The 55,890-nt window shown below is 73.4% G+C and carries 57 protein-coding genes (2 of these 57 cut by a window edge); 38 read left to right on the top strand and 19 right to left on the bottom strand.

Going from position 1 to position 55,890, the window contains the following annotated elements; all coding sequences use genetic code 11:
- From CHF16_RS05395 to CHF16_RS05285, 23 genes are all read left to right on the top strand, one after another.
- On the top strand, positions 1-438 hold the 3' portion of the coding sequence (locus CHF16_RS05395; protein WP_089324773.1) for a YceD family protein. 153 nt of this gene lie to the left of the window's left edge; only the last 438 of its 591 coding nucleotides appear in the window; the start codon falls outside the window, past its left edge; the stop codon is at positions 436-438.
- A 1-nt stretch (position 439) separates the two neighbouring features.
- Complete coding sequence (rpmF, locus tag CHF16_RS05390) at positions 440-619, top strand: 50S ribosomal protein L32 (RefSeq protein ID WP_089324772.1); 180 nt, start codon at positions 440-442, stop codon at positions 617-619.
- A 282-nt stretch (positions 620-901) separates the two neighbouring features.
- Entirely contained in the window at positions 902-1,660 is a 759-nt protein-coding gene (gene rnc, locus CHF16_RS05385) for a ribonuclease III (protein WP_089324771.1), read from the top strand.
- Positions 1,653-2,531 carry a bifunctional DNA-formamidopyrimidine glycosylase/DNA-(apurinic or apyrimidinic site) lyase gene (gene mutM / locus CHF16_RS05380; protein WP_089324770.1) on the top strand — a complete coding sequence of 293 codons (879 nt, stop codon included), beginning with the start codon at positions 1,653-1,655 and terminating at the stop codon, positions 2,529-2,531. Before rnc ends, mutM begins: the two co-directional genes overlap by 8 nt.
- A gap of 12 nt (positions 2,532-2,543) precedes the next feature.
- Positions 2,544-2,837, top strand: a complete 294-nt coding sequence (locus CHF16_RS05375; RefSeq protein WP_089324769.1) for an acylphosphatase — start codon at positions 2,544-2,546, stop codon at positions 2,835-2,837.
- Positions 2,838-3,015: 178 nt separating this feature from the next.
- The gene (locus CHF16_RS05370) at positions 3,016-3,213 is read left to right on the top strand and encodes a hypothetical protein (RefSeq protein ID WP_021598747.1); all 198 of its coding nucleotides are present in this window, start codon (positions 3,016-3,018) and stop codon (positions 3,211-3,213) included.
- A gap of 620 nt (positions 3,214-3,833) precedes the next feature.
- Positions 3,834-7,487: a chromosome segregation protein SMC gene (smc, locus tag CHF16_RS05365; protein ID WP_089324768.1), complete on the top strand. Its 3,654-nt coding sequence runs from the start codon at positions 3,834-3,836 to the stop codon at positions 7,485-7,487.
- A gap of 324 nt (positions 7,488-7,811) precedes the next feature.
- Positions 7,812-8,219 carry a globin domain-containing protein gene (locus CHF16_RS05360; protein WP_179271398.1) on the top strand — a complete coding sequence of 136 codons (408 nt, stop codon included), beginning with the start codon at positions 7,812-7,814 and terminating at the stop codon, positions 8,217-8,219.
- Between the two features lie 6 nt (positions 8,220-8,225).
- Positions 8,226-9,377, top strand: a complete 1,152-nt coding sequence (locus CHF16_RS05355; RefSeq protein ID WP_089324766.1) for a globin domain-containing protein — start codon at positions 8,226-8,228, stop codon at positions 9,375-9,377.
- 5 nt (positions 9,378-9,382) lie between these two features.
- Positions 9,383-10,024: a DivIVA domain-containing protein gene (locus tag CHF16_RS05350; protein WP_179271397.1), complete on the top strand. Its 642-nt coding sequence runs from the start codon at positions 9,383-9,385 to the stop codon at positions 10,022-10,024.
- Between the two features lie 513 nt (positions 10,025-10,537).
- Complete coding sequence (gene ftsY, locus CHF16_RS05345) at positions 10,538-11,686, top strand: signal recognition particle-docking protein FtsY (protein WP_089324764.1); 1,149 nt, start codon at positions 10,538-10,540, stop codon at positions 11,684-11,686.
- 170 nt (positions 11,687-11,856) lie between these two features.
- On the top strand, positions 11,857-13,188 hold the full coding sequence (locus CHF16_RS05340) for an ammonium transporter (protein ID WP_089324763.1): 1,332 nt from the start codon (positions 11,857-11,859) through the stop codon (positions 13,186-13,188).
- Positions 13,188-13,526 carry a P-II family nitrogen regulator gene (locus tag CHF16_RS05335; protein ID WP_089324762.1) on the top strand — a complete coding sequence of 113 codons (339 nt, stop codon included), beginning with the start codon at positions 13,188-13,190 and terminating at the stop codon, positions 13,524-13,526. Before CHF16_RS05340 ends, CHF16_RS05335 begins: the two co-directional genes overlap by 1 nt.
- Before the next feature lie 8 nt (positions 13,527-13,534).
- Positions 13,535-16,204, top strand: a complete 2,670-nt coding sequence (locus CHF16_RS05330) for a [protein-PII] uridylyltransferase (RefSeq protein WP_245868232.1) — start codon at positions 13,535-13,537, stop codon at positions 16,202-16,204.
- 234 nt (positions 16,205-16,438) lie between these two features.
- Complete coding sequence (gene ffh, locus CHF16_RS05325; RefSeq protein WP_089324761.1) at positions 16,439-18,025, top strand: signal recognition particle protein; 1,587 nt, start codon at positions 16,439-16,441, stop codon at positions 18,023-18,025.
- Between the two features lie 275 nt (positions 18,026-18,300).
- On the top strand, positions 18,301-18,741 hold the full coding sequence (gene rpsP / locus CHF16_RS05320) for a 30S ribosomal protein S16 (protein WP_089324760.1): 441 nt from the start codon (positions 18,301-18,303) through the stop codon (positions 18,739-18,741).
- Between the two features lie 2 nt (positions 18,742-18,743).
- Positions 18,744-18,986 carry an RNA-binding protein gene (locus tag CHF16_RS05315; protein WP_067632131.1) on the top strand — a complete coding sequence of 81 codons (243 nt, stop codon included), beginning with the start codon at positions 18,744-18,746 and terminating at the stop codon, positions 18,984-18,986.
- Between the two features lie 11 nt (positions 18,987-18,997).
- Positions 18,998-19,510, top strand: a complete 513-nt coding sequence (gene rimM, locus CHF16_RS05310; protein ID WP_089324759.1) for a ribosome maturation factor RimM — start codon at positions 18,998-19,000, stop codon at positions 19,508-19,510.
- Entirely contained in the window at positions 19,507-20,388 is an 882-nt protein-coding gene (gene trmD, locus CHF16_RS05305; RefSeq protein WP_089324758.1) for a tRNA (guanosine(37)-N1)-methyltransferase TrmD, read from the top strand. Before rimM ends, trmD begins: the two co-directional genes overlap by 4 nt.
- Before the next feature lie 118 nt (positions 20,389-20,506).
- Positions 20,507-20,857 (top strand): 50S ribosomal protein L19, encoded by a 351-nt coding sequence (gene rplS, locus CHF16_RS05300; protein ID WP_089324757.1) that lies wholly within the window; start codon positions 20,507-20,509, stop codon positions 20,855-20,857.
- A 168-nt stretch (positions 20,858-21,025) separates the two neighbouring features.
- Entirely contained in the window at positions 21,026-21,910 is an 885-nt protein-coding gene (gene lepB / locus CHF16_RS05295; protein ID WP_245868231.1) for a signal peptidase I, read from the top strand.
- Positions 21,911-22,200: 290 nt separating this feature from the next.
- Complete coding sequence (locus CHF16_RS05290; RefSeq protein ID WP_089324755.1) at positions 22,201-22,926, top strand: ribonuclease HII; 726 nt, start codon at positions 22,201-22,203, stop codon at positions 22,924-22,926.
- Positions 22,923-23,237: a DUF2469 domain-containing protein gene (locus CHF16_RS05285; RefSeq protein ID WP_089324754.1), complete on the top strand. Its 315-nt coding sequence runs from the start codon at positions 22,923-22,925 to the stop codon at positions 23,235-23,237. Before CHF16_RS05290 ends, CHF16_RS05285 begins: the two co-directional genes overlap by 4 nt.
- Before the next feature lie 209 nt (positions 23,238-23,446).
- Here CHF16_RS05285 and dprA read toward each other — a convergent pair whose 3' ends face one another.
- From dprA to CHF16_RS05270, 3 genes are read right to left on the bottom strand one after another with little or no spacing between them, the layout of a single operon-like run.
- Positions 23,447-24,583, bottom strand: a complete 1,137-nt coding sequence (gene dprA, locus CHF16_RS05280; RefSeq protein ID WP_089324753.1) for a DNA-processing protein DprA — start codon at positions 24,581-24,583, stop codon at positions 23,447-23,449.
- A complete protein-coding gene (locus CHF16_RS05275) occupies positions 24,580-26,133 on the bottom strand; it encodes a YifB family Mg chelatase-like AAA ATPase (RefSeq protein WP_089324752.1) in 1,554 nt (517 codons plus the stop codon). The genes dprA and CHF16_RS05275 overlap by 4 nt, the downstream gene beginning before the upstream one ends.
- A complete protein-coding gene (locus CHF16_RS05270; RefSeq protein ID WP_089324751.1) occupies positions 26,133-26,486 on the bottom strand; it encodes a YraN family protein in 354 nt (117 codons plus the stop codon). The genes CHF16_RS05275 and CHF16_RS05270 overlap by 1 nt, the downstream gene beginning before the upstream one ends.
- Before the next feature lie 147 nt (positions 26,487-26,633).
- Between CHF16_RS05270 and CHF16_RS05265 the strand changes: the two genes are divergently transcribed.
- Entirely contained in the window at positions 26,634-27,554 is a 921-nt protein-coding gene (locus CHF16_RS05265; RefSeq protein WP_089324750.1) for a tyrosine recombinase XerC, read from the top strand.
- A 131-nt stretch (positions 27,555-27,685) separates the two neighbouring features.
- Here CHF16_RS05265 and CHF16_RS05260 read toward each other — a convergent pair whose 3' ends face one another.
- The gene (locus CHF16_RS05260) at positions 27,686-28,384 is read right to left on the bottom strand and encodes a murein hydrolase activator EnvC family protein (RefSeq protein WP_089324749.1); all 699 of its coding nucleotides are present in this window, start codon (positions 28,382-28,384) and stop codon (positions 27,686-27,688) included.
- 387 nt (positions 28,385-28,771) lie between these two features.
- On the opposite strand from CHF16_RS05260, the gene rpsB reads away from it, so the two are divergent.
- From rpsB to CHF16_RS05235, 5 genes are all read left to right on the top strand, one after another.
- Positions 28,772-29,707: a 30S ribosomal protein S2 gene (gene rpsB / locus CHF16_RS05255; RefSeq protein WP_089324748.1), complete on the top strand. Its 936-nt coding sequence runs from the start codon at positions 28,772-28,774 to the stop codon at positions 29,705-29,707.
- A gap of 84 nt (positions 29,708-29,791) precedes the next feature.
- Complete coding sequence (tsf, locus tag CHF16_RS05250; RefSeq protein ID WP_089324747.1) at positions 29,792-30,628, top strand: translation elongation factor Ts; 837 nt, start codon at positions 29,792-29,794, stop codon at positions 30,626-30,628.
- A gap of 56 nt (positions 30,629-30,684) precedes the next feature.
- A complete protein-coding gene (pyrH, locus tag CHF16_RS05245; protein ID WP_089324746.1) occupies positions 30,685-31,479 on the top strand; it encodes a UMP kinase in 795 nt (264 codons plus the stop codon).
- 75 nt (positions 31,480-31,554) lie between these two features.
- Positions 31,555-32,112: a ribosome recycling factor gene (gene frr, locus CHF16_RS05240; RefSeq protein ID WP_089324745.1), complete on the top strand. Its 558-nt coding sequence runs from the start codon at positions 31,555-31,557 to the stop codon at positions 32,110-32,112.
- Positions 32,112-33,179, top strand: a complete 1,068-nt coding sequence (locus tag CHF16_RS05235; RefSeq protein ID WP_245868230.1) for a phosphatidate cytidylyltransferase — start codon at positions 32,112-32,114, stop codon at positions 33,177-33,179. The genes frr and CHF16_RS05235 overlap by 1 nt, the downstream gene beginning before the upstream one ends.
- Here CHF16_RS05235 and CHF16_RS05230 read toward each other — a convergent pair.
- Positions 33,176-34,321 carry a suppressor of fused domain protein gene (locus CHF16_RS05230; protein ID WP_089324744.1) on the bottom strand — a complete coding sequence of 382 codons (1,146 nt, stop codon included), beginning with the start codon at positions 34,319-34,321 and terminating at the stop codon, positions 33,176-33,178. The genes CHF16_RS05235 and CHF16_RS05230 overlap by 4 nt on opposite strands.
- 113 nt (positions 34,322-34,434) lie before the next feature.
- Here CHF16_RS05230 and rlmN point away from each other — a divergent pair, with 113 nt between their 5' ends.
- The 3 genes from rlmN (at position 34,435) to CHF16_RS05215 (ending at position 37,018) form a co-directional block, all read left to right on the top strand.
- The gene (gene rlmN / locus CHF16_RS05225) at positions 34,435-35,580 is read left to right on the top strand and encodes a dual-specificity RNA methyltransferase RlmN (RefSeq protein ID WP_089324743.1); all 1,146 of its coding nucleotides are present in this window, start codon (positions 34,435-34,437) and stop codon (positions 35,578-35,580) included.
- 42 nt (positions 35,581-35,622) lie between these two features.
- Positions 35,623-36,126 (top strand): DivIVA domain-containing protein, encoded by a 504-nt coding sequence (locus CHF16_RS05220; protein WP_179271396.1) that lies wholly within the window; start codon positions 35,623-35,625, stop codon positions 36,124-36,126.
- A gap of 64 nt (positions 36,127-36,190) precedes the next feature.
- Entirely contained in the window at positions 36,191-37,018 is an 828-nt protein-coding gene (locus CHF16_RS05215; protein WP_179271395.1) for a DUF1963 domain-containing protein, read from the top strand.
- Positions 37,019-37,052: 34 nt separating this feature from the next.
- On the opposite strand, the gene CHF16_RS05210 is transcribed toward CHF16_RS05215, so the two are convergent.
- From CHF16_RS05210 to CHF16_RS05200, 3 genes are all read right to left on the bottom strand, one after another.
- Complete coding sequence (locus tag CHF16_RS05210) at positions 37,053-37,751, bottom strand: hypothetical protein (protein WP_089324740.1); 699 nt, start codon at positions 37,749-37,751, stop codon at positions 37,053-37,055.
- The gene (locus CHF16_RS05205; protein ID WP_089324905.1) at positions 37,748-38,518 is read right to left on the bottom strand and encodes an ATP-binding cassette domain-containing protein; all 771 of its coding nucleotides are present in this window, start codon (positions 38,516-38,518) and stop codon (positions 37,748-37,750) included. Before CHF16_RS05205 ends, CHF16_RS05210 begins: the two co-directional genes overlap by 4 nt.
- Positions 38,519-38,625: 107 nt before the next feature.
- On the bottom strand, positions 38,626-39,657 hold the full coding sequence (locus CHF16_RS05200) for a TY-Chap domain-containing protein (RefSeq protein WP_089324739.1): 1,032 nt from the start codon (positions 39,655-39,657) through the stop codon (positions 38,626-38,628).
- Between the two features lie 71 nt (positions 39,658-39,728).
- Here CHF16_RS05200 and CHF16_RS05195 point away from each other — a divergent pair, with 71 nt between their 5' ends.
- A complete protein-coding gene (locus tag CHF16_RS05195) occupies positions 39,729-40,148 on the top strand; it encodes an HIT family protein (RefSeq protein WP_089324738.1) in 420 nt (139 codons plus the stop codon).
- Here CHF16_RS05195 and CHF16_RS05190 read toward each other — a convergent pair.
- The gene (locus tag CHF16_RS05190) at positions 40,135-40,401 is read right to left on the bottom strand and encodes a type II toxin -antitoxin system TacA 1-like antitoxin (protein ID WP_089324737.1); all 267 of its coding nucleotides are present in this window, start codon (positions 40,399-40,401) and stop codon (positions 40,135-40,137) included. The two genes, CHF16_RS05195 and CHF16_RS05190, sit on opposite strands and share 14 nt — an antisense overlap.
- 175 nt (positions 40,402-40,576) lie before the next feature.
- Here CHF16_RS05190 and CHF16_RS05185 point away from each other — a divergent pair, with 175 nt between their 5' ends.
- The 4 genes from CHF16_RS05185 to CHF16_RS05170 are packed head-to-tail and all read left to right on the top strand — an operon-like array spanning position 40,577 to position 42,839.
- On the top strand, positions 40,577-41,371 hold the full coding sequence (locus CHF16_RS05185; RefSeq protein ID WP_143227882.1) for a GNAT family N-acetyltransferase: 795 nt from the start codon (positions 40,577-40,579) through the stop codon (positions 41,369-41,371).
- A 16-nt stretch (positions 41,372-41,387) separates the two neighbouring features.
- Positions 41,388-41,984 (top strand): hypothetical protein, encoded by a 597-nt coding sequence (locus CHF16_RS05180; protein WP_089324735.1) that lies wholly within the window; start codon positions 41,388-41,390, stop codon positions 41,982-41,984.
- Entirely contained in the window at positions 41,971-42,216 is a 246-nt protein-coding gene (locus CHF16_RS05175) for a zf-HC2 domain-containing protein (RefSeq protein WP_089324734.1), read from the top strand. The genes CHF16_RS05180 and CHF16_RS05175 overlap by 14 nt, the downstream gene beginning before the upstream one ends.
- Positions 42,213-42,839 (top strand): hypothetical protein, encoded by a 627-nt coding sequence (locus CHF16_RS05170; RefSeq protein WP_089324733.1) that lies wholly within the window; start codon positions 42,213-42,215, stop codon positions 42,837-42,839. Before CHF16_RS05175 ends, CHF16_RS05170 begins: the two co-directional genes overlap by 4 nt.
- A gap of 57 nt (positions 42,840-42,896) precedes the next feature.
- Here CHF16_RS05170 and CHF16_RS05165 read toward each other — a convergent pair whose 3' ends face one another.
- The 3 genes from CHF16_RS05165 to CHF16_RS05155 form a co-directional block, all read right to left on the bottom strand.
- Entirely contained in the window at positions 42,897-45,362 is a 2,466-nt protein-coding gene (locus CHF16_RS05165) for an ATP-binding protein (RefSeq protein WP_089324732.1), read from the bottom strand.
- On the bottom strand, positions 45,359-45,955 hold the full coding sequence (locus tag CHF16_RS05160) for a hypothetical protein (RefSeq protein ID WP_143227881.1): 597 nt from the start codon (positions 45,953-45,955) through the stop codon (positions 45,359-45,361). Before CHF16_RS05160 ends, CHF16_RS05165 begins: the two co-directional genes overlap by 4 nt.
- 133 nt (positions 45,956-46,088) lie before the next feature.
- Positions 46,089-46,607 (bottom strand): PH domain-containing protein, encoded by a 519-nt coding sequence (locus CHF16_RS05155; protein WP_245868229.1) that lies wholly within the window; start codon positions 46,605-46,607, stop codon positions 46,089-46,091.
- Between the two features lie 137 nt (positions 46,608-46,744).
- Between CHF16_RS05155 and CHF16_RS05150 the strand changes: the two genes are divergently transcribed.
- On the top strand, positions 46,745-47,380 hold the full coding sequence (locus tag CHF16_RS05150; protein WP_179271394.1) for a hypothetical protein: 636 nt from the start codon (positions 46,745-46,747) through the stop codon (positions 47,378-47,380).
- Here the strand turns inward: CHF16_RS05150 and CHF16_RS05145 are convergent.
- The 7 genes from CHF16_RS05145 to CHF16_RS05115 all read right to left on the bottom strand — a co-directional run.
- Entirely contained in the window at positions 47,344-48,531 is a 1,188-nt protein-coding gene (locus CHF16_RS05145) for a hypothetical protein (RefSeq protein WP_089324730.1), read from the bottom strand. The two genes, CHF16_RS05150 and CHF16_RS05145, sit on opposite strands and share 37 nt — an antisense overlap.
- Before the next feature lie 187 nt (positions 48,532-48,718).
- A complete protein-coding gene (locus CHF16_RS05140; protein ID WP_245868228.1) occupies positions 48,719-49,573 on the bottom strand; it encodes a glutamate ABC transporter substrate-binding protein in 855 nt (284 codons plus the stop codon).
- Positions 49,561-51,078: a hypothetical protein gene (locus CHF16_RS05135; RefSeq protein WP_245868227.1), complete on the bottom strand. Its 1,518-nt coding sequence runs from the start codon at positions 51,076-51,078 to the stop codon at positions 49,561-49,563. The genes CHF16_RS05140 and CHF16_RS05135 overlap by 13 nt, the downstream gene beginning before the upstream one ends.
- Positions 51,075-51,980 carry an FHA domain-containing protein gene (locus CHF16_RS05130; protein ID WP_089324728.1) on the bottom strand — a complete coding sequence of 302 codons (906 nt, stop codon included), beginning with the start codon at positions 51,978-51,980 and terminating at the stop codon, positions 51,075-51,077. The genes CHF16_RS05135 and CHF16_RS05130 overlap by 4 nt, the downstream gene beginning before the upstream one ends.
- Positions 51,981-51,982: 2 nt before the next feature.
- Positions 51,983-53,320, bottom strand: coding sequence for a VWA domain-containing protein (locus tag CHF16_RS05125; RefSeq protein ID WP_089324727.1), 1,338 nt, complete (start codon positions 53,318-53,320; stop codon positions 51,983-51,985).
- Positions 53,317-54,648 carry a protein phosphatase 2C domain-containing protein gene (locus CHF16_RS05120; protein ID WP_089324726.1) on the bottom strand — a complete coding sequence of 444 codons (1,332 nt, stop codon included), beginning with the start codon at positions 54,646-54,648 and terminating at the stop codon, positions 53,317-53,319. Before CHF16_RS05120 ends, CHF16_RS05125 begins: the two co-directional genes overlap by 4 nt.
- Positions 54,645-55,890 carry the 3' portion of a serine/threonine-protein kinase gene (locus CHF16_RS05115; protein WP_089324725.1) on the bottom strand. 1,202 nt of this gene lie beyond the right edge of the window, so the window shows 1,246 of its 2,448 coding nt (coding positions 1,203-2,448); the start codon falls outside the window, past its right edge; its stop codon occupies positions 54,645-54,647. The genes CHF16_RS05120 and CHF16_RS05115 overlap by 4 nt, the downstream gene beginning before the upstream one ends.

The raw sequence follows: 55,890 nt of genomic DNA, 5'->3' as shown, positions 1-55,890 counted from the left end.
GGGGTGCTCGTCACCGGCACGGCGACGGTCCCCCTGGAGGGGGAGTGCTCCCGCTGCCTCGACCCGATCGCCTCGACCTTCGAGGCGGACTTCCAGGAGCTCTTCGTCTACGACGACACCCGCTCGGGCGGGAACGCCGACGACGACGAGCTCCGCCTCGAGGGCGACCTCATCGACCTCGAACCGGTCCTGCGGGACGCGGTGGTGCTCGCGCTGCCGCTGTCCCCGCTGTGCCGGGACGACTGCCCGGGCCTGTGCCCGGACTGCGGTGCGCGGCTCGCGGACGTCGAGCCTGGGCACCGCCACGACGTCGCCGACCCCCGGTGGGCGGCGCTGCAGGACCTCGCCGGCGACTTGGCGCCGGCGAACCCCGACCGGGGGAACGGGAGCTCCGGCACCCGTGGATTCGACCGACGAGAAGGAAAGCAGGAGGGCTGACGTGGCCGTCCCGAAGCGGAAGAAGTCGCGCAGCAACACGCGGCACCGGCGCGCGCAGTGGAAGACCGCGGCGCCGAACCTGGTCGAGTGCCCGACGTGCCGCGACCACAAGCTGCCGCACACCGCGTGCGCGACGTGCGGCACCTACGACCGGCGGCAGGTCATCACCCCGTCGGCCTGAGTCTTCTCGCATCCTGGGGGGCGGATCCGCGCGCGGCGCGGCCCGCCCCCCACGGTGCGGGACGGACACCACCCCGACCACCCCGGCGCGCGACGTCGGCGTGGTGACCGGTGCGGAGACCGCGCCCGGAGCCGTGGTGCACGCCGGGATCAGCCGACCGGCGCGCACCTCGTCTTCGCGGACATCCTCCTCACCGCGCGTCCTCGCCGTCCCGGCCGTCCCGGCCGGCGCGCCGCACCAGCGACCGCGCCATGCGCGGTGCACGGCCTGCGAGGAGGGCCCGTGAGCGCCAAGAGGAGCGCACCCACGCCGGACCGGGCGGAACTGACCGCCGCGCTCGGCGTCGAAGTCGACGGCGAACTGCTCGAACGTGCCCTGACGCACCGTTCGTACGCCTACGAGAACGGCGGCCTGCCCACCAACGAGCGCCTGGAGTTCCTCGGCGACTCGGTGCTCGGGCTCGTCGTCACCGACACCCTGTTCCGCGGCCACCCCGACCTGCCCGAGGGGCAGCTGGCCAAGCTGCGCGCCGCCGTGGTCAACATGCGCGCCCTCGCGGGCGTCGCCCGCGGCCTCGGCGTCGGCGCCCACATCCGGCTCGGCCGGGGCGAGGAGGGCACCGGCGGCCGCGACAAGGCCTCGATCCTCGCCGACACCCTGGAGGCGCTGATCGGCGCCGTCTACCTGGACCGCGGCCTCGACGAGGCGTCCGCCCTCGTCCACCGGCTCTTCGACGCGCTGATCACCCGCTCGGCGGGGCTCGGCGCCGGGCTGGACTGGAAGACCTCGCTGCAGGAGCTCACGGCCGTGGAGGAGCTCGGCGTCCCCGAGTACCACGTCGCCGAGAGCGGCCCCGACCACCAGAAGACGTTCCGCGCGTCCGTGCGGGTCGGCGGGAAGACCTACGGCTCGGGCGAGGGCCGCAGCAAGAAGGAGGCCGAGCAGCACGCCGCCGAGGCCGCCTGGAACGAGATCCGCGCGCTCGTCGTGGCGCGGGACGCGGGCGACGAGGCCGGCGAGGCGGCCCAGGCCGGTGCCTGAGCTGCCCGAGGTCGAGGTCGTCCGGCGGGGCCTCGAGCAGTGGACGACCGGCCGGACCGTCGCGTCCGCGGAGGTGCTGCACCCCCGCTCGGTGCGCCGCCACGAGGCGGGCCCCGCCGACTTCGCCGCCCGGCTCGCCGGACGCGCGCTGCGGGCGCCCCGCCGCCGCGGCAAGTACCTGTGGATCCCGCTCGACGGCGAGGCCGAGGCGGTGCTCTGCCACCTCGGCATGAGCGGGCAGCTGCTCGTCGGCGACCCCGCCCGCGAGCGGGAGAAGCACCTGCGCGTCCGGGCCGCCTTCACCGACGGCGGCCACGACCTGCGCTTCGTCGACCAGCGGACCTTCGGGCACCTGATGCTCACCGACCTCGTCCCGGACGCGCACTCCGCCGGCTCGCTCGTCCCGCAGCCGATCGTCCACATCGCCCCCGACCCGCTGGAGGACGCCTTCGACCCGGAGGCGTTCTTCCGCGCCCTGCGGCGCCGGAAGACCGGGATCAAGCGGGCCCTGCTCGATCAGTCGCTGATCAGCGGCGTCGGCAACATCTACGCCGACGAGGCGCTGTGGCGGGCCAGGCTCCACTGGGCGCGCCCCACCGAGACGATGACCCGGGCGGAGGCCACGCGCGTCCTGGAGGCCGCGCAGGAGGTCATGAGCGCCGCCCTCGCGGTCGGCGGCACGTCCTTCGACAGCCTGTACGTCAACGTGAACGGCGAGAGCGGCTACTTCGAACGCTCCCTGGACGCCTACGGCCGCCGCGACGAGCCCTGCCGCCGCTGCGGGTCGCCGATCCGCCGCGAAGAGTTCATGAACCGTTCGTCCTACAGCTGCCCGGTGTGCCAGCCGCGCCCCAGGCGGGCGCGCCACTAGGGTTCTCGCGTGATGGACGACGAGGAGAGGGCGCGGCTCACGGCCTGGGTGCGCGGGCGCGTGCAGGGCGTCGGTTTCCGCTGGTGGGTGCGGTCGCGGGCGCTGGAGCTCGGCCTGGCCGGCAGCGCCGCGAACCTGAGCGACGGCCGCGTCGAGGTCGTGGCCGAGGGCCCGCGCAGCAAGTGCCGCGAACTGCTCGAACTGCTGCGCGGGGACGGCGTCGCGGGCCGCCCCGGCAAGGTCACCGGCGTCACCGAGCGCTGGAGCGCACCGCGCGGCGAGGCCGCCGGCTTCGTGGAGCGGTGACGAGTAGGGAGTTCCGGTTTGTACCTGCTAAACTAGTAGAGGAAGGTTGTTACCGGCCTGTGATGTGCGGCTTGACCAGGACACCGGCCGGTGCGACTCTAGATGGTACGCGCACCGAACTTCATGTGCTTCTCGTGCGCGATCCCTGCTGGTTACTCAGCGTGGAGGACCCTTAGTCATGGCGAAGGCTCTACTCGGCCACGTCGGCGGTCCCGACCCCCGGATGGTCGCGGAGATGCGGCGCCTGCAGCAGCGCGTACGTGACCTGGAGGCCGAACTCGTACGGCTCCAGGCGGAGAACGACGCGCTTGCGACGGCGACGGACGACGATGTGATGTCGCTCGCGGTGAAGGACCGCGAACCCGCGCTGACCTGATCTCGGCGCATCATCCTCAAACACAGGGACGCCGATCCTCGGCGTCCCTAAGGTGTTTTCGCGTTTATTGGTTCGCCCTCGGCGGTCGGGCCTGGGGGCCCTTCCTTCCACGGGCGAACCGGCGATCGCTGCATCGCTCCGGCTCGCCTGGCGGCTCGCTTCGCGATCAGGTTTCTTGCTTCGCTCGAAACCTGGCTTCGCACGCGATCGCAACGCTCAGGTCCCCGCAGGCTCGGCTTACGGACGAGATCCTGCGGGTTTCCGCTGGTACAGGTGACGGCCACCCCCGTGGTCAGGGTTCGTTCAGGATTTCCCTGGGGTGAGGCATGGCCCCGCGCTTCTTGGTCGGGTGTGGCTGGTTGTGATGGTGTGCGGGTGTCGTCTGGCGGGCCATCGCGTGAACGCATGGCTTCCGCACTGGGGCCGCTGCGGGCGGGGGTGTGGGGTCAAAATGGGGCAAAGGTTTCGAGGGTTGCGGGTGGCCGGAAGCGGGGCTTGCGCGTTGATCCCGGGAATCGTGGCATCGGACGGGCGGCGGGGCGTGACGGCGGGGCCGTCGGCGCAGGTACGCGATAGCCTCTAGCGTTCGATGCTGGCCGCGGAGCGGGGAGGGACGGCGCTTGTACCTGAAGACCTTGACGTTGCGCGGCTTCAAGTCCTTCGCGTCCTCCACCACGCTGAAGTTCGAGCCGGGGATCACGGCCGTCGTGGGGCCGAACGGGTCGGGCAAGTCCAACGTCGTGGACGCGCTGGCCTGGGTGATGGGCGAGCAGGGCGCCAAGTCGCTGCGCGGCGGCAAGATGGAGGACGTCATCTTCGCCGGGACGGCGAACCGGGCGCCCCTCGGGCGCGCCGAGGTCGTGCTGACGATCGACAACGCCGACGGGGCCCTGCCGATCGACTACACCGAGGTGACGATCAGCCGGCTGATGTTCCGGTCCGGGTCGAGCGAGTACGCGATCAACGGCGACTCGTGCCGGCTGCTGGACATCCAGGAGCTGCTGTCGGACTCCGGCATCGGGCGCGAGATGCACGTCATCATCGGCCAGGGGCAGCTCGACCGCGTCCTGCACTCGGGGCCCGAGGGGCGCCGGGCGGTGATCGAGGAGGCCGCCGGCGTCCTCAAGCACCGCAAGCGCAAGGAGAAGGCGCTGCGGAAGCTGGACGCGATGCAGGGCAACCTGACCCGCGTCCAGGATCTCACCGGTGAGCTGCGGCGGCAGCTGAAGCCGCTCGGCAAGCAGGCCGAGATCGCGCGGCGGGCCGCGGTGATCCAGGCCGACCTGCGGGACGCGCGGCTGCGGCTGCTCGCCGACGACCTCGTCACGCTGCGGACGAGGCTGGAGCAGGAGGCCGCCGACGAGGCCGCGATCCGGGAGCGCCGCACCGAGACGGAGCGGGCGCTCGGCGAGGCGCAGCGGCGCGAGGCCGTCCTGGAGGCGGAGGAGGCCGAGCAGGCGCCCGAGCTGGCGCGCGTCCAGGACACCTGGTTCCGGCTGTCGGCGCTGAAGGAGCGGCTGCGCGGCGTCGCCGACCTCGCCGCCGAGCGGCACCGCAACGCGGCCGAGGCGCGCGAGGAGGAGCGGCGCGGCCGCGACCCCGAGGACATGGAGCGCGAGGCCGCCGAGATCCGCGAGCAGGAGGAGATGCTCCGCGCCGCGCTGGACGAGGCGCAGGACGGCCTCGCCAACGCCGTCGAGCAGCGGACGGGCGTCGAGGAGGCCCTCGCGGCCGAGGAGCGCCGGCTGCAGGCCGCCGCGCGCGCCGCGGCCGACCGCCGCGAGGAGCTGGCCCGGCTGCGCGGCCGGGTCGAGGCGCTGCGCAGCAAGGCGCAGGCCGGCCGGTCGGAGATCGGGCGGCTCGCCGAGGCGCGCGAGGAGGCCGAGCAGCGCGCCGACGACGCACGGGTGGAGTTCGAGGCGTTCGAGGCCGAGGTCGTCGAGGACCCGGCGCTCGCCGCCGAGCACGAGGCCGCGCAGGAGGCGCTCGCCACCGCGAAGGACGCCGCAGAGGCGGCGCGCGCCGGGGTGGCCGGTCCGCGCGGGGCACTGAAGGAGGCGCGGGCCGCGGTGGCCGCCGCGCGGTCCGCCGACCAGGCCGCGCAGAAGAAGGTCACGGCGCTCCAGGCGCGGATCGAGGCCCTCAACCTGACGCTGGCGAGCGCCGCCGACGGCGGCGAGGCGCTGCTGTCGGCCGGCGCGGACGGCTCCCTCGACGGCGTGCTGGGCACGGTCGCGTCGCTGCTGAACGTCCGGCCCGGGTACGAGACGGCGGTCGCCGCCGCCCTGGGGAACGCCGCCGAGGCCATCGCCGTCGGCTCACTCGACACGGCCGAGGCCGCGCTGGCGCTGCTGCGCTCCCGCGACGCCGGGCGCGCCGGGCTCCTCGTCGGCGGGGGAGCGGTTTCCCCCGCCGCGCGGGTGCCGGGCGCCGACTACGCGATCGACGCGGTGAGCGTCCCCGAGGTCGTGCGTCCGGCCATGGAGCACCTCCTGCGGGACGTGGTGGTCGTCGACGACGTGCCGTCCGCCGCCGCGCTGGTCCGGCGCGAGGCGTCCCTGCGCGCCGTCACCCGTGACGGCGAGCTCGTCGGGGCGCACTGGGCGCAGGGCGGCGCGAGCGGTGCGCAGAGCCTGCTGCAGATGCGCGCGACCCTCGACCAGGCCACCGAGGATCTGGCCGCCGCGGAGACGGCGGCCGGGGTCGCCGCCGACGAGCTGGCGGCGTCGATGGAGCGCGAGCAGTCCGCCCAGATGGCGCTGGAGGCCGCGGAAGCCGCCGCCGGTGAGGCCCAGGCCAGGGTGAACCAGGCGCAGGCCGAGCTTGACCGCGTCGGCGCGCGCGTGCGCGAGTTCGACGCGAAGGCGGCGCAGGAGGCCAAGCGCGCCGCGCGGCTGGAGGCCGACGTCCGGGCCGCGCGCGGCGAGGTGGAGCGGCTCACCAAGGCGCTGGACGCGGCCACCGAGTCGCTGGAGCGCGACACCCAGGCGGCCGAGGAGCTGACGATGCGGCTGGCCGAGTCGGAGGAGGCCGCGGAGGTCGCCGACGAGGCCGGGCACGACACCGACGCGCGCGACGAGCTGCAGGCCCGCGCGCAGGCGCTGCGGTCCGCCGAGATGGAGTCGCGGCTGGCGGTGCGCACCGCCGAGGAGCGGGTGCAGGCCATCACCGGACGCGCCGACGCCCTCGAACGCGGCGCCCGCCGCGAGCGGGAGGAGCGCGCGCGGGCCGCGCAGCGCCGCGCCCGCCGCGAGGAGCAGGCCAGGATCGCCAAGGCCGTGCACCGCGGCGCCCGCGCGGCCCTCGACCGCATCGAGCACTCCCTCGCCGCCGCCGTCCGCCGCCGCGAGGCCGCCGAGCAGGCCAAGGCCGCGCGCGAGGCGGAGCTGAAGGTCGTCCGCACCCAGGTCCGCGAGCTGTCGGCGACCCTGGAGCGCCTCGTCAACGTCGTCCACGGCAACGAGGTCGCCCGCGCCGAGCAGCGGCTCCGGCTGGAGCAGTACGAGCAGCGGGCGCTGGAGGAGTTCGGCCTGGAGGTCGAATCGCTGGTCGCCGAGTACGGCCCCGACCAGCCCGTGCCCCCCGACCCGGAGAAGGGTGAGGACGCGCGGCCCGTCCCCTACGACCGGGCCGTCCAGGAGAAGCGCGCCAAGGCGGCCGAGCGGCAGCTCAACCAGCTCGGCAAGGTCAACCCGCTCGCCCTGGAGGAGTTCGCGGCGCTGGAGGAGCGGCACGCCTTCCTCACCTCGCAGCTGGAGGACCTCAAGAAGACCCAGCGGGAGCTGCTCGGCCTGGTCAAGGAGGTCGACGACCGCGTCCAGGAGGTGTTCGCCGCCGCGTACGGCGACACCGCCCGCGAGTTCGAGCGGATCTTCGCGCGGCTGTTCCCCGGCGGCGAGGGCAGCCTGTCGCTGACCGAGCCCGACGACATGCTCACCACCGGCGTCGAGGTGTCGGCGCGCCCGCCCGGCAAGAAGGTCAAGCGGCTGTCGCTGCTGTCCGGCGGCGAGCGGTCGCTGGTCGCCATCGCCTTCCTCGTCGCCGTGTTCAAGGCCCGCCCGTCGCCGTTCTACGTCCTGGACGAGGTCGAGGCCGCGCTCGACGACACCAACACGCAGCGGCTCATCACCGTCTTCGAGGAGCTGCGGGAGTCCTCCCAGCTCATCGTCATCACCCACCAGAAGCGGACCATGGAGGGCGCCGACGCCCTCTACGGCGTCAGCATGCGCGGTGACGGCGTCACCCAGGTCGTCAGCCAGCGGCTGCGGGACTGACCGCCCGGCCGCGAACGGCGTGATGCGGATTTCATATGGCCGTAATATTCGCGTCCGGTGCTTGGAGCGTTGCATCACCTATCCCTCGCAATTCGGACGGCGGCGCAAAATTATTTTCGGCATGCAATAACCGAAGGATTACGATGCATTCCCGCCGGTGGGATGCGAGGCGCGCGGTCAGCCTGCGCGGACGGTGACGTCACGGTCACGCTCGCGGACTTGTGCGGCTCCAGGGCGTCCACTACCCATGTGCACCGTGGTTCTCCGGCCCCTCACACACCGGGCATCCGCGCCCGGTACGGAGGACCGCCGGAGGTGCTGCCCATGGACGCCGGGAAACTCAAGGACAATTTCGCCCTGGTCGGCGCGAACGGCGTGGACGTCGCCGAATATTTCTATGCCGATCTTTTCGCGCGTGCGCCGCGGCTCAGGTCGATGTTCCCGGCGTCGATGGCGAAACAGCACGAAGTGCTGCTCGCGGCGCTGTCCCAGATCGTCTCCTCGGTCGACGACCCGGACGCGCTGGTGCCGTTCCTGCGGGACCTCGGCCGCCGGCACGGCGGATTCGGCGTCACGGCCGACCACTACGCGCCCGTCGGCGCGAGCCTGCTCTCCACCCTCGCCCACTTCAGCGGCCCCGCCTGGAGCGCGGACCTCGAACGCGACTGGACGGCCGCCTACGGCGTGGTCGCGCAGGTCATGACGGAGGCCGCCGCCGAGCCCGTCTCCTGATACCCCGTGGACGCCCAGCGGCTGAAGGACAGCTTCGACCGGGTCGCGGAGCAGGGTGACGCCGTCGCCCTGTTCTTCTACTCCGACCTGTTCGTCCGCAACCCGCACCTGCGCGACATGTTCCCCGTCGGGATGAGCGGCCAGCGGGACAAGCTGCTGCGGGCCCTCGGGCACATCGTCGCCAGGGTCGATGACCTGCCCGCCCTCGTCCCGTTCCTGCAGCAGCTCGGCCGCGACCACCGGCGGTTCGGAATCGTCGCCGAACACTACCCGCACGTCGGCGCGAGCCTCCTCGCCACCCTGCGGCACTTCGCCGGCGACGGCTGGACCGACGACGTCGAGGGCGACTGGAACGCCGCCTACAGCCTGGTCGCCAAGGTGATGCTGGAGGCCGCCGACGAGAACGCCCTCACCAGCCCCGCCTGGTGGAACGGCCAGGTCGTCGCGGTCGAGCGGCGCCGGTTCGACATCGCCGTCCTGCGCGTCCAGCCGGACCGGCCGCTGCCGTACCGGCCGGGCCAGTCGGTCGCGCTGGAGGTGCCGTCGCGGCTGCGGCACTGGCGGTACTACTCGATGGCGAACGCGTCGCGCCCCGACCACACCGTCGACTTCCACGTCCGGCTGGTGGACGGCGGGCCGGTGAGCCCGGTCCTGGTGCGCCGCACCGAGACCGGCGACCGGGTCCGGATGGGCGCCCCGATCGGCACGCTCACCCTGGACGAGGAGTCCCCGCGGGACGTGCTGCTCGTGGCGGGCAGCACGGGCCTGGCCCCGCTCAAGGCGATGCTGGAGCAGATCGCGCGGCGCCCCGCCCCGCCGCGGGTGCACCTGTTCTTCGGCGCCCGCACCCGCGACGGCCTGTACGACCTGGAAGACCTGACCAAGCTGGCCGGCGGGTTGCCCTGGCTCACCGTCGTCCCCGCCGTATCGGACGAACCCGGCGGGCACGGCTTCTCCGCCGTCCTCTCCTCGGACGCCGGGGACGTCGAGCACGGCAGCCTGCCGGACGTCGTGGCGAGGCACGGCCCCTGGGACGGCCGCGACGCCTACGTGTGCGGGCCGTCCGCGATGGTCGGGCACACCGTCGAGCAGCTCGCGCGGCTCGGCGTGGCCCGCGACCGCATCCGCCTGGAAACCTTCGCAGACGCACAGAGGTGAGCGCGTTGAACTCCCCGAACCTTCCCGTGGTGTCCGCCGGCACGCGGCTGACCCCGGGCGAGCTCCGCTCGGTGGTCTTCGCGCGGGCCGCCCTCGGCCGCCGCGGCTACGACGAGGAGCAGGTCCGCGGCTTCCTCGCCTACGTCGAGGACCAGCTCGTCCAGATCTTCACCGACAAGGCGGCGCTCGCCGACGAGGTAAACCGCCTGCGCGCCCAGGCGGCCAGGGGCGGCGGCTCCGGCGTGCTGGCGCCCGAGGACGCCCACTTCCAGGCCGTCCGGATCCTGTCGCAGGCGCAGCAGACCGCCGACCTGTACGTCGCGGACGCCGAGCGCTACACCCGCGAGCTGGCCCACGAGGCGCGCCTGCACCGCGAGGCGATCCTGTCGGACGCCAAGGGCCGCGCCGAGCACCTCCTGGAGGACGCCCACCGCAAGGCCGCCGCCGTAGCCGACGCGGCCGTCCGCTCCACAGAGGAGACCCGAATACCGGACGACGAACGCCGCGCAATGGAACGGGAGATCGCCTACCTGCGCACCTACAGCGACGTCTACCGCACCCACCTGCGCACCTACCTGGAGGCCCTCCTACGCAACGTAGACGAATGGGAAACCTCCGAACGAGCGTCCCTCCCAAACACCCCCTGACCCCCACCCGCACGTTTAAAGCCCGACCACAAGGTCACCGGCAGCCAAGCGAAGCAAGTGCGAGACCGTAACGCGAGGATGGCCGAAAGGCGGGGTTTCCCAGGGGATCGACTTCCTGAACCACCACCACGGGTCGGGCGGCCGGAGGGCGCTCTAGCGCCCGGAGGTCGCACGACCCGCCGAGCCGGGCGACCGCAGCGACACGCCACAGACCCGCACGGTCACGACAACCGAAACCGTGGCGTGAGGATCGACCGGCTCGCAACGGGGGTTCCAGGGGGTCGCCCCCTGGGCCAACACAGCACGGGTCGGGCGGCCGGAGGGCGCTCTGGCGCCCGGAGGTCGCCCGACCCGCCGAGCCGGGCGACCGCAGCGACACGCCACAGACCCGCACGGTCACGACAACCGAAACCGTGGCGTGAGGATCGACCGGCTCGTGACGGGGGTTCCAGGGGGTCGCCCCCCTGGGTAGACACAGCCCCCCTGGGGGAATCTGCAAAACTTGGGGGCGCTATGGAATATCTGATCGTCATCGCCGCGCTGGCCGCCGTCGCTCTGATCGTCGGCGGCATCACGCTGCTGAGGCCCCGCCGTACCCGCCCGCGCCCGCCGGTGGAGCGCCCGACGGAACGCACCGGCGGCGCGACGGCCGTCGATGAGGCGGGGGCGCCCGTGGTGGAGGAGGCGCCTCCGACGGAGGTGCCGGCTCCGCGTCCCACGATCGAGATCGAGAAGCCGCCGCCGGGGGCGGGGCGTCTGGTGCGGCTGCGGGCGCGGCTGGCGCGTTCGCAGAACACGTTCGGGAAGACGCTTCTCGGGCTGCTGTCGCGTGACACGCTCGACGACGACGCCTGGGAGGAGATCGAGGACACGCTCATCACCGCCGACATGGGGGCGGCGGTGGCCCGGCAGGTCACCGATGATCTGCGGACGCGGGTGCAGGTGCTGGGGACGCGCAGTCCCGAGGAGGTCCGGGCGCTGCTGAAGGAGGAGCTGGTCAAGCAGATCGGCCCGGATTTCGACCGGTCGCTGCGCACGGAGGGGCACGGTGACCGTCCGGCGGTGCTGATGGTCGTCGGTGTGAACGGCACGGGCAAGACGACGACGTGCGGCAAGCTCGGCCGGGTGCTGGTCGGGGACGGCAACACGGTGGTGCTGGGGGCGGCGGACACGTTCCGCGCGGCCGCGGCGGACCAGCTGGAGACGTGGGGGACGCGGGTCGGGGCGCAGGTCGTCCGCCGGGACGAGGGGGCGGATCCGGCGAGTGTCGCGTTCGACGCGGTGAAGCAGGGCATCGAGTCGAAGGTCAACGTGGTGATCATCGACACGGCGGGCCGGCTGCACACCAAGACCGGGCTGATGGACGAGCTGGGCAAGGTCAAGCGGGTGGTGGAGAAGCAGGCCGCGGTGGACGAGGTCCTGCTGGTGCTGGACGCGACGACCGGTCAGAACGGCATGCAGCAGGCGCGGGTGTTCGCGGAGGTCGTGAACATCACGGGCGTCGTGCTGACGAAACTGGACGGCACCGCGAAGGGCGGGATCGTCGTGCAGGTGCAGCGGGAGCTGGGCGTGCCGGTGAAGCTGGTCGGGCTGGGGGAGGGCCCGGACGACCTGGCGCCGTTCGAGCCGGAGGCGTTCGTGGACGCGATCCTGGGTGACTGAAATAGACCTCTAAGCGGATAAAAACGACATGTGAGGAATTAGAAACACGCACGAAACACGCCGGTGGTGCTTTTCACACCGGCGAAACGCGGGAGCCCCGCGCGCGAAACCGCCGAGGTCGAGTCTCTGAGCAGTTCGAAGTTCCCTGGCGAGGAGGGACTCTCTCAGAGATGAAGATCGATAGCGGTAGTACCGCCTGGATGCTGACGAGCACCGCGCTCGTCCTGCTGATGACACCCGGGCTCGCCTTCTTCTACGGAGGCATGAGCCGCGCCAAGAGCGTGCTCAACATGATGATGATGAGCTTCGTCAGCATCGCCGTGGTGGGCATGGCGTGGGTCGTCTACGGCTACTCCCTCACGTTCGGCGACGGCGGCCCCCTGAGCTCCTTCGTCGGCGGGTTCGGCGACTGGGGGCTCGTCGGGCTGGAGAAGGTCGCGACGGCCGACGACGGCACGGGCATCCCGCAGCTGGTGTTCGTGGCCTTCCAGGCGACGTTCGCCATCATCACCGTCGCCCTGATCAGCGGCGCCGTGGCGGACCGCGCCAAGTTCGGCGCGTGGGTCGTGTTCACCGTGGTCTGGGCCACGCTCGTGTACTTCCCGATCGCCCACTGGGTGTGGTGGTCGGACGGCGAGGAGGGCGGCAAGGCCGGGTGGCTGTTCGACCTCGGCGCCCTCGACTTCGCGGGCGGCACGGTCGTCCACATCAACGCCGGTGTCGCGGCGCTCGCGCTGGCGCTCGTCCTCGGCAAGCGCCAGGGCTGGCCGAAGGAGCCGATGCGCCCGCACAACCTCCCGTTCGTCCTGCTCGGCGCCGGGCTGCTGTGGTTCGGGTGGTTCGGCTTCAACGCCGGGTCCGCGCTGGTCGCCGGCGAGACCGCGGCGGTCGCGTTCATCAACACGATCGTCGCGACCTGCGCCGCCGCGTTCGCCTGGATCGTCGTCGAGAAGCTGCGCGACGGCTCGTCCACCACGCTCGGCATCGCGTCCGGCGTGGTCGCGGGCCTGGTCGCCATCACCCCGGCCTGCGCGTTCGTCACCCCGCTCGGCGCCCTGGCCCTCGGCCTCATCGCCGGCGCGGTGTGCGCGTTCGCGGTCGGGCTCAAGTACAAGCTCGGGTACGACGACTCGCTCGACGTGGTCGGCGTCCACATGGTCGGCGGCATCGTCGGCGCCCTGCTGATCGGCTTCCTGGCCACCACCGCCGTCAACGAGGGCGGCGCGGACGGGCTGTTCGCCGGCGGCGGGTTCGGGCTGCTCGGCAAGCAGGCCATCGCCGTCCTGGCGACGCTCGCCTACTCCTTCGTCGTGACCTACGTGATCGCCAAGGTCATCGACCTGGTGATGGGCTTCCGGATCAGCGACGAGGACGAGGCCGCCGGCATCGACAGCACGGCGCACGCGGAGACCGCCTACGACTTCGGCACCATCCGCGCGGGCATCGGCTCCGGGGCGACCGCGGCCGCGCCCGCCCCCGCGAAGAAGGTTGAGGCGAAGTGATGAAGCTCGTCACGGCGGTCATCAAGCCGTTCAAGCTGGACGAGGTCAAGAAGGCCCTGGAGACCTTCGGGGTCAAGGGCATGACCGTCAGCGAGGCCAGCGGCTACGGCCGGCAGAAGGGCCACACCGAGGTCTACCGGGGCGCCGAGTACCAGGTCGACCTGGTGCCGAAGGTCCGGGTCGAGGTCCTGGTGGACGCCGCGGACGCCGACGACATCATCGACGTGATCGTCCGCGCCGCGCGCACCGACAAGATCGGCGACGGGAAGGTGTGGGCGGTCCCGGTGGACAGCGTCGTCCGCGTCCGCACCGGCGAGACCGGCCCGGAAGCCCTCTAGGACGCCCCGTGCCCGCTTCCGAACCCCGCGGCCCCCGGCCGCCGAGCCCGCCGGCCCCGACCGGGACGGCGTCCGGCCGGGGACGCGGGGCCGGGGAAGCCGGCGCGGCCCGGACCGCCCGCGCCTCCCTCGCGGAGGCGCGGGCGTCCCGCGCCATCGCCCTGGACCGGCGGCTCGCCGCGCTCCTTGACGCGGCGGTCTGCCCGCCCGCTCCCGCTCCCGGCTCCCACCCGAACGGCTCCGCCGAACCGGCCGCCGCCGTGCTCCCCGGCGGCGCCGTGGTCCCCGACAGTTCCGCCCGTCCAGAGGGCGGTGTGCACACGGGCGGCTCCGCCTCGCCCGACCGCGCGACGGCCCGCAGCGGGATCGCCCTCGCCGCGGTCGGGAGCCATGCCCGCCGGGAGCTCACGCCCGGCGGCGATCTCGACCTCGTCCTGCTGCACCGCGGCCGGGCCGACATCGCCGGGATCGCCGACCGGGTCTGGTACCCGCTGTGGGACTCCGGGACGCGGCTCGACCACTCCGTCCGCACCGTCCACGAGGCCCGGACGGTCGCCCGCGGCGACATGAAGGCCGCGCTGGGGCTGCTGTCCGTGCGGCGCGTCGCCGGCGACCACACCCTGGTGGACGAACTGCGCGCCGCCGTCCTCGCCGACTGGCGAGCCGACGCCGCCGTCCGGCTGCCGGAGCTGGCGGCGATGTGCCGGGAGCGCTGGGAGGCCCAGGGCGAGCTGGCCTTCCTCCTCGAACCCGACCTCAAGGAGGCCCGGGGAGGGCTGCGCGACGTCCACGTGATGCACGCCGTCGCGGCGTCCTGGGTGGCGTCCGCCCCCGACGGCCGGGTCAAGGCGGCCCACGACCTGCTCCTCGACGTGCGGCACGCGCTGCACGAGGTCACGGGCCGCTCCGCCGACCGCCTCGTCCTGCAGGAGCAGGAGGCCGTCGCCCGCGCGCTCGACCTGCCGGACGCGGACGTCCTGCAGCGCTCCCTCGTGGACGCGGCCCGCACGATCACCTACGCGGGCTCCAACCTGTGGCGCCGCGTCGACCGGCTCGGCCGCTCCACGGCCGGCCGTCCCCTCCATGACCTGGGCGGCGGGCCGCAGGTGCACCGGCCCGCCGCCCACCGGACGCCCGGCGGCCCCGCGCGGACCGGGGGCGCCGAGCGGCGCCCCGTCGGCGACGGCGCCGTCGAGTACGAGGGCGAGGTCGTGCTCGCCCGGAACGCCGACCTCGGCGACCCCGTGCTCGTCCTCCGGGTGGCGGCCGCGGCGGCCCAGGCGGGCCTGCCGCTCGCTCCCGCGACGGTGGCGCGGCTCGCCGAGCACGCGGCGCTGCCGCCGGTGCCGTGGCCCTCCGGCGCCCGCGACGCGCTGGTCTCCCTCCTCGGCGCCGGTCCCGCCGCCATCGCCGTGTGGGAGGCCCTCGACCGGGCGGGGCTGGTCGTCCGGCTGCTGCCCGAGTGGGAGCATGTCCGGAACCGGCCGCAGCGCAACCCCGTCCACCGCTTCACCGTGGACCGCCACCTCGTGGAGACCGCGGCCGGCGCCGCCGCGCTCACCCGCGAGGTCGCCCGTCCCGACCTGCTGCTCATCGGCGCCCTCTTCCACGACATCGGCAAGGGCCGGCCCGGCGACCACTCCACCGCGGGCGCCGCCGCCGTCCGCGGCATCGGGACGCGCCTCGGCCTGCCCGAGGACGACGTGCGCGTCCTGGAGACGCTCGTCCGCCACCACCTGCTGCTCCCCGACACCGCCACCCGCCGCGACATGGACGACCCCGTGACGGTGCAGCACGTCACCGACGCGGTGTCCGCGGTACCGGGACGCGAGCGCGAGATCCTCGACCTCCTCGCCGCCCTCGCGATCGCCGACGGCACGGCCACCGGCCCCGCCGCCTGGGGATCCTGGAAGGCCGGCCTCGTCGCCGAGCTGGTCCGCCGCGCGGCCGCCGCCCTCACCGGCGGGACGCCGCCGCCCCCGCCCGTCCTCGACCCCGCCCACCTGGCCCTCGCCCGCCACGACGGCGCCGCCGTCCGCGTCGCCGGCTCCCGCATCACCATCGCCGCCCCGGACCGTCCGGGCCTGCTCTGGCGGGCGTCCGGCGTCCTGGCCCTGCACCGGCTGGCCGTGAAGACCGCCCGGACGATCTCCGCCCCGGCCGACGGCGCCCGCGGCCCGGCCCCCGCGCCGCGGGAGACCGGCGAAGCGGGCGGGGAGCCGGCGCCGGCGGCGCGGCCGGCCCCGAGCAGGACGGCCGTCCTGGACTTCACCGCGATCCCGGAGTTCGGTACGCCGCCGGATCCGGCCGGGCTGGAGGCGGACCTGCGCCGCATGCTGGCCGGGCGCCTCGACGTGGCCGACCGCCTGGAGCGGCGCGCGCGGTCGATGCGGACCCGCCGCGGGGCGACGGTGCCGCCCCCGCGCGTCATGATCGTCGAGGACGCGTCCCGGACGGCGACGGTCATCGAGGTGCGCGCCCACGACCGCCCCGGCCTGCTGTGGCGGATCGGCCAGGCGCTGGGCTCCCGCGGCCTGCACATCCGCGCCGCCCAGATCGACACGCTGGGCGCGGAGGCCGTGGACGTCTTCTACGTGGTGGACGGCGACGGGCGCCCGCTGAGCGATGAGGCGGCGCTCGACGCCGTCCGCGCCGACGTCCTCGCGGCGCTGGGCTGAGACTTTCCGCGGCCCGTCGCGGCGTTGGCGATCTCGTCCGGACGCGCGACCTCGCCCTCTCATCCACCCTGGGCAGGGCGGCTCGGCTCGGCGCCACGGTCGCGGGTGCCGGGGGCGGCCGTGCGGTCGCGATCGCGGGCCGCTGAGACGCCGCGTCCAGGGCGGCGCAACCAACAAGGTGACCCGATACGCTGATAGGCGATCCCAAAAGCTTTCCAAGGACGGTCCAGACACGTGTTCGAGACGCTCTCCGACCGGCTGACGACGGTCTTCTCGTCCCTGCGCAGCAAGGGCCGGCTCTCCGAGGCCGACATCAACGCGACGGCCCGCGAGATCCGGATCGCGCTGCTCGAGGCCGACGTCGCGCTCCCCGTCGTCAAGGACTTCATCGCCCAGGTCAAGGAGCGCGCGGCGGGCGCGGAGGTCTCGCAGGCGCTGAACCCGGCGCAGCAGGTCGTCAAGATCGTCAATGAGGAGCTCATCGCGATCCTCGGCGGCGAGACCCGCCGGATCCGGCTGGCCAAGACGCCGCCGACCGTGATCATGCTCGCCGGCCTGCAGGGCGCCGGCAAGACCACCCTCGCGGGCAAGCTCGCCCGGTGGCTGAAGCAGGAGGGCCACACGCCGCTGCTGGTGGCCGCCGACCTGCAGCGGCCCAACGCCGTCCAGCAGCTCCAGGTCGTCGGCGAGCGCGCCGGGGTGCCGGTGTTCGCGCCCGAGCCGGGCAGCGGCGTCGGCGACCCGGTCGACGTGGCGCGCCGCTCCATCGACCAGGCCCGGCACGCCCTGCACGACGTCGTCGTCATCGACACCGCGGGCCGCCTCGGCGTCGACACGGAGATGATGCAGCAGGCCATCGACATCCGCGACGCCGTCCAGCCCGACGACATCCTGTTCGTCGTCGACGCCATGGTCGGCCAGGACGCCGTCAACACCGCCCAGGCGTTCATGGACGGCGTCGGCTTCGACGGGGTCGTCCTCACCAAGCTCGACGGCGACGCGCGCGGCGGTGCGGCGCTGTCGGTCCGGCACATCACCGGGCGCCCGATCATGTTCGCCTCGACGGGCGAGAAGCTGGAGGACTTCAGCGTCTTCCACCCGGACCGCATGGCGGGCCGGATCCTCGACATGGGCGACATCCTCACCCTGATCGAGCAGGCCGAGCAGGCGTTCGACGCCGAGCAGGCCGAGAAGATGTCCAGCAAGTTCGCCTCGGGCGAGGACTTCACCCTCGAGGACTTCCTCGAGCAGATGATGATGATCCGCAAGCTCGGCCCGATCGGCAACCTGCTCGGGATGATGCCGGGGATGGGGCAGGTCCGCGACCAGATCAGCCAGATCGACGACCGCGACCTGGACCGGATCGCCGCGATCATCCGCTCGATGACCCCGCAGGAGCGCGCCCAGCCGAAGATCATCAACGGCTCGCGGCGGGCCCGCATCGCCAAGGGGTCGGGCGTCACCGTCGGCGAGGTCAACAGCCTCGTCACCCGGTTCTTCGACGCGCAGAAGATGATGCGCCAGATGGCCGGCGGCATGGGCCTGCCCGGCATGCCCGGCGGGCGCAAGAAGGCGGCGAAGGCGGCCGCCAAGAAGAACCGCAAGGGCAAGCAGCGCAGCGGCGACCCGCGCAAGCGCGCCGCCGGCAAGGACCGGCAGCCCGCGGCCGACGGCATGCCCCAGGGCCTCCCGCCGGGCCTCGGCGGCGGTCCCGGCGGCACGGGCGGCCCCGGCGGGCTGCCGCCCGGCCTCGGCGGCCAGCTCCCGCCCGGCTTCCAGATGCCCGACCTGGGCAAACTCCAGGGCCGCAAGAAGAAGTAGGCGGCCGCGGCCCGCCGGGCCGCCCGCGCGGCACCGCGCTCGCGCCCGGCGGGGCTCGGGCGGCGTGCTCGAACCCGTGGCTCATGCCGGACACGACGCCCTGCGATTGCACCTTTACCGCGAACGTCTGGCAGAATGACGGGCTGGAAACCCGGAATCGCGAGGCGCCCTCTCTCGTCCTGCGCGACCGGAGTCCATCGGACGGCCGCGAGCCGGTGTTCCCCACCTGGCGCGGGCCCGTCCACCCAGTAATGAAATCGGAGTACACCACACCCGTGGCAGTCAAGATCAAGCTCAAGCGTCTGGGGAAGATCCGGAACCCGCAGTACCGGATCGTCGTCGCCGACGCCCGCACCAAGCGGGACGGCCGCGCCATCGAGGAGATCGGGCTCTACCAGCCCAAGCAGGAGCCGTCGCTCATCAAGATCGACTCTGAGCGCGCGCAGTACTGGCTCGGCGTCGGCGCGCAGCCGACCGAGCCCGTGCTCAACCTGCTGAAGATCACCGGCGACTGGCAGAAGTTCAAGGGCGAGCCCGGTGCCGAGGGCACCCTCAAGGTCGCCGAGCCCAAGGCCGACAAGAAGGCCGCCTTCGAGGCCGCCGTCAAGGAGTCCCTGGGCGACGACGAGGCCGCCGGCCCCGCCACCCGCGGCAAGAAGAAGGCCGAGCCGAAGGCCAAGGCCACCGAGACCGACGAAGCCAAGAGCGAGGGCTGACAGTGCTCGAAGAAGCGCTCGAGCACCTGGTCCGCGGGATCGTGGAGAACCCGGACGACGTCCGGGTCCGCGCCCGCCGGATCAGGGGCGGCCGGGTCCTCGAGGTGCGGGTGCACCCCGAGGACCTCGGGAAGGTCATCGGCCGCGGCGGCCGCACCGCCAAGGCCCTCCGCACGGTGATCAGCGCCCTCTCCGGGGGCCGCTACGTGCGCGTCGACCTCCTCGACGTCAACGAGGTCCGCTGAGTGGTGTCCCGATGAGCGAACCGCTCGTGGTGGGACGGATCGGACGGCCGCACGGGGTCCGCGGCGAGGTCACCATCGATGTCCGCACGGACGAGCCGGACACCCGGTTCGCGGCGGGCACGCGGATCGCCACCGACCCCGGCACCGCCGGCCCGCTCACCATCGAGCGGACCCGCTGGCATTCGGGACGCCTGCTCGTGCGCTTCACCGGGATCGGCGACCGCGACGCCGCGGAGGCCCTGCGCGGCACCTGGCTCGTCGTCGACCCCGGCGACATCCCCCCGTCCACCGATCCGGACGACTTCCACGACCAGGAGCTGATCGGCCTGTCCGTGGTCACCGCGGACGGAACCGACGTCGGCGAGGTCGCCGACATCCTGCACCACGGCCAGGACCTGCTGGTCGTGCGCGGTCCCGCCGGGGAGGCGCTCGTGCCGTTCGTGGCCGCGCTCGTCCCCGAGGTGGACGTTCCCGGGGGGCGGCTCGTCATCGACCCGCCCCCCGGCCTGCTCGACGAATCATGAAAATCGACATCGTCACGATCTTCCCCGAGTACTTCGCCCCCCTGGACATCTCCCTGCTGGGCAAGGCCCGGCGCGCCGGTCTCCTCGACGTCCGCGTCCACGACCTGCGCGAATGGACCCACGACCGGCACCGCACCGTCGACGACACCCCGTACGGCGGCGGCCCGGGCATGGTCATGAAGCCCGGCCCCTGGGGCGAGGCCCTCGACGCCCTCGTCCCCCCACCGCCCTCCGACGGGCTCGGAAACGCCGGAGCACCCGCCGACGCGGCGGTACCCGCCTCTCCGGGCGCGCCCGAGCGGGCGGAGTCGGGACCGGCGCCGGGGGCGGTACCGCGGCTGATCATTCCGACGCCGAGCGGGCGCCCGTTCACGCAGGCGGACGCGGTGCGGTACGCCGCCGAGCCCCGGCTCCTGTTCGCGTGCGGGCGCTACGAGGGCATCGACTCCCGCGTCGCCGAAGAGGCGCGCACCCGCATGCCCGTGGACGAGGTCAGCCTCGGCGACTTCGTCCTCGCCGGCGGGGAGGTCGCGGTACTGGTGATGATCGAGGCGATCGGGCGCCTGCTGCCCGGGGTCCTCGGCAACGCCGACTCGGTCGCCGACGACTCCTTCGCCCCCGGCGCGATGGAATCCCTGCTGGAGGGGCCCGTCTACACCAAGCCGCCCGTCTGGCGGGACCGGCCGGTTCCGGACGTCCTGCTGTCGGGCCACCACGGCGCGATCGCCCGCTGGCGGCGCGACGAGGCACTCCGCCGGACGGCCCGGCACCGCCCCGAACTCCTCCGCCGCTTCGCCCCGGACGACCTCGACGCGCGGGACCGCGAGGTCCTGCGCGACGCCGGTTTTCCGGTTGACTCCGAAGGTGTGGCAGACTAGAGCGTCCGTGCGTCCTGAACGCATGGCACCCGAAGACCACTTCCCGCGGCGCGACGCCCCCACGAACGACACACCGGGGCCTCTCGACGCCCGCGTTCGACCACGAGGAAACGCTGCGATGCACACGCTGATCCAGGAGATCGAGAAGGCCGCGATGCGCGCCGACGTCCCGGACTTCCGTCCGGGCGACACGCTGAAGGTGCACGTGCGCGTCACCGAGGGCAACCGTAGCCGTATCCAGATCTTCCAGGGCGTGGTGATCCGGCGCCAGGGCGGCGGCGCCCGCGAGACGTTCACCGTCCGGAAGGTCAGCTACAGCGTCGGCGTCGAGCGGACGTTCCCGCTGAACAGCCCGTCGATCGACAAGATCGAGGTCGTCACCCGCGGCGACGTCCGCCGCGCCAAGCTGTACTACCTGCGCAACCTGCGCGGCAAGGCGGCGCGCATCAAGGAGAAGCGCGACCACTGAGCGCATGGACGCCGACGCCCCGGGAACCCGTGAGGGTACCCGGGGCGTTGCCCGTTCCGGGCGGACGCGTCCGGGCCGGGCTTCGGCGACACGCCCGCGGGCGGCGCCTCGCGGGCCCGGCGCCGCTAGGCTTTCGCTCTGATGACAGACGAGGACGATCGGAGAGACGTGCGATCCGAGGCCGAGGGCGCGGTGCCCGAAGAGAAGGAGCCCGTGGACTCGGCCGGGGAGCAGGCCGACGACGCCGATGACGACGGCGCGGGCAAGAAGAAGCAGGGGTCGTTCTGGAAGGAACTCCCCGTCCTGATCGTCGTCGCCGTCGTGCTCGCCCTCGTCATCAAGGCGTTCGCGGTGCAGGCGTTCTACATCCCGTCCGGCTCGATGGAGAACACCCTCCAGGTCGGCGACCGCGTCCTCGTCAACAAGATCGTCTACCACACCAGGGACATCGCCCGCGGCGACGTCATCGTCTTCAACGGCCTGGACTCCTGGGACCCCGAGGTCCAGGTCGACGAGCCCGGCAACCCCGTCTCCAAGGTGCTGCGGGCCATCGGCACCGCCTTCGGCGTGGCGCCCAACGAGAAGGACTACATCAAGCGCGTCATCGGCATCCCCGGCGACCACGTCAAGTGCTGCGACGCCAAGGGCCGCGTCACCGTCAACGGCGTTCCGCTGGACGAGAAGTCCTACATCTTCACCGACCCGATCACGCACGAGCAGAACAAGCCGTCGAACGACCCGTTCGACGTCACCGTGAAGCCGGGCCAGCTCTGGGTCATGGGCGACCATCGCGAACTCTCCTACGACTCGCGCTCCCACCGCGGCGACCCGGGCGGCGGCACCATCCCGGTCGACCGCGTCATCGGCCGCGCCTTCGTCATCGTCTGGCCCCTGGACCGCATCGGCACCCTCCCGATCCCCTCCACCTTCAAGCAGCCGGCCCTGGAGAAATCGGCCGCCGCGGCCGTCCCCGCGACCCCCTACGCCCTGGGCGTCATGTTCACGCTTCCGCTCGCCTATCTCCGCCGCCGCCACCACCGCAGAGGCACCTAGCCCCACCGCGCCCCCCCGGCGGCGCCCCACCCGCCCCGTCCACACCATGCCCAGCGCCAAGGCTTCGTGCTCAACCGAACCGTGCGCCCATGCCGTGCGCCCATGCCGTGCGCGCTGAAGCGCGTCCGGCTGAAGCGCGTCCGGCTGAAGCGCGTTCACTTCACCGGGTGCATGCCGGGCAGGCGCGGTGGCGGAGGCATGGTGGGACCTTTCGCCGGGGTGGGGACATGGCGGGTGATCGCGGTCATTCGGGGAGCGGCGAAGGGGTGCGGGGACGTACCCTGCGGAGCATGAAGGGACGTCCACTCCGCTTCACCCCGCGCCGGGACGCCGGGCTCTTCGGGTTCGAGCGCGCGCTGGCGCACGGCGGGTTCAGCCCCGTGGCCGGCGTCGACGAGGCGGGGCGCGGGGCCTGCGCGGGACCGATGGTGGTCGCCGCGGTGATCCTGCAGGGCGGACGCGGCCGGATCGACGGCCTGACCGACTCGAAGCTGCTCACACCGGCGCGCCGCGAAGAGCTGTACGCGGAGATCACCGAGCGCGCCCACGCCTGGAGCGCGATCGTCATCCCGTGCCACGACATCGACCGGATCGGTCTGCACCGCTGCAACGTCACCGGGATGCGGCGGGCGCTGGCCGCGCTGGACGAGCGGCCCGCCTACGTCCTCAGCGACGGCTTCCCCGTCCCCGGGCTGGACGTCCCCGGCCTCGCGATGATCAAGGGCGACCAGGTCGCGGCCTGCGTGGCCGCCGCGTCCATCGTCGCGAAGGTCACCCGAGACCGGATCATGGTCGCGCTCCATGAGCGGTACCCCGAGTACGGCTTCGACGTCCACAAGGGCTACGTGACCCGCGCGCACGGCGAAGCGCTCGCCGCGCACGGGCCGTGTCCTGAGCATCGCTTCTCCTACGTCAACGTCGGGCGGGCCTTGCGCAACAATGGGGAAGTGGCCGTGGTGCAGGAGACCGAAGGGGAGGTCTCCGACGAGGGCTGCGCGGAGGGGGCACGAGCGTGAGCGCCGAGGATCTCGAGAAGTACGAGACCGAGATGGAGTTGCAGCTCTATCGCGAGTACCGGGACGTCCTCGGGCTGTTCAGCTACGTCGTCGAGACCGAGCGCCGGTTCTACCTCACCAACTCGGTCGACCTGCAGGTGCGCGGCGCCGACAGCGGCGAGACCTTCTTCGAGGTCACGATGCAGGACGCGTGGGTCTGGGACATGTACCGCCCTGCCCGCTTCGTCAAGAACGTGCGTGTCGTCACGTTCAAGGACGTGAACATCGAAGAGCTCGCCAAGAGCGACTTCGAACTCCCCTCCCAGGAATGACCCACCGGCCGCCCCTGCGACGCGGTGAACGGGACGTTCGACCCGAGTAGTCGCTCTCGGACGCGATCTCGTTGGCCGGGGCATGTCGTTCTGGCGCTCTCTCCCCTCTGGCGCGGTGGCGGACGGCTGAGCAACCCGCCGTCCGCCGCGCTGTGGTCGGTGTTCGCGGGCGCGCCGCCGTGTCCGGTGGGGCCGTGTCCGGTGGGGCCTTATGGCGACTTTCCGGACTTGGTCAGGCGCCAGCCGGACGGGGCGCGTTCGATGAAGCCCGCGGCGGACAGCAGGCCCAGCTTGGCGTTGACGGTGGGCAGGTCAACGCCCGCCTGGACGGCCAGTTGCGCGGGGCCGGTGGCACCGCGGGCGGGGAACGCCTCCAGGACGGCCCGCGTCACCGGGTCGAGCCGGTCGCGGGGGAGGACGGGCGTGTCCGGCGGGGGTGCCAGGTCCGCGCCGATGCGGCCGACCGCCTCGATGATCTCCTCGGGGCGGGTGACCAGCGTGCCGCCCTCCTCCCGCAGCAGCCGGTGGCACCCGACCGAGGAGCGCGAGGTGATCGGGCCGGGCACCGCCATGACCACCCGGCCCAGCTTGGCCGCCCAGGCGGCGGTGTTCAGGGCCCCGCTGCGGGCCTCCGCCTCGACGATCACCGTGCCGCGCGACAGGGCCGCGATCACCCGGTTGCGGACCAGGAAGCGCAGCCGGTGCGGATGCGTCCCCGGCGGCGACTCGCTGACCAGCAGCGACCGCCGCGCCATCTCGGCGAACAACCCCTCGTTGGACGCCGGGTAGGGCACGTCGACCCCGTTGGCGAGGACGGCGACGGTGGGCCCGTCGGCGGCCAGCGCGCCGCGGTGGGCGGCCGCGTCGATGCCGAGCGCGCCGCCGGAGACGATCGTCCAGCCCGCGTCGGCCAGGTCGGAGGCGAAGTCGGCGGCGGCGCGCAGGCCGTAGGGGGATGCGGCGCGGGACCCGACGATGGCGACCGACCGCAGGCAGGAGTAGCGCAGGTCGCCGGGGCCGCGCAGCCACAGCGCGTAGGGGCGTCCGGTGCCGAGGTCGTCGAGGGTCGTCGGCCATTCGGGATCTCCCGGGCAGATGAGGCGGCCGCGGAACCCGGCGCAGACGGCCATGTCCTGGTCGGGTTCGGCGGCGATCAGGCGGATCCGCCACTGGCCCAGGCGCTCGGCCTCCTTCGGGGTGGCCTCCACGCCGCGGGGGAGGCGGCGGGTGCGGATCGCTTCGAGGGCCTCCTCCGGGCCGCAGTGGTCGATGATCCGGTTGAGCAGGGCGTCGCCGGGCTCGGCCACGGCGGTGAGGGTGGCGCGGGCGGTCCTCTCGTCGCTCATTGGCGCCCCGCCGACCAGAGGGCGAGCGCGCCGCCGACGTCGTCCGGGCCGGGCTCGTCGTGCCCCGCCAGGTCGGCGATCGTCCAGGCGACCCGCAGGATGCGGTCGAGGCCGCGGGCGCTCAGCGTGCCCCGCTGCAGCGCCTCGTCGGCCGCCCGCATCGCTTCGGCGGACGGTGTGAAGCGCCTGCGCAGCTCTGGGCCGGGGACCTCGGCGTTGGAGCGCCACGGGGTGTCGGCGAGGCGGTGCCGGGTCCGCTCCCTGGCGAGCTGGACGCGTTCGGCGACCACCTTGCTGGACTCGGCGAACTCCAGGTCGTAGCGGAGCTCCGCGCGGCTCGCCGGGGTCAGCTCCAGTTTCAGATCGATGCGGTCGAGGAGGGGACCGGTGACGCGGCTGGCGTACCTGCGCCGGATCCCGGGCGCGCAGGAGCAGTCGATCTGCTTCGCGGCCGCGCACGGGCACGGGTTCGCCGCGAGGACGAGCGTGAACCGCGCGGGGAAGTGCGCCATGCCCTCGATCCGGGAGATCCGCACCACGCCCTCTTCGAGGGGCTGGCGCAGGGCGTCGAGCGTTCCGCCTTGGAACTCCGGCGCCTCGTCGAGGAAGAGGATCCCCCGGTGGGCGAGGGACACGGCGCCGGGCTGCAGGACGCGGCCCGACCCGCCGCCGACCATCGACGCCCTGGAGGCGGTGTGGTGCGGGGCGTAGAACGGCGGCTGGGTGATCAACGGCTGGCCCGGCCGGAGGGTCCCGGCGACCGAGTGGATCGCGGTGACCTCCAGGGCGACCTCGGGCTCCAGCGGCGGCATCAGGGTCGGCAGCCGCTCCGCGAGCATCGTCTTGCCGCAGCCCGGCGGCCCGGCGAAGAACAGGTGGTGGCCGCCCGCCGCGCTGATCTCCAGCGCCCGGCGCGCCTCGGCCTGCCCCCGGACGTCGGCCAGGTCGAGGTTGGGCGGGATCTCCTGCCGCCGGATGGCGTAGCCGTCGGCGGGGATGGGGCAGTCGTCCTCCTCGTCCTCCTCGATCGGTGGCGGCTCGTCGCGCAGGACGCACAGCAGGCCGCGCAGCGTGCTCGCGGACACCACCTTCATGCCGGGGACGAGTTCGGCCTCGGCCGCGTTCGCCTGCGGCACGACGACCGTGTCGCAGCCCCGGTTGGCGGCGGCCAGCACGGCGGGCAGGATGCCCTGGATCGGGCGGATGCGGCCGTCGAGGCCGAGCTCGCCGATCAGCACCAGCCCGGCACAGCCGCGCGGCGGGACGACCTCCGCCGCCGCGAGCAGGGCCACCGCGATGGCCAGGTCGAAGGTCGACCCCTTCTTCGGCATGCTCGCCGGGAAGAGCGACACCGTGACGTGCCGGTTGGGCCAGTCCTCGCCGGAGTTGAAGATGGCGGCGCGGACGCGGTCGCGGGCCTCGCTGAGGGCGGTGTCGGGGAGGCCGACCAGGTGCAGGCCGGGGACGCCGCTGGTGATGGCCGCCTCCACGTCCACGACGAAGCCGTCCACCCCGACCAGGGACACCGAGCGGGTCTTCGCGAGCGTCATCAGCACACCTCCCGCAGGTGGTCGATCGAGAACCCGTCGCCGTCGGCGGTCAGCCCGAGGACGTCCACCCGGATGGGCGCGCCGCCGACCCCGTGGGCCGCGGCCCACCGGTGGGCGAGCCGCCGCAACCGGGCCGCCTTCTCCGCCGTGATCGCTTCGAGCGGATCGCCGAACCGGGCGGAGCGGCGGGTCTTGACCTCGCACACGATGTGCCGGCGGCCGTCGTGCGCGACGATGTCGAGCTCGCCCTCGCGGCAGCGCCAGTTGCGGTCGAGGATCCGCCAGCCGAGGCCGGCGAGGTAGTCGGCCGCGGCCGCCTCGCCGCGCCGGCCGAGACTGATGTGGGCTTTCATGGGTGCCTCACCTCCGGCTCCGACACTGCCGAGCCGTGACGTTGCGTGACGAGCAAACGACTTCTTGTGGATAAGTCGGCCGGAGATCCCGGCGGTTCGCGCCGGACCGCAGGTCGGTGCTTGCGCCGGCCGGGACGTTGGCGCAGCGTGACGGCTGTGACCACTGCTCTGGAGGACGCCGTAGCGGAGTTCGGCCGCCATCTCCGCGCCGAGCGGGACGTGTCGCCGCACACGCTGCGCGCCTATCTGGGGGATCTGACCGACCTGTGCGCCTACGCGGCCGGCACCGGCGTCGCCGAACCCGCCGACCTGGACGTGTCGCTGCTCCGGGCCTGGCTCGCGCGCCAGCACGCGCTCGGCCGCTCCCGCGCCACCCTGGCCCGCCGTACGGCCGCCGCCCGCGCCTTCACCCGGCACCTGCACCGGCGGGGGCTCCTCAAGGACGACCCCGGCCTGCTGCTCGGCACCCCGAAGCGCCGGCGCGATCTCCCCAGCGTCCTGACGCAGGCGGATACGGCGCGCCTGCTCGACACCATGGACGCCCAAGGGCCCCTCGGGCTCCGTGATCTGGCCGTCCTGGAAGTGCTCTACGGGACGGGCGTCCGCGTCAGCGAACTGTGCGGACTCGATATCGACGACCTGGACCTGGGGCGTGCGACGCTCCGCGTCCTGGGCAAGGGCGGCCGCGAGCGTGTGGTGCCGATGGGGGAGCCCGCCATCCGGGCCGTCCAGGACTGGCTGCGCGCGGGGCGCCCCGCCTTCGTCTCGGAGGACAGCGGCCCGGCGCTCTTCCTGGGCGTGCGAGGCGGGCGCCTCCATCCGACGAGCGCTCGCCGCATCGTCCACACGCGGATCTCCGAGGTGGGCGAAGTCCCCGACCTGAGCCCGCACGGCCTACGGCACAGCGCCGCCACGCACCTTCTGGAAGGCGGCGCCGATCTGCGGAGCGTCCAGGAGATCCTCGGGCACGCCTCCCTCCAGACCACGCAGCTCTACACCCACGTCTCGGCCGAGCGGCTGAAGCAGGTCCACCGCCAGGCCCATCCGCGCGGCGCCCAGGCGGACTGACCGGCCAGTCTGCGGATGTCGTCCCAGTCGTTCGCTCATCCGAATACCGCCGGGGATGCCGTGCGGTCGGGGCCGCCGCCCGGCCTCGGTGCGCGGAAGCCGGGCGGCGGCGATCGGGTGTGGCCTGAGCGTCAGGGCGTGCGGCGCAGACGGCGCTCCTGAGCGAGGTCGATCACGCCCGGCGGCGGACGGCGGCGGTGGCGCCGGAAGCGGAAGCGCCGCCAGGCGAAGGCCACGGACAGCGTCAGCGCCATGCCCGTCAGGGCGCCGCCCGTCGCCGTGGTGGCGTCGCGCAATGCGAAGCGCGAGACGGGCCCCTCTGGGGAGGCGCCCTTGTGAGGAGCGGCGCTACGGGACGGCGTTGCCCTCGGCCATTGCGGGAGGAGGCGTACCTGGCGCCGGACGAGGTTGAGCGGGTCCAGGTACAGGGCGCCGCGGCGCAGCCCCCAGTGCAGGCACGGGATGCGGCAGTGGACCAGGCCGTCCTCCAGCACGCCGATCCGGGTGCCGGACGCGACGCGGCTCCCCGCACGCACGCTGGGGGCGACGGGCAGGTACGTCGTGCGCAGCGGGCCGTGGTCGATCGCCACGACCCCGCGTCCGGCCAGCCGCCGGGCGTAGGAGACGCGACCCGGCGCGGCGGAGTAGACGGCCTGCCCGGCGCGGCCCGCGAGGTCCACTCCGCGGTGGCCGGGACCCCACGGCGCAGTCGGCGGCGCGAAGGCCCGGACGACCCGCGGCGCGGGCGGCCCTAACGGCCAGCGCCAGGCGTCCAGGCCCGGTGAGCCGAGGGTGATCACGCAGGTGAGAAGCAGTGAGAGCAGCGTCATGCAGCGCAGCCTGCCGGGTCCCCGCCGCGGGGTCGATACGTTCCGTGGACTGTGGATAACCGGCCCCGGCCGTTGATGCCCGGACGCCTCGGCGCCCTGATAATCTGTAGGCGTGCCCGAAAGGACACCGGCCAGGGCCAGGCCGTCGTCGAACCGCCTCACGGCGGGGAGGCGAGAAGCCGCTCCCGGAACGGACAGGCCCAGACCCGGCAACGGGCCAGCCGCCTGGGATGCCCATGGCGGCTGATTTCACGCGTCCGCATGCCACCGAAGGCTTGGTGGGGCGCAGTCCCTCGGTCCGTCGCCTCGGCGACGGTGGGACGGCACCCGGGCGCAGGCAGACAACCAAATGCGGCCCGGAAGGGCCAGAGAAGGAGAGCACGGGCAATGGCACCCGTCGTCACCATGCGGCAGCTCCTTGAGAGCGGCGTCCACTTCGGCCACCAGACCCGCCGGTGGAACCCGAAGATGAAGCGCTTCATCCTCACCGAGCGCAACGGCATCTACATCATCGACCTGCAGCAGTCGCTGTCCTACATCGACCGCGCGTTCGAGTTCGTCAAGGCCACCGTGGCCCACGGCGGCACGATCCTGTTCGTCGGCACCAAGAAGCAGGCCCAGGAGTCCATCGCCGAGCAGGCCACCCGGGTCGGCATGCCCTACGTGAACCAGCGCTGGCTGGGCGGCATGCTCACGAACTTCTCCACCGTCCACAAGCGGCTCACCCGGCTCAAGGAGCTGGAGGAGATCAACTACGACGACGTGGCCGGCTCCGGCATGACCAAGAAGGAGCTCCTCGGCCTGCGCCGCGAGAAGGACAAGCTGGAGCGCACCCTCGGCGGCATCCGCGACATGGCGAAGGTTCCGAGCGCCATCTGGATCGTGGACACCAAGAAGGAGCACATCGCGGTCAACGAGGCCAAGAAGCTCGGCATCCCGGTCGTCGCGATCCTCGACACCAACTGCGACCCCGACGAGGTCGACTACCCGGTCCCCGGCAACGACGACGCCATCCGCAGCGTCAGCCTGCTGACCCGCGTCGTGGCCGACTCCGTGGCCGACGGCCTGCTCGCCCGCGCGGGCGCCGCGACCGGCGGGGACGACAAGCCGGCCGAGACGGCGGCGGGCTCCGCCGAGCCGCTGGCCGAGTGGGAGCGCGACCTGCTGGAGAACAAGCAGGCCGAGGCCAAGGCCGAGGCTCCCGCCGAGGCTCCCGCCGAGGCGCCGGCCGAGGCCGCCGCGCCCGCCGCGGAGGCCGAGCAGGCGCAGCCCGAGCAGGCGCCCGAGGCCGCTCCGCAGGCCGCCGAGGCCGAGCAGGCTTGATCCCGCGGTCCCGGCGGCCCCGGCGCGGGGCCGCCGGGACCGTCGCGGGTCCCACGACCAACGACGAGAGAAGCGAAGAGAGCGATGGCCAACTTCACCGCCGCTGACGTCAAGCGGCTGCGCGACCTGACCGGCTCCGGCATGATGGCCGTGAAGAACGCCCTCACCGAGGCCGACGGCGACTTCGAGAAGGCGACCGAGCTGCTGCGCCTCAAGGGCGCCAAGGACGTCGGCAAGCGCGCCGAGCGCACCGCCGCCAACGGCCTCGTCGCCGAGCACTTCAACGGCTCGGGCGACGGCGCGCTGCTGGAGCTCAACTGCGAGACCGACTTCGTCGCCAAGAACGCGCAGTTCATCGAGCTGGCCCAGCGCCTCGTCGAGTTCGCCGCCGGCAGCGGCGCGACCGACGCCGCCGCGCTGCTGACCGCCGAGATCGAGCCCGGCAAGACCGTCCAGGCCCTGATCGAGGAGAACAGCGCCAAGATCGGCGAGAAGCTGGAGCTGCGCCGCTTCGCCCACTTCCAGGGCGCGTACGTGGCCAGCTACCTGCACAAGTCCGACCCGTCCCTGCCACCGACCACCGGCGTGCTGGTCGAGCTGGACACCGAGAACGCCGAGGTCGCCAAGGACGTCGCGCAGCAGATCGCCGCGATGGCGCCCAAGTACCTCACCCGCGAGGAGATCCCCGCCGAGGCGATCGAGAAGGAGCGGGCGCTCGCCGAGCAGCTCACCCGCGACGAGGGCAAGCCCGAGCAGGCCATCCCCAAGATCGTCGAGGGCCGGGTCAACGCCTACTTCCGCGACTTCGTGCTCGTGGAGCAGGCGTTCGTGAAGGACAACAAGAAGACGATCGCCAAGGTCCTCGACGAGGCCGGGGTGAAGGTCGTCCGCTTCGCCCGGTTCAAGGTCGGGCAGGCGTAAGGGCACCCTGGAGACGGGTACCCGAGACATCGCAACGCAACGAGGAGGCCGCCGACGTGCCGGACAAGACGACCACTAGCGCGACGGCGGCCTCGTCGTCCGCCGGGCGCGCGCCCGGCGGGCACGCGCCGCGCGCCGGCTGGAAGCGGGTCCTGCTGAAGCTCTCCGGCGAGGCGTTCGCCGGACGCGACCCGCTCGGCATCGACCCCGAGGTCGTCCAGCACGTCGCCGAGGCCATCGCCGAGGCCGTCCGGGACGGCGTGCAGGTCGCGGTCGTCTGCGGCGGCGGCAACATGTTCCGCGGCGCCGTCATGGCCGAGCGCGGCATGGACCGCGGCCGCGCCGACTACATGGGCATGATCGGCACCGTCATCAACTGCCTCGCCCTGCAGGACTTCCTGGAGAAGCTCGGGCTGGACACGCGGGTGCAGACCGCCATCACCATGAGCCAGGTGGCCGAGCCCTACATCCCCAGGCGCGCCATCCGGCACCTGGAGAAGGGCCGCGTCGTCATCTTCGGCGCGGGCCTCGGGCAGCCGTTCTTCTCCACCGACACCACCGCCGCCCAGCGCGCGCTGGAGATCGGCGCCGAGGCGGTGCTGAAGGCGACGCAGGTGGACGGTGTGTACGACGCCGATCCACGAAAGAATCCAGACGCGGTCAAGTTCGACCGTTTGGATTACGGTGAAGTTCTACAGCGGGGGCTGAAGGTCATGGACGCCACGGCCATCAGCCTCTGCATGGACAACGCGCTCCCCATCGTGGTCTTCGATCTCATGGGGCAGGGCAACATCGTCCGGGCCGTCCGGGGTGAGAAGATCGGCACGCTGGTCAGCCCGGCACAGGGCTGACCGCAGTCCGCGCACGGCGCCCGGCGCGCCGTGCGACCGCAGGAGCAGGGCCGACCAGATGACATGGGAGTCACAGTGATCGACGAGACCCTCCTCGAGGCCGAGGAGAAGATGGAGAAGGCGGTCGCGGTCGCCAAGGAGGACTTCCAGGCCATCCGCACCGGCCGGGTCACCCCCGCGATGTTCAACAAGATCACCGCCGAGTACTACGGCACGCCGACGCCGATCAACCAGCTCGCGTCGTTCACGCTGCCCGAGCCGCGGATGGTCATCGTCCAGGTCTTCGACAAGTCGTCCACGCAGGCGGTGGAGAAGGCGATCCGCGACAGCGACCTCGGCGTCAACCCGACGAACGACGGCAACGTGATCCGGGTGGTGTTCCCCGAGCTGTCGGAGGAGCGGCGCAAGGACCTCATCAAGGTCGCCGGGACGAAGGCGGAGGAGAGCCGCGTCTCCATCCGCAACATCCGGCGCCGCGCCAAGGACGCCCTCGACAAGCTCGCCAAGGACGGCGAGGCCGGCGAGGACGAGGCGCGGCGTGCCGAGAAGGAGCTCGACGACACGACGCATCGCTACGTGGCGCAGATCGACGAGCTGCTCGAGCACAAGAAGGCCGAACTGCTCGAAGTTTGATGGAACGCGACCATGCCGGGGAGCCCGCCGGCTCCCCGGACGAGCCGGAGGCCCACATGGCCGGCCCACCCCCCGGAGAAGCTCTGGACGCGTCCTCCGAACGGGACGTGCCCCCAGAGGAGGCATCCTCCGCGGACGTTCGGTCCGCAGGCGCCACAGCGGCGCCGCCCCCCGAGACGCCCGCTGAGGCGTCCGCCGACACACCCCCCGAGGCATCCCCCGGGGAGCCCTCGGACGCGCCCGGGGGGAAGCGGGAGAGCAGGACGGGCCGCAACCTGCCGCTGGCCATCGGCGTGGGGGCCGGCCTCGGCTCACTGGTCCTGTTCTCGCTCTACACCGTCAAGGAGATCTTCCTTGGCGTGATGGTCGTGTTCCTCTTCCTCGGCGTGCGGGAACTGACCGAGGCGCTCAAGAGCCGCGACATCCGCGTCCCGTTCATCCCGGTCGCCACCGGGATGGTCGGGACGCCGGTCGTCGCGTACGTGTGGGGCCCCACGGCCGCGGTGGCGGCCGTGTCCCTGACGGTGCTGGCCGTGCTGATGACGCGGATGACCGAAGGCGCCGACGGGTACGTGCGCGACGTCGCCGCCGGGTCGCTCGTGACGGGCTACCTGGTGCTGATGGGCGGCATCGTCGCCCTGCTCATGCGGCCGGCCGACGGCGACCACCGCATCGTCATCTTCATCGCCACGACCGTCGCCAGCGACATCGGCGGCTACTTCGCCGGGTCCTTCCTGGGGAAGCACAAGCTCGCCCCCACGATCAGCCCCAAGAAGACCTGGGAGGGCGTCACCGGGTCGGCCATCACGTGCATGGCCGTCGGTGGCTGGCTGGTCTGGTGGCTGCTGGACGGCGGTCAGGTCTGGCAGGGCGTGCTCATCGGGCTCGCCGCGGTGGTCACGGCGACCGCCGGCGACCTCGTCGAGTCGATGATCAAGCGGGATCTCGGCATCAAGGACATGGGAACGCTCCTACCGGGCCACGGCGGGGTGATGGACCGCCTCGACTCGCTGGTCGCGACGGCCCCCGTCGTGTGGCTTCTCCTGGAGCTGTTCCTGCCGAGCTAGGAGATGACCCAGGAGCGGCCCTGCTGCGCCAGGCGCCGGATGAGCGCGTCCGAGCCCTCGCTCTTGGCGTAGCGGTGGTCCGCACCGGTGATGGGGACGAGCCACAGCCACCGGACGGCGTCGCCGTTGAGGGTGAGCCCGGTCATCGCGGGGGCCTGAGGCCCCGCCAGACGGGTCGGGTCGTCCAGCAGCAGGACGCCCTCCCAGGCGGAGTCGCCGCTGCTCAGCGGGAACGTGCGGGCCTCGTGGTACCACTTGACGACGTCGCCGGGAGCGAACCAGGTCACCGACCGCCACGGGTACTGCGCCAGCCACGGGAAGATGCTGCCGGCCTTCTGGCTGGGCAGCGTGCTGGCGACGGCGAGTTCGATCCGTCCGTAGGGGGCGACGTCGTCCTCGTACAGCTCCACCGTGGGCATGCGCTGGCGGCTCATCCCGACGGTGCTCAGGACGGTGAACTCCCGGCCGCTGCGTGCCGGGCGCTCGGAGACGCCCACGGTCGGGGCGACCGCAGTCCTGCCGCCCGCCAGTTGCCGTCCCACGTCGTGCCAGTAGTGACCGCTCGGGCCGAGCCGTTGCAGCAGGTGGCCGAGCACCGACTGCTGGAACTCCGCCCAGGAGCCGTCGGCGCGGCACCGCTTCCAGTGCTCGCGGGCCTGCTCGATGCGGGGCCCGAAGTCCTCGATCTCCTCCTCCAGCGGGAACGCGAAGGGGCTCTGGCGTGCCGCGTCCCGCGCGTAGCCGGGGATGCCGCGTCCCATGTCCGACCATCCGGGGATCACGAACAGCGGGTCGCCGGCCTCCAGGACGGCGACGCCGTCGCCCTCCTCGAACCACACGACCTCGAGGGAATCGCCGTCCAGCGCCGGGCGCCCTGCGGGGTGGCGCACGTGGGATTCCGGGAGGAGGGGCGGGTCTCCGGTGGCGAGGCGGGACTGGTCCAGTTCCTGTGGGGCCTTGCGGTGGTTCGCGACCCAGGTCGCCCCGACCACGGAGTCGCGCGCGTCCTTCAGGTAGGCCGCGGTGACGTCGCCGTCGGTCTCGACGACGAGCCGCCGACTGCCGTACGGGCTCGCCGCGGCGTGGACGACCTTGGCCGCGGAACCACGGGACGACGCACCGCCCCTGCGCAAAACCGACATGATCGAGACCTTAGTCGTACACAAGGTCATGTGCAGGAATGTCGTCCTACGGGTCGGGGCGGAGTCCAGGGACGGACAATGCACGGGCCGGTGTTTGCGACACTGGAGGCACCATGTCTACGACCCAGCCCGCCACGACGGGTGCCGCGCCCAAGAAGACCCCGGCGAAGCTCGTCTTCGCCGCGCCCAGGCGCGGCAAGCCGCCGAGGCATCTCGCCGACCTCACCGCCGCGGAGCGCCGCGAGGCGGTCGCCGAACTGGGGGAGAAGCCGTTCCGCGCGGACCAGCTGTCGCGGCACTACTTCGCCCGCCTGGTGGACGACCCCGCCGAGATGACGGACCTTCCGGCGGCCGTCCGCGACCGGCTGGTCTCCGAGTTCCTGCCCTCGCTGCTGACCCCCGTCCGCGAACTGGACTGCGATGGCGGGACGACCCTCAAGACGGTGTGGAAGGCCTTCGACGGCGTCCTGTTCGAGTCGGTGCTGATGCGCTACCCGGAGCGCGCCACGATGTGCGTGTCGTCCCAGGCGGGCTGCGGCATGAACTGCCCCTTCTGCGCGACCGGGCAGGCCGGCCTGACGCGCAACCTCTCCACCGCGGAGATAGTCGAGCAGGTCGCCGCCGGCGCGCGCGCACTCGCGCGCGGGCGCATCCCCGGTGGGCCCGGCCGGGTCTCCAACATCGTCTTCATGGGCATGGGCGAGCCCTTGGCCAACTACAAGGCGGTCATGGGCGCGGTACGCCGCATCACCGACCCGGCCCCGGCGGGCCTGGGGATCTCCCAGCGTTCGGTGACGGTCTCCACGGTCGGGCTCGTCCCGGCGATCGAGAAGCTCGCCGCCGAGGACATGTCCGTCCGGCTGGCGGTGTCCCTGCACGCGCCCGACGACGAGCTGCGGGACGACCTCGTCCCCATCAACAACCGCTGGAAGGTATCGGAGGTCCTGGACGCCGCGTGGGCCTACGCCGACCGCAGCGGGCGCCGCGTGTCGATCGAGTACGCCCTCATCAAGGACGTCAACGACCAGGCGTGGCGGGCGGACCTCCTCGGCAGGCTCTTGCGCGGGAATCTCGTTCACGTCAATCTGATCCCGTTGAATCCGACGCCGGGTTCCAAGTGGACCGCCTCCCGGTCCGAGGACGAGCGCGAATTCGTCCGCCGGCTCGAGGCCCACGGGGTCCCGGTCACGGTGCGCGACACTCGGGGCAGGGAGATCGACGGGGCCTGCGGCCAGCTCGCCGCGTCGACCAGGGACTGAGCGCGCCCGCGCGTCCCGCGCGGGGTGAGGAGCACGGTACCGGTGAGGACGAGCGCGCGATTGCCGGTGGTCCTGCGCGGCTACGACCGGCACCAGGTCGACACCCTGCTGCGGCGGATCGGGGAGGCGCTGAACGGCGGCCCGCCGATCTCCGTCGACGAGGTGCGGGAGGTGCGCTTCGACGTCGTCCTGCGGGGCTACGACAACCGCTCGGTCGACGAGCTGCTGCGGGAGTGCATCAGGGAACTGCAGGCCAGGGCGCCGATCGCGGAACGGCCGGGCCGCCCGCGCGCGCAGCCGGCCTGGCTGATCAACTGGATCCAGAACGCCCGCTTCTCCGGCGCGCGGCTGCGCAGCGGCTACGACGTCCGGGACGTGGACGCCTTCCTGGACCGCGTCGTCGCCGGCCTGCGCGGGGCCGCCCCGCCGGTGACCGCCCGCGATGTACGGGAATGCGCGTTCCGCGTCGTCCGGCTGGGGCCCGGCTACGACGAGCAGGAGGTCGACCGGTTCCTGGTGCAGCTCGCCTCCGCGCTGGAACGCTGACCGAGGTTATCCACAATTTCGCGGGATGCTGCGCGCTTCGCCGCGTCCGGGTCACGCTACGTGCATGGACGATCTCATCGCGCATTTCCGCAGGCTCCGCCTCCTGCTCGAAGCCTTCCTCTGGCCGGAGATCACGGCCGTCCTGCTGCCGCTGGCCCGGCCGGCGCTGCGACTCGGCACGGGGGACGGGGTGCCCGTCCAGCTCGGCGGCGCACCGCTCCTCCCGCGGGGGAAGGGGTGGCCGGAGTGGAACGGCCGCCCGCTCGACTTCCTCGGCGCGATCGACTTCGCCGGGCTGGCGGGCTTAGGAAAGATCCCCGGCCTGCCCGAAGCGGGCGTGACCGCGTTCTACTACGCCACCGAGGTCCCGCGCCCCTGGGGCAACGAGCCCGCACACCGGGACGGCTGGCGCGTCTTCACCGGCCCGCTCCGGGAAGTGAAACCGCCGGCCATGACGGCGACGCCCCCCAAGACCACCCTGAGCGCCACCCCGTTCCTCTCTCTGCCCTCGCCCCAGGAACCCGCAGTCCAGCGCCTGGAGACCATCTACAGCGGGGTGCTGCCCGTGTACGTACAGCTCCACGCCGCGTGGACAAGGCACATATGGCCGGATGGCACGCCCGCCCACCAACTGGGGGGATGGCCCGCTCTCGTGCAGCGCCCGCTGGGCCCCGACTGCCTGTACGCGTCGACGGGGCGCACCCTGACGTCCCTCCAGTCCCCGGCGCTCACGCCCGACGAGCAGCGCACCGTTGAAGAGTGGCGACTCCTGCTCCAGCTCGACTCCGACTCCCGCCTCGGCTGGTACTGGGGCGATCCGGGCCGCGTCTACTTCTGCAACCGCCAGGACACCCCTCTGGAGGAGAGCTGGCTGGCCCTCCAGGCCGCCTGAGACTTGGGGCGAGTACCGCTGGCCGCTCGATGGCTCAGGCGGCCGCGGTGCGCCGGCGCGCGACCGTGACGTAGAAGAAGCCGACGACCGACGACCAGACGAGCAGGTGGAGGGCTATGCCGGGGAAGCCGGAGGTGAAGGCACTGGGGCCGTCATGGGCCGCGCGCAGCCATTCGATCATCGGCACGGAGAGCCAGGCGAGCGGGCCGATGCCGAGGAGAAGGAACGCGGCGGCACCGCCGAGCAGCGCGAGCAGCGAGACACCGGGGTCGGGGATGAGGGCCCGGCTGGTGCAGGCACCGAGCAGCGTCCCCGGGACGGCGACGAGGAGGTTCAGCCCGAGCCCGGTCAGGACCGCTGAGCCGGGGCTCCCCGCCTGGACGGCGTGCAGGAGGGGGACGGCCAGGGCGACGGCGCCCAGGCAGAGGTTCACGCCGTACGCGGCGAGGAGCCCCGCCCAGACGGAGATGGACGGGCGGCGGACGGCGGTCGCCGTCAGGGCCCGCTGCTCGTCGGGCGCCGTGTCGAGCAACGCGCGCCCCGCCCACGCCCACACGGGGAACATGACGGCCGCCACGTCCGCGAAGGTCATGGCGGCGAGCTCGGCGGCGTCGGGCCCGCTCGGCCCCTGGAAGAGGATCAGCGCCACGAAGAGGAGCACGAGGATGAGGGGGTGCAGCACGCGCAGCGAACGGACATAGCCCGCGACCTGGAACCGGACGAGCGCGATCACCGCTCGGACCTCCGCACCCGGTAGCCGTCCGCGCGCAACTTGGTCTCCACGGTGTCGGCCTCGTCCACCGGCACCTCGACCTCGAGCACCGTCCACTCACCGGTCCGGACGGTCGCGTCGGTCTCGGTCGTGCCGCCGTCGGTGCCGTCGGACTCGCCGGCTTCGGCGGGGAGGTGGGTCACGGAGGCGTCGGCCACTCGTAGCCGGTCTATGCCCGGGAGGGATTCGACGCACCGCTGGTGGTCGCTGACGACCACGGTGGTGCCGGCGGCGGCGAGTCCGGAGATCAGCGCGGGGAGCTCGTCGCGGGTGGCCGCGTCCAGGCCCGCGAACGGCTCGTCGAGGACCAGGAGCTGCGGGTCGCCCATGAGGGCCTGCGTGAGCCCGACCTTCTGGGCGCTGCCCTTGGAGAGTTCGGGGAGCCGCACATCGAGGAGGTGTTCGAAGCGGAGCCGCCGCGACCACGCTCCGACCGCGTCCTCCGGCACCCGGCGGACGGCGGCCATGTGCCCCAGGTATCCGCGCACGCTGAACGGCTGGTCCACAGGGAAGCGCTCGGGTGCGTACCCGACCCGCGCCGGGCGATCGGCGACGGTGCCCGCGCGCGGTCTTCGCAAGCCGGCGATCACACGGAGCAGTGTCGACTTCCCGGCACCGTTGTGACCCGTCACCTCGGTGACGCTCCCCGCGGGGAGGGTCAGGGTGACGTCCCTGAGCACCCAGGGATCCCTCCGCCGGTAACGGAAGGCGACGTTCTCCAGCCGCATGAACACCACACCGTAGACGCACCCCCGTAAGGGCCTTGTTAACCGGAGACCCGGAGACCCGGAGACCGCGGTACCCGGCGGCCGGCCGGGAGAGCGGGGCTCTCGAATCAGAAGCGGGCCCCGGGCCTGGTGGGGAGGCCGATCCCGAGCAGGTCCACGTTCGGGGAGATCACCTCATGCCAGAGGTCTTCGAAGTCCACGCCGTAGGCCTTCAGCGCGCCGACCAGCATGCCCGCCGCGGTCTCGGCCTCCGGCCAGCCGAGGGTGGGGAAATCGCGGGTCAGGAGATCCCCGAAGTCGGCCGAGGCCGGAGGCCGCCAGCCCAGCTCGGCCATCGCCTCCGGCCAGGCCGGGGCGGAGTCGCCGGGAGGGACGTGCGTTTCGATGTGCAGGGTCCAGTCCTCGAAGGTGCTCCATTGCACGAACTGGTATTCCCCCGGGGTGCACACGACCACGGTGAAGGGCCCGGGAACGTCCAGGAGGGCGAAGTCCCGGACGACCGAGCGCAGCGTGACGGCCAGCCGCTCCTCGAACTGGTCCCAGTCGTCGGCCCAGTAGCCGCCCGGGGCCCAGTCCCACCCCCGGCCGAGTATCTGCCAGTAGCCGAGCTGTTCGAGCCCGTCCTCGGCCTCGGCCCAGTTCGCCGACAGGTGCTCGTCGCGTTCGACGGCATCGGTCGGGCTGACCCGCAGGGAGGTGAAGCCGTCGGCGTGTTCCAGCTCCAGCAGGCGCACCGGGTGGCGCCAGCGCAGCAGCGGCCCGGGACCCCGCATCACCGACGGCGGGCCGAGGACCTCCTCGAGGGCCGAGCGCAGCCGGTGGAAGACCTCTTCGCCCTCGCCCACCGCCACGGAGATCTCGGAGCCGATCTCGGAGCCGTGCCGGGCGACCTCCCCGGGACCGGTGCCGAGGCCGGTGTCGTACATCTCGTGGGACTCCCCGTCGCAGCCCGGCCGGTAGTCCTCGTAGTTCCACAGCCGTGGGTAGCGGCTCCGCCGCCCTTCGCCGGCGGGCTCCCGGGGCGGCCGGAAGCCGAGGTGGTCGATGGCCCGGTCGAAGGCGGCCTCGTCCCACCCCGCCATGTCGAGGGCGGCGAAGCGGCGGGCGAGTTCACGGAGCTGATCATCGGCGGCGGGCATACCGGATGATCTTAGGTGCCCCGGTGGCGGGCCCGGCGCGGCGCGGGGTCCGGGTGGGGGAGGATGGGGGCATGGGCGGGTGCGTGTTCTGCGAGATCATCAAAGGGGAGCGGGCGGCGCATGTGGTGCTGGACGAGCCCGACGTGATGGCGTTCCTCGATGCCCGGCCGCTGTTCAAGGGGCATACGCTCCTGGTCCCGCGGGCGCACTACGAGACGCTGACCGATCTGCCCGCGGAGTTCCTCGGGCCGTTCTTCGGGTACGCGCAGCGGCTCGCGGGCGCGATGGAGTCGGTGCTCGGCGCGGCGGGGTCGTTCGTGGCGATGAACAACCGGGTCAGCCAGAGCGTGCCGCACCTCCACGTCCACGTGGTCCCGCGCAACCGCAAGGACGGGTTGCGCGGGTTCTTCTGGCCACGGCAGAAGTACGCGTCGGACGCGGAGGCGGCCGAGTACGCCGGGCGCCTCGCCGGCGCCCTCAGCTCAGGTTGACGGCGGGTGCGGAGAGGGCCGACAGGACGGCGGTGCAGGGGGCCGCCATCTCCGGCTCGGGCGGCGCCTCCTGGGCGGCCGCGTGTTCGTAGAGGTCGCGTTCGGCCCGGTCCAGGGCCGCGGACAGGACGTACTCGGTGACCGTCCAGCCGATCAGCTCCGCCGCTTTGCGGATCACGAGGTACTGGTCGGCGGAGGTCGGGAAGGCGATGCGCTCGGTGGCGGGATGGTCCTGGCGGACCGGCTCGGGCATGGCCGATCTCCCTCCTTACGGCATCTCAAAGTATGCCGAGCCGCGGTACCCGGACATCCCCTCTGAGAACGAGAATCGCGGGGTGCCGGCGGTTCCGGGGGAGTAGTCCGCCGACCAGTCCGAAGGAACCGTCCGGAGACTGGTCAAACAAGTGCGCGGACGCAACGATGGGGGTGTGACGGAGCGAGTGGCATCGAACGAGCGCACCGGTGCGCGGGCGGGCGAACCGGCCCGTGCCGAGGGATTCGGTTTCGTGGACCTGGCGGACGCGGACGACGGGACAGCCCGCCGGTTCTACGAGCGGGTGCTCGCCCCGGCCTTCCCGCCGTCCGAGCTCGTGGGGGCCGAGGAGTTCCGGATCGCGTGGCAGGGCCCGCTGCCCGGCTTCCACGGCACGATCGTGCTGGAGGACGGCGAGCCCGTCGCCGGGGCCCTCGGGGAGTACTCCGCCGCCACCGGGATCATGCTGCTGTCCTACCTGGCCGTGTCGGGCGCGATGCGGGGCCGCGGTGTCGGGGGCGAGCTGCTCGGCGCCGTGCTGCCGAAGTGGCGCGCCGAACTGGCCCCCCTCGCCGTGCTCGCCGAGATCGAGGACCCGCGCTTCCACCGGTCCGGGCCGCACGGCGACCCGGTCGCGAGGGTGCGCTTCTACGACCGGGCGGGAGCCCGGCTCCTGCCCTTCCCCTACTTCCAGCCGTCGCTGCGCGCCGGCCAGCCGCGCGTGCGCGACATGCTCCTGATCTCCTTCGACCTGGATCGGGACCGGGTCCCGGCCGAGTCTCTCCTGCGCTACCTGGAGGAGTACGTGCGGGAGAGCGAGGGCGAGGACGCCGTGCGCAGGGGCGACCCCGAGTACCTGGCGATGCGCGAGGCCGTCATGGCGTGGGGCGACTCGGTCCCGTTGTGGCCGCTCTCCCGGCTGCACGAGGTGCCTCGGCTCGGCGGCGAGGCGAACGGTGCCCGGGACTGAGAGCGCCGGAGAGCGCATGCCCGGGGACGAGGCCGCCGATCTCGAGGCGGGCCGGCGCATCCGCGCCGGGGACGTCGCGGCGCTGGACGCACTGCTCCGCCGCGACCATCCCGTGGTGGACCTGCTCGCCCGTGCCCTCGCCTTGGACGCGGGGCCCGGCGACAGTGCGGCCCGCGCCTGGGAGCGGCTCGTCGCCGACCTCTCCGCGGGCCGCCGTCCGGAGGCGGGCCTGCGTGCGGCCGTGCTGGGCCACGTGGTGGACGTCCTCGACGAGGACGGGCTGCTCGACACGGTCGGCCGGGAGACCGTCTGGCCCGGGACGTTCCTCGGCGAGGACGACCCGTGGGCGGGCTGGTGGGACGAGGAGCCGCCGGCTTGGCCGCCCGGTCTGACGCCGGAGCCCGGCCAGGTGCTGGCCGCGCTGCGGGCCGTCCCGCCGGGGCCGCGTCTCCTGCTGGTGCTGCGGGACGTGGCCGCCCTCCGCGAGGACCAGGCGGAGACGGTGTCGGGGTACGGGCGGAAGGAGCAGGAGGTGCTGCTGGAGTCGGCTCGGGAGAGCTACGTCGTGGCGCTGGACGTGGCGGTGAGGGAGGGCGCGCATGCGCGCGGCTGACGTGAGCTGCGAGGTGGTCTCGGGGCTGCTGTTCCGCTGGCAGGCCGGCGCCCTCCCGGAGGCCGAACGGGAGGCCTACGAGCAGCACCTGCTCTTCTGCCCGCCGTGCATGGCGCAGAACGACAAGGCGCACGCGGCGCTGTCGGCGCTCGGCTCGGTGGCCGCCGCGATGCCGGACGAGGCGCTGCGGCGGCGGCTGGCCGGCATCGTCGAACACGGGCGGGACCATTGACCTCGACCTACTGGAAGTTCCTGCGCGCCGGGACGAGGAGCCCGTTCACCGGCCATGTCTGGGAGCCCGGCACGTGGTACGCCGCCGACGGGACCGAGCAGTGCGCGGCCGGGTTCCACGCCTGCCGCCCGGCCGACCTCCCGTACTGGCTGGGGGAGGAGCTCTGGTCCGTCGAGCTGGCCGCGCCGGTCGTCGAACTGCCGCACAAGGTGGTCGCGCGATCCGCCAGGCTGCTCGACCGGTCCGCGGAGTGGACGCCGTCCACCGCGGCGGAGTTCGCCTCGGCGTGCGTCGGGCGCGCCGCCGCCCACGCCGCCGGGGAGCTGCGTGCGGCGGGGCTCGCCGCGGAGGCGGAGCGGCTGGAGGGCGCCGGTCCGGGCAGCGTCGCAGAGGCCGCCCGTGCGTGCGCCGAGGCGGCGGGTTTCGCGTCGCGGGCGGGGCGGCTGTGCGGCCTCGTCGTGGACGCCGAGGAGGCCGCGGAGGCGTATCCCGCCGCGACCGTGGCCTACATCGCCGCTCGCGCGGCCAACCACCGCACGGACGCCGGTCACGCCGACCTCTACGAGCGGGAACGCCGTTGGCAGGCCGAGTGGCTCGCCGAACGGCTCGGCCTCGAGACCTGATCCCCGCGCGCGCACGGCCCGACTCAAGGATCGGCCCGGCTCAAGGATCGGCCCGGCTCAAGGATCGGGCTCGGCGTTCGCCGCGAGCGCTTCCAGGCCCGCCACCGGGTCCGCGGCGTCCTCGAAGAGGACGTTCCAGTCGCCCATGAACGCCGACTCCTCCAGCCGTATCTCGTCCGAGGTGGGGCCCGCCGGGAAGAGCCGGGTCCTGATCTGGACGAGATCGGTGCCGAGGCCGGTGGCGTCCGGAGGTTCGCCCTCGCGGGGGACCTCCGCCAGGAGCGAGTCCGCGAACGGGCCGAGCGGCGATGGGCGGTCGGCGAGGGCGGCCACGCGTTCGGCGGCACGCGTGGTGATCTCCACGTAGAACTGCTGGGAGTACTCGTCGGGGGCGTGCGGCATCCCCTGGAACCAGTACGCGTGCGCGACCGCCCGGCCGTAGGCCGCGCCCGCGCGCGGCATATCGTCGCGGGCCCAGAAGACGTCGGCCTGCGTGCGGTGGGCGTTCGCGAGCAACTCGTGGTCCCATTCCTCGGTCCGCTCGGCCAGGGCACGCGCCCGGCGCCCGCATTCGGCGATCCTGGCCATGGCCAGGTCGAGGTCCCCCCGTTCGAGCGCCAGGTCGCCGTGCTCGTAGAACATCCAGGCGCGGTTCCACTCGTCGCCGAGCTGCTCGAAGCGGCTGAGCGCCTCCTCGTAGTAGCTCTCCGCACGCGGGTCGGCGGGATCCTTGAACCGCCGGGTGTGGGCGAGGAACACGGTGATGAGGGCGTCGGCCCTCGCCATGTCCTCGGCCTCCTCCGGGGTCGTGTCCTTGGCCGCCGGGCCGCGCAGCCCGCACAGCCTGCGGATGAGGAGGAGCTTGCCGCGCAGGTCGTCCCACGGCGCGCTGGCCGGTTTGAGGTAGCTGACGGGATAGTTGTCCAGCAGGAACGTCAGCGCGTCGGTGAGCTGCTGGTCGTCGGTCTTGCGCCGCGCGAGCGAGACGGGGGCGGTGCTGCGGGTGCCGCTCCACACGTCCGAGGCGCGGCCCCAGTCGGCCAGGAGCCGGCGGGTCAGCGGGAACGGCAGGTAGGACGCCCACCACCAGACGGACTCCAGGAACACCAGCGTGAACCTGGCCCGCGTCACGGCGCGCCGGCTGCTCAGCATCCCGGCGTGGAACAGCCACTCGCGCTTCTGCTCCTGCCAGTCGGGGTCCTCCAGGCGGTACCACGACCCGTAGGAGTCGTAATTGTCGTCCTCCCATCCCCGCAGGAGCCCGTAGTAGTGCTCGGCCGCGGCGCGGTGCAGCGGGATCCAGCGCTCGTACCGGTGGTGGGTCCGCAGCCGGAGCGAGACGGAGCGGCGGATGAACTCGTGCAGCCGGAACCGGTCCGACGGCTCGCCGGTGAGCGCCGGGACCTGCTGGAGGAGGCGGAGCCCGCGGAGCTTGCCGATGATGTCGCCGGTGTTGCGGCCGTCGTCGGCCCCGTCCGCGCGCATGAGGTCGGCGAGCAGCTTGCCGTCGAACGTGCTGGTGATCGAGGCGGCCTCGACCGCCTGCCGCAGCCGGGGCTCCCGGACGGCCTCCAGGATCATGTTGACGAGTTCGGCCCAGCGCTGCTCGGGATCGGAGGGGAGGCGGTCCAGCAGCCGGTGGAGCTCCCGCGGGCCGAGCGCGGCGGCGCCCTTCTCGCCGATCAGGTCGGCGACCAGGCTCACCCCGCCGGGATGCCCGTCGGTGAAGGCGTGCGCGACCTCTGCCAGCCCGGGGTCGGGCACCTCGGGGCCGAAGCGCCGGGCCAGGTAGTCGCGCACCTCGGCCGGGGTGAAGTTGTCGAGCGGGACCTGCTGGAACTGCGGGGAGTAGGTACCGAAGCTGTGGTCGGACGGGGTCCGGGCGATGACGATGAGGGTCCGCGGGAGCCGCAGCGCTAGCCGGGTCATCCACTGGCCCATCTCGTCGTCGGCGATCAGCTCGAAGGTGTCGACCGTGATGAGGACGCGGCGGTTCAGCGTGAACTCGGTCCAGGCCCGCAGGAAGGCGTCGTCGATCTCGCTCTGCGCCTCCCGGATCTGCCGCCGGACCTCCTCGTCGCCGACCTCGATGACGTTGGTGATCTCGGCCTTCTCGATCCGCCCGCGGCGCCCGACGTGCAGGGCGTTGCCGTACAGGACCCGGTCGGCGCGGCGGCTCTGGAACTGCGCGGCCTGCCGGAAGGCGTCGAACTCCCGGCAGGGCGGCTCGGCGAACAGCTTCATCAGCTCGCGCGAGCGGTTGAACGTCTCCACGAGGACGGCCGTGCTGGCCTGCGCCCCGAAGTCGTTCCGGAAGCCCTCGCCGAGCCCGTGCCGCTTCATGTCGACGGAGAACACCTGCGTCCCGTCGAGCCGCGCCGCCTCCTGGGCCAGCTTCTCCAGGAACATCGACTTGCCGATGCCGTGCACGCCGACGACGTCCTGCACCGCGCCCTCGCGCACCGTGGCGAGCAGATCGAGAGAGGCGCGCAGCTCGGCCTCGCGGCCGACGAACAGGGTCATGCGCGGTCACCCGGCCGGTCCTGCCCGACCCGGTCCGATCGCGTGGACGACTCCGGCTCCTCGTCCGCGGCGGGCTGCCGGAGGGCGGGATGCTCCGCGTCACGCGGCTCGGGGGTGTCCACGGCCGGCGGGCGGGGCGCGGGCGGCTGTGCCGTGCCGGCGCGCATCGTGAGGTTGCCGACCACGCCCTTCTTGCCGATCCGCGCCGCGTTCCCCCGGGAGGAGTTCAGATCGATGTCGTCGGCCTTGACCTTCGCCCCGAGGTCCAGGCGGTTGGTGCCGTCCGCGTCGCCGAACAGGTGCCTCATCTGGTCGGTTCCGGTCTGGCGGACCTCCCGCACGCCCAGGAAGACGGCGCGCACGAGGCAGAGGACGAACATGAGCCCCGCCACCACCCAGGCGTAGGGGCGTCCCGTGTCCGGCAGCGAGAACGCGATGATGACCACGATCGCGCTCGCGCCCATCCCGCCGAGCAGTACCGGCTCGCCCTTCAGGAGCCGGACGACCTCCAGCGGCACGCGCAGCACCGAGCCCGGGACCTGGGGCGGCGCGGGGGGCTGCGCGGGAGGAGGTTCGGGTGGTTGTTGCGTCATGCCGGAGAGTTTCACACGGCGAGGCCGGGGACACTGGGCAACGTGACACAAGTGCGTCAATGTTGCCTTGACCGGAAACGGCCGGGCATGCCCCGCATAGACGGGGCCTTGGCCCGCCGGGCGCGGGAGGCGGTCAGTCGGGGGAGGCGTCGGTGCTGCCGAAGATGACCGAGGAGACCTCCAGGTAGAGCTGCTCCGGGTACGGCATGAAGTTGACGCTCTGCAACCACTTCTTCTGGCCCGCGGACTCGGTGCGGAACTCCCCGTACCCGAGCAGGCGGCCGGTCATCGACCGGTTCAGCGTGATGTCGGTGACCTTGGACAGCGGCATCATCACCACGTCCCGGTTGAGAACGCCCTTGACCACCATCACCCGGTGCTCGGTGACCAGGAAGAACTCCATCGACCAGGCGAGGACCTTCCACATGAGGTAGCCGACCGCGACCAGCCACAGCGCCCAGAGCCAGCCGATGCCGGTCCACGCGCTGGCGGCGCCGCACGCGATGAGCCCGCCGACGACGATCGCGGCCGGCGGGAGCAGGACGGCCGGGTGCCGGCGCACCGCGATGACGCGCCCCTCGTAGGACATCAGGTACTTGTCGACCGTGCGCGACGAGGTGTCGCGGTGCACCATCATGTCCTGCAGATTCACGGCGGCGTCCTCGTCATGATCCGGTTGGATCCACGGTAGCCCACGCGGCGCGCGGCGCGCAGCGGCGGCGCGGTAAGGGCTCTGGCCCCCCGAGAGGATCTTGTCGGCGGGAGCCGCGGCACCGGATGATGGTCGCCATGGAGTTCGCGCCGGACGTGACGGGACGGCCCATCTGGCGGTTGCTGCTGCGCGGCCTCGGCGTGTACCTGCCCGGCTGGGAGCTGCCCGCGGGCGCGGTGCGGGTCCGGCGCGGGACGGCGGCGGCCGGCGGGTTCGGCCCGCCCGCCTACCTGACCGCCGGCGCGGGGTTCGGCGTGCAGGTGCCCGACCGCCGGCGCGGCCTCGAACCGGACCGGGAGATCTACGTGCGCGGCCGGGAGAACCCGAGCTTCGGCATCGTCGCCGCGGGCCCCGCCGCGGCGATCGGGAGCCGGGTCGTGGACGCGGACGCGCTGATGCGGTTCGCGCGGCGGCTGACGTTCGACGAGCTGATCGACACCGGCGACGCCGACTCCGTCCCGTACGCGGTGCGCGGCGCACGCGCCGTGGAGAACGTCGTGTTCCTCGACCGCGCGGCGGGGATCGGGCTGTGCGCCGAGGTCGACCCGCTGACCGGCATCGCCGGATGCCCCCTGTACGTGCGCATCGGCGGCCCCGCCGAGCGGACCGTGCGCGTCTACGGCGCCCCGCCCACCGGCGCCCGGTCTTCGGGGGCGGTGCCTTCGGGGGCGGCGCCCTACGGCGCGGCCCAGGCGGTGAGGTCCCAGAGCTGATGGGACGGCAGCCGCCGCAGCCGGACGGTCGCGGCGGCCGGGTCCCAGAACACCTCGTCGCTCTCCAGCTCCAGCGACTGCGCGGCCGTCAGCACGGCGCACAGCAGCTCGTCCCGCGTCCGGACGGCCAGCAGCGGGCCGATCTGCGCGACGGCGCCCGAGCTCTCGGCGAGCGTCCGCAGCAGGGACTTGAGGGCCGTCTCGTCCTCGGGCGCGCGGGCGGGCTCCACCCCCGCGGGGACGCCGGGCTCGACCCGCGCGAGCCCGCGCCGGGACTCGTGGGCGCCGTTGTGCGGCAGGTCGGCGCCGGTGGAGATGAGCAGCGCGCTGAACACGCCGGCGAGGTCCTCGGAGGCGTGGCCGCCGAGGAAGTAGCGGCGGCGCTCCGGCCCGCCGGGCGCGGTGCCGTTCGCGCCCTCGGCGGTGCGGAACCGGACGTTCAGCCGGCTCGCGCGCACGCACCGCTCGTACATCTCGGTGAGGATGTCCTCCAGCCGGCCGTCGCGCGTCCACAGCCGCCCGGTGGCGGTCACGGCGTCGCCGTGGGCGCGGGGACGGCCGGTGAGCGCGGCGGTGACGGTGTCGTCCAGCTCGCCCTCGGTGAACTGGAGCAGCTCGGCGACGACGTCCTCGACGCCCTCCAGGGTGCGGGTGAGGGTGCGCTGCAGCTCCAGGATCTCGGCGCCGCCGCGCTCGATGTCGGCGAGCCGGTCCAGGGCCGCGTCGACCTTCCCGGCCGCCGACTCGCCGTGCGCCCTGGTGACGGCGCGCACCGACGTCTCGACCTCGCCGAGCTTGCGGCGCAGCGCGGCCAGCGTGACCCGCTGCTGCTCCAGCTCGCGCAGCCGGTCCGCCTGCGCGCGCAGGTAGTCGTCGGCCCGGTGGACGAGGCCCGCCAGCTCCTCCACCTGCCCGGTGTTCTGCCGGAGCCGGCCGTCGAGCGCGGGCAGCACGTCCTGCTTGACCCGCGACAGCTCGGCGGTGAGCTGCTCGCCCACCGTGACCAGCACGTTGTTCTGCTTGGTGACCTGGTCGTTCAGCTCGTCGATCCGGCGGGTGAACGCGTTGGCCTGGTCTCGGCTCTGCTTGCCGGCGTACAGCTCGAACGCGGCCACCACGACGCACATCACCACCAGGATGACCGTCGTCATGGTGCTCCTCGGGGGTGACGGTGATTGCCGGACCGGGTTTTGATCGCGACCATAACTTACGATCACGCGCGCCGACCGGAACTTACGCAACCGATTGATCTCTATGACCGGACGGTGGCGGCGACCCTGCTTCGCGGCGTGCCGGAACCGGCTCCGTGCTAGCGGCGCCGCAGCTGACCGGCGCCGCTCACACGCAGCCCTCGAACTGCGGGACCGTCGTGACCGGCTTCAGCCCCGAGGCGCCGAACCACCGCGTCAGCAGGCGCGCCGCCGTGCCGTCCTGGTACATCCCGGTGATGGCCTTGTTCACCGCCTCGCAGCCGTCCACATCGCCCTTGCGGATGCCGACGCCGTACGGCTCGTCGGTGAACGGCGCGTTGACGACCGCGAGCCGGTGGCCGCTTCCGGACGCCTTGCCCGCCAGCCCGGCGAGGATCAGGTCGTCGGTGGAGACCGCGTCCAGCCGGTTCTCCACGAGGTCGGTGAGGCAGTCGGAGTAGCCGTCCCGCTCGACCGGCAGCGCGGCGACGCCCTGCTCGTCGTGGATGCGCGGGAACGACACCGATCCGCGGACCTTGCACAGCCGCAGGCCCGCCAGGTCGTGGATGCTCTTCACCTTCTCGGCGTCGGCCGCGCGGACGAGGATGTCCTGGTGCGCGACGTAGTAGGGGCCCGCGAACGCGACCTTGACCTTGCGCTCGGGCGTGACGGAGTAGCTCGCCACCACCAGGTCGACGTCGCCGTTCTGGAGCATGTCCTCGCGCGTCGCCGAGGACACCCGCTTGAACCGCACGGCGGACCGGTCCACACCGAGGCGCTCGGCGATCTCCTTGGCGATGTCGATGTCGAAGCCCTCGTAGGCTCCGCCGCCGGTCTGCATCCCCACGCCGGGCTGGTCGCCGTTCACGCCGATGACGAGCGCGTCCTTGTCCGCGACCGACGCCTCTCCGGCGTCGGCGACGCCGCACCCGGCGCCCGCGCCGAGGACCGCCAGCGCGGCGAGGGCGGCCGCCGCGGCGCGCCGGGCCCTCACTTCGACCACCGGTACTCCGCCAGCCGGGGCCGCACCCCGGCGAGCACCAGCAGGGCGATGGCGGCGCCCGCGATCGGCAGCACGGCGTACCAGCCGCTCGTCCCGCCGTCCCCGTCCTCGACGGCCTCGTCGAAGGCGTCCTGGTGGATGCCGCTGAGCTGCTGCAGGGCGCGGTCGTACCGGGTGAAGTCGGCCGCGGCGGCACCGCGCGCGGCGACGGCCTGGTCGCGCCGGTCGGCCTTGACGAGGTCGCGCATCCGCCGGTCGTCGGCCTGGACCTTCTGGTAGGCGCTGAGGGCCTCGTTCATGACGCCCATCAGCCGCGCCTTCTGCTCGGCGGACTCCGCGGGCCGGTTGGCCTCGGTGCCGAGGAAGCCGAGGAACGGCGCCCGTCCGGGCTCGAACGACAGGCCCTTCTGCACGGCCGCGTTGTACTGCGTCAGGTTGCCCGCCTTCAGGTAGAGGACCGTCTGGGACTTGCTCAGGTACACCTGCTCGTAGGCGTCGGCGCGTCCGGGATCGAGCAGGAACCGGGTCTGGTCGGCGCTCGCGCTGTTGCTGATGGCGCGCGTCCGCGACAGCGCCAGGATCGAGTCGAAGCCCTCCTCCTTGGCCTTGCGCAGATGGTTCGCCTGCCCGGTCAGCATGAGCGCGCCCGCGGCGACCAGGACGAGCGTCCCGAGCGTGGCGACCGCCAGCGGCACGTTCAGCAGCCGCCGGAACCGCTTGGCCAGGTAGACCTGGAGGCCGGCCAGCGTCGCCAGCAGCAGCAGCCCCGCGACGAGGAGGCCCGTGCGGCCCGTGAGCACCGCCGAGCGCTTGTCCTCGTAGGTGTGCCGGACGAGGGTCCCGTTGTCGAGCGTCAGGTTGTACGCCTTGGGGAGCAGGTCGAGCTTCATCAGGTCGGTCGCCTGCCGGTACAGGTCGGTGACCTGCTTCGACGGCTTCCCGGACGCGTGCGGGGCCTGCCGGTCGAGCAGCAGCGCCTGGCCGGCGAGGCGCTCGTAGCGGCCGAGCGCGTCGAGCAGGTCGCGGGCGGTGTTGTTCTCGGTCGTCTCGTCGGCGAGCTTGGCGGCCTTCAGCAGCGCGTCCCCGGCCTTCCGCCGGTTGTCGTCGTAGCGGCGGAGCGCCTCGTCGCGCCCGCCGCCCGGCGCGGTGCCGATCAGCAGCGCGTTGGCGAGCTGCGCGTCCATGTCGCTGAGCTGGAAGTACAGGTCGCCGGTGGCGACGACCTGCGGGCCCGCGTCGTGCCCGATGACCCGCACGCCCTCGCGGGCGTCCGCGATCGCCGCCCAGCCGATGCCGAGCAGGGCCACCAGCAGGACGAGCGACAGCGCGGTCAGCGTCCGGACGCGGGCCGCGACCGTGCGCGGGAGCAGCCGCGCGACGCCGGTGGGCGGGCCGCCCTCGCTCCGCACGAGCCGCGCGGGGGCGTCGCTCCGCGGGGCCGGCGCGGACGCCTGAGGAGAAGCGGCGGGCGGCGCCGCCGGCGTGGCCTGCTGTACGGCCGTCATGTCGCCTCGCCTCGGATGAGCGTGATGGTGGTCCAGGCGCCCACGTGGATGCGGTCGCCGTCCTTGACGGGGACCTCCACGTTGTACGGGATGGGCTCGGTGGACCCGTTGACGCAGGTCCGGTTGGTGGAGCCGGGGTCGACCAGCGTCCAGGTGCCGTCCGGCTTGGCCAGCAGCACCGCGTGGACGTGGGAGACGCCGGGGTCCCCGGGCGGCTCCCGGAGGTCGATCTCGGGCTGGGACCGCCGCGATGAGCTCCGCCGCCCGATCCGGACCTCGCGCCGGGTCAGCGGGATCCGCCGCTCGGGCGCGTACGGGGGGAACGACAGCGACGCGGAGTCGGGCCCCTCCTCGGCGATCACCGTGTTGAAGTACTCGCGGTCGGCCGTCACCACGGCCGTCCAGGCGGCGCCGGACACGGGCGGCTGCTGCGCGGACGGTGCCGGGACGGGCGGCACCGGGACCGGCGGGGACGGCGGGGACGGCGGCTGCGGTGCGGGCGGCGGCTCGGACGGCCCGCGGTGCGGCGGCGCGGGCGGGGGAGTGAACGGCTCGGTCGGCGGCCCCGGCTGCGCCGGCTGCACGGGTGGCACAGACTGTGCGGGCTGCGAAGGTTGCGAGGGCTGGGCGGGAGCCGTCCGCGGCGTGGGCAGGCCGCCGCCGGTCGCGAAGTCGTAGCCGCACGTCTCGCAGAAGCGGTCGATGCTGGGCGTCCCGCAGTCCGGGCAGGGCGTGCCGCCGGCCGGCGGCCCCGGCACCGCGCCGGCCGCCGCCGCACCCGCCGCACCCGCCGCGCTCGCCGCCGCGGCGCCCGGGGCGGACGAGCCGTCGCCGATGCGCTCGCCGCAGACGTCGCAGTAGTCCTCCGCCTGGGAGGGGTGTCCGCTGGGGCAGCTCGGCATGCTCAGCCCTCGCCCCGCCGGGTGGTCACCGTCTCGTCCTTGCGGGTCCGGACCGTCTTGGTGGACCGGGTCTCGATCTCCATCTCGGCGACCTTGTCGATGTCGCGCTTCAGCCGGACGGTGCCGGTCGCCGGGTCGACGACGTCCACGACGCGGCGCAGCATCGCGGTGATCGCGTCGTTGCCCGCCTCGTCGGCCAGCACGACCGCGCGGCCGAGCCGCGCGGTCGCGGTGTCGAGGTCGCCGTCCCGGCGGGCCTGCAGCCCCTCCTGGATCGCGGCGGCCAGCTCCGCCTGCCCGGTGTAGTGCGCCACCCGCTCGTTGATCTTGGTGGACTGGGCCTCGTCGTCCGTCCACTGCGCGAGAACGTTCCCGGACGCGAGGACCTGCGCCTCCTCGCCCGGCCCGCCCGGCACGACGAGCCGCACCCACGCGGCGCGCAGCTCCTTGCCGCCGACCTGGCCCGGGGTGACCTCGACGCAGATGTGGTAGTCGCGGCTCTCCGCGCCCCACGCGCCGAGCGGGTAGTCGCCCGCCTGCGGCGCCGAGTCGACGCGCTTGGCGGTGAGGTCCTCGACCGAGGGCATCACCTGCTTGACGAACCGCAGCGTCGCCGTCTGCGGCGTCCACACCCGCAGCGCGACGTCGGCGACGGACTTGCCCATCGCCGCCTCCGTCATCGCCCGGAAGTCGGCGACGAGCCCGGCCGGGTCGGCGACGATGTCGACGCTGCCGAGCATCGCGGAGGCGACCTTGCGCAGTTCCGCGACCTCCCAGTCGGTGCCGACGCCGCGGCAGTCGCAGACGAACCGGCCGCCGCAGGCCGCCAGCGCCGCGTCCAGCTCCTCGGGGGTCTCGTGCTGGTTCTTGCCGTCGGTCAGCAGGATCGCGTGCCGGATCCCGCCCGGGACCGTGTCGAACAGCTGGCTCGCCAGCCGCAGCCACGACCCGATCGCGGTGCCGCCGGCCGCGGTCAGCCGGCCCAGCACCTGCTTGGCCTCCGCGCGGGTCTCCGGGCTCGCCGCGACCAGCCCCGGATGCCTCGGGAAGATCATCTTGGCCGTGTTGGACCCGGACACGACCGCGAACTCCACGCCGTCGCGCAGCGTGTCGATCGCGACCTGCGCCGCCGCGACGGCCGCGCGCAGCTTGGTGTCGGGATAGGACATCGAGCCCGAGGTGTCGATGATGATCACCTCGGACGCGCGGGCGGTGGACGGGACGGGCACGCCGTCCGCGGCGGTGGCCTCGACGGACACGATGGCGTGGACCTCGCGTCCGCCCTCGGGGAGGTACCGGTTCTGGTCGATCTTGACGGTGAACTGCGGGTGCTCGCTCATCGGGGCTGCTCCGTGCTCTGCGGTGTGTCGCGGCTCTGGGCGGGGAGACGGGGGGCGGCGGGGGAGGCGGGGGCAGCGGGGGACGGGAGCGGGATCACCGCGACGGTGATGTTGTCGCGGCCGCCGGCGTCGAGGGCGTGCCGGACGAGGGCTCTGGCGGTGCCGAGCGGGTCGGCCGCCGGGTCGAGCGCGCCGGTGCCCGCCGCCCCGCCGTCGTCCGTTCGGCCGTCGTCCGCCTGACCGTTGTCCGCCCGGCCGTCACCGGCCGCGTCGCCGGCGGTGCCGGTGAGGAGCGCGGCCAGGTCGCCGGCCGCCGGGAAGTAGTTCCACAGGCCGTCGCTGCACACCAGCAGCGTGCCGGGCCCCGCCGGCCGGAACGTCGCGACGTGCGGCCGGACCTCGCCCGCGTCCACGCCCAGCCACGCGGTGATGACGTGCGCGTTCGGGTGCGCCTCGGCCTCCGCCTCGGTCAGCGACCCCTCGGCGACCATGAACGCCGCCCACGAGTCGTCCTCGGTGAGGCGCCGGGACGGGCCCAGCTCGGCGAGGTCGCCGGTGCTGACCTCGGCGGCGTCGGGGGCGTCGGCGGTGCCGGCGGCGTCCTGGGAGGCACTGGCGCCGGGTGCCGGTTCCCGTGACCCGTTCTCGCCGGGCGCCGCGGTGCCGTCCGCGGACAGCCAGTAGGCGCGGCTGTCGCCGATCCAGCCGACGGTGATGGTCGCGCCGCGCGTCACCGCGGACACATAGGTGCAGGACGGCGCGTCCGCCGGGGAGGTGGCGAGCGCGGCGACCGCCGCCGCCGCGCGCAGCGCCGCGTGCCGGGTGGCGTCCTCGGGGTCCTCCCCGGCGTCGAGCCGCGCCACCAGCTCGGCGGCGCCGGTGTCGGCGGCGGTGCGGGAGGCATCCTCGGGGCGCTGGGACGAGCCGACGCCGTCGGACACCACGGCCGCGACCCCGGCGGCGTGCGCGGCCAGGGCGATCGCGTCCTCGTTGCGGCTGTAGCGGCGGCCCCGGTCGCTGGCGCCCGCCGCGACCACCGGCCCGCCGGCGCCCGGGGCGGGCAGCTCCAGCTCGACGTGGTCGCGCTCGGCGGGCTGGCGCAGCCCGCAGTGCTCGCAGTAGCCGTCGGCGTCGATGGCCGTCCGGCCGCAGCCGGTGCACGGCCGCGCCGCGGGCTCGGGGGCCGCGGGCGGCGGGGGCGGCGCGTCGGTCAGCCGGTGCCCGCACTCCTCGCAGTAGACCTCCTCCGCGTAGACGATCTCGCCGCAGGCGGGGCAGGACAGCTCCGCGGCCTTGGCGTGCTCGGCGGCGGTCGGGTCGTCGGTCACAGCAGCGTCCTCGGGCGTACGGCGTTGGCGGAGTCGACGAGCCGGCGGCACTCGTCCCGGTCGCGGGTGCGGCGCGCCAGCTCCCGGTACGTCGCCTCCAGCCGGCGGCGCAGCGCCGTCTCCCGCAGCGGCGCGCCGAGCAGCGACCCGCCCTGCGCGCCGCCCGTCCCGGAGCCGGAGAGCAGCCAGTCGAGCGCCGCCTCCAGCACCTCGGCGGCGAGCCGGTCGCGGCGCTCGGCGTCCAGGTCGAGGGCGGCGAGCCGGTTCCCCGCGGTGACCAGCTCGGCCGCCGACAGCTCCGCGGGCGGCCGGCCGCGCACCGCCGTGGCGACCGCCGCGACCTGCGCGGGCACGTACCGGATGGAGATCTTCGGGACCGAGTCGAGCGCGGCGGCGGCCGCGGCCCGGTCGCCCGCGGCGAGGTGCACCCGGGCCAGGCCGAACGCGGCGTTGAGGTAGCTCTGGTCGGTGCGCCACACCGTCTCGTACAGGCGGACGGCGTCGGCGGGCGCGGAGGACTCCTTGCAGTACGCCAGCGCCAGCTTGGGCGCCGCCTCGCCGGGCAGCAGCCCGTACAGCCGGTCGAACAGCGGCTCGGCCTCCGCCGTCCGGCCCCGCGCGAGCAGCGCCACCGCCCGGTACCAGGAGACCCGCCAGTCGCCGGGGCGCTCGGCGTCCAGCTCGTCGAGCAGGGCGCCGGCCTCGTCCACGGCGCCGAGCTCGATCTTCACCCGGGCGAGCGCGAGCCGCACCTCCGGGGTGCGCGCGGGCGCGTTCGCCGCCGCCTCCGCGACCTGCGCGGGCTCCAGGGCCGACAGGCCCGACACGAACCCGGCGGCGGGGTCGGATCCGTCCACCAGCGGCACCGGCAGCGCCGCCGCGGCGACCTCCGGCGGGACGGGCGGCAGCGCGTGCGCGTCCGCCTCGCCGCCCGCCATCCGGGCGGTGAACCGCTCCGGCCCGAACAGCCCGGACGGGGCGGGCCGGGGCGTGCCGTCCTCGGCGGCGAGGACCTCGCGCAGCACACCGGTGAGCTGCTCGGCCATCTCCGCCGCGTCCTGGAACCGCTCGTCCGGATCGGCGTGCGTCGCGCGCAGCAGGAACCGGTGGAACGACTCGAACCGCTGGAACACCGGGACGTCGGAGGCGGGCGGCAGCGAATGGACGTACGTCCGGGTGTAGCCCCGGAAGGGGAAGCTGAGCACGGCGAGCGCGCGGCCGACCGTGTAGAGGTCGGAGGAG

The sequence above is a fragment of the Actinomadura meyerae genome (assembly GCF_900188445.1).
Classification (GTDB): domain Bacteria; phylum Actinomycetota; class Actinomycetes; order Streptosporangiales; family Streptosporangiaceae; genus Spirillospora; species Spirillospora meyerae.
This window is presented reverse-complemented; position numbering and strand designations above follow the sequence as displayed.

Excerpts from the sequence above, each read along its gene's own strand:
- CHF16_RS05375 (WP_089324769.1), top strand. The coding sequence starts at position 2,544 with ATGGACGACGAGGAGAGGGCGCGGCTCACGGCCTGGGTGCGCGGGCGC.
- CHF16_RS05370 (WP_021598747.1), top strand. The coding sequence starts at position 3,016 with ATGGCGAAGGCTCTACTCGGCCACGTCGGCGGTCCCGACCCCCGGATG.
- CHF16_RS05360 (WP_179271398.1), top strand. The coding sequence starts at position 7,812 with ATGGACGCCGGGAAACTCAAGGACAATTTCGCCCTGGTCGGCGCGAAC.
- ftsY (WP_089324764.1), top strand. The coding sequence starts at position 10,538 with ATGGAATATCTGATCGTCATCGCCGCGCTGGCCGCCGTCGCTCTGATC.
- CHF16_RS05340 (WP_089324763.1), top strand. The coding sequence starts at position 11,857 with ATGAAGATCGATAGCGGTAGTACCGCCTGGATGCTGACGAGCACCGCG.
- CHF16_RS05335 (WP_089324762.1), top strand. The coding sequence starts at position 13,188 with ATGAAGCTCGTCACGGCGGTCATCAAGCCGTTCAAGCTGGACGAGGTC.
- rimM (WP_089324759.1), top strand. The coding sequence starts at position 18,998 with ATGAGCGAACCGCTCGTGGTGGGACGGATCGGACGGCCGCACGGGGTC.
- trmD (WP_089324758.1), top strand. The coding sequence starts at position 19,507 with ATGAAAATCGACATCGTCACGATCTTCCCCGAGTACTTCGCCCCCCTG.
- rplS (WP_089324757.1), top strand. The coding sequence starts at position 20,507 with ATGCACACGCTGATCCAGGAGATCGAGAAGGCCGCGATGCGCGCCGAC.
- CHF16_RS05290 (WP_089324755.1), top strand. The coding sequence starts at position 22,201 with ATGAAGGGACGTCCACTCCGCTTCACCCCGCGCCGGGACGCCGGGCTC.
- dprA (WP_089324753.1), bottom strand. The coding sequence starts at position 24,583 with ATGAGCGACGAGAGGACCGCCCGCGCCACCCTCACCGCCGTGGCCGAG.
- CHF16_RS05275 (WP_089324752.1), bottom strand. The coding sequence starts at position 26,133 with ATGACGCTCGCGAAGACCCGCTCGGTGTCCCTGGTCGGGGTGGACGGC.
- CHF16_RS05270 (WP_089324751.1), bottom strand. The coding sequence starts at position 26,486 with ATGAAAGCCCACATCAGTCTCGGCCGGCGCGGCGAGGCGGCCGCGGCC.
- CHF16_RS05260 (WP_089324749.1), bottom strand. The coding sequence starts at position 28,384 with ATGACGCTGCTCTCACTGCTTCTCACCTGCGTGATCACCCTCGGCTCA.
- rpsB (WP_089324748.1), top strand. The coding sequence starts at position 28,772 with ATGGCACCCGTCGTCACCATGCGGCAGCTCCTTGAGAGCGGCGTCCAC.
- tsf (WP_089324747.1), top strand. The coding sequence starts at position 29,792 with ATGGCCAACTTCACCGCCGCTGACGTCAAGCGGCTGCGCGACCTGACC.
- CHF16_RS05235 (WP_245868230.1), top strand. The coding sequence starts at position 32,112 with ATGGAACGCGACCATGCCGGGGAGCCCGCCGGCTCCCCGGACGAGCCG.
- CHF16_RS05230 (WP_089324744.1), bottom strand. The coding sequence starts at position 34,321 with ATGTCGGTTTTGCGCAGGGGCGGTGCGTCGTCCCGTGGTTCCGCGGCC.
- rlmN (WP_089324743.1), top strand. The coding sequence starts at position 34,435 with ATGTCTACGACCCAGCCCGCCACGACGGGTGCCGCGCCCAAGAAGACC.
- CHF16_RS05215 (WP_179271395.1), top strand. The coding sequence starts at position 36,191 with ATGGACGATCTCATCGCGCATTTCCGCAGGCTCCGCCTCCTGCTCGAA.
- CHF16_RS05205 (WP_089324905.1), bottom strand. The coding sequence starts at position 38,518 with ATGCGGCTGGAGAACGTCGCCTTCCGTTACCGGCGGAGGGATCCCTGG.
- CHF16_RS05200 (WP_089324739.1), bottom strand. The coding sequence starts at position 39,657 with ATGCCCGCCGCCGATGATCAGCTCCGTGAACTCGCCCGCCGCTTCGCC.
- CHF16_RS05195 (WP_089324738.1), top strand. The coding sequence starts at position 39,729 with ATGGGCGGGTGCGTGTTCTGCGAGATCATCAAAGGGGAGCGGGCGGCG.
- CHF16_RS05190 (WP_089324737.1), bottom strand. The coding sequence starts at position 40,401 with ATGCCCGAGCCGGTCCGCCAGGACCATCCCGCCACCGAGCGCATCGCC.
- CHF16_RS05180 (WP_089324735.1), top strand. The coding sequence starts at position 41,388 with ATGCCCGGGGACGAGGCCGCCGATCTCGAGGCGGGCCGGCGCATCCGC.
- CHF16_RS05175 (WP_089324734.1), top strand. The coding sequence starts at position 41,971 with ATGCGCGCGGCTGACGTGAGCTGCGAGGTGGTCTCGGGGCTGCTGTTC.
- CHF16_RS05165 (WP_089324732.1), bottom strand. The coding sequence starts at position 45,362 with ATGACCCTGTTCGTCGGCCGCGAGGCCGAGCTGCGCGCCTCTCTCGAT.
- CHF16_RS05160 (WP_143227881.1), bottom strand. The coding sequence starts at position 45,955 with ATGACGCAACAACCACCCGAACCTCCTCCCGCGCAGCCCCCCGCGCCG.
- CHF16_RS05150 (WP_179271394.1), top strand. The coding sequence starts at position 46,745 with ATGGAGTTCGCGCCGGACGTGACGGGACGGCCCATCTGGCGGTTGCTG.
- CHF16_RS05145 (WP_089324730.1), bottom strand. The coding sequence starts at position 48,531 with ATGACGACGGTCATCCTGGTGGTGATGTGCGTCGTGGTGGCCGCGTTC.
- CHF16_RS05135 (WP_245868227.1), bottom strand. The coding sequence starts at position 51,078 with ATGACGGCCGTACAGCAGGCCACGCCGGCGGCGCCGCCCGCCGCTTCT.
- CHF16_RS05130 (WP_089324728.1), bottom strand. The coding sequence starts at position 51,980 with ATGCCGAGCTGCCCCAGCGGACACCCCTCCCAGGCGGAGGACTACTGC.
- CHF16_RS05125 (WP_089324727.1), bottom strand. The coding sequence starts at position 53,320 with ATGAGCGAGCACCCGCAGTTCACCGTCAAGATCGACCAGAACCGGTAC.